Here is a 55233-nt window from a genome sequence, read left to right as displayed (position 1 = left end):
GGGGGCCGCGCCGCTACGGCCTGCGGGCCCACTTCCGCGTGGCGCCGTGGACGGACTTCGTCGAGGTCCACTGGTCGGGGGAGGGCGGGGAGGCGTACGTGACGCCGGTGGCCGACGACCTGGTCGGCGTGGCCGTGCTGACCTCGCGGCGCCGCCCGTACCACGAGCAGCTGGCCGCGTTCCCCGCCCTGCTCGCCCGCCTGCGCGCGGCACGCGAGGCCCACGGCGCCGCACCGGCCCTGGCACCGGTCGTCGCGCCGGTCGTCGAGCCCTCCGTCGTGCCCGCGGCCGAGCCGGTCATCGCGGCGGAGGGGCACGGCGCCGCACCCCGGACGAGGAGCGGCGCCGCCGGGCCCGTCACGGCGAAGCCCGGCACGGAGGAGCCCGGCACGGCCGATCCCGTCAAGACCGATCGGGCCACGGAGAAGTCCGGGACGCCCGAGTCCGTCACGCCCGAGCCTGGCACGGCCGAGTCCGGCGTGCCCGAGCGTGTCACGGCCGTGCTCGGGGCGGGTCCGCTGCGGCGGCGGGTACGGGCCCGGGTCGCCGGTCGCGTCCTGCTCGTCGGCGACGCCGCGGGCTACACCGACGCGCTCACCGGCGAGGGCGTGTCCCTCGCGGTGCGGTGTGCCGAGGTCCTGGTCGGCTGTCTCCAGCGGGACCGGCCGCAGGACTACGAGCACGCCTGGCGGCGGCTGTCGCGCACCCACCGGCTGCTCACCGGTGCGCTGGTGCACGCGGCCCACCGCCCGGCCACGGCCCGCCTGGTGGTGCCCGCGGCCCACCACATGCCCGCACTCTTCACCGCCATCGTCCGCGCCCTGGCCTGACCGCGCCGTCCACGCCGGCCTGACCGCGCCGTCCACGCCGGCCTGACCGCGCCGTCCACCCTGGCCGTCAGGGCCGTGGTGTGATCGTGCCGCCCGCCCTGGTCGTCCGCGTACCGGCCCATGCTGCGGTGGGCCTGAAAGCCTCAAGAGTGCGCATCCTCCCGCACGCCGTGCCGCCCGCTCCTCCGGACCGCGACGACACTGCTGCCATGAACGCGGGTGACACGCAGGACTCCCACGACGGGGCGAGGTACGCGGGCGCCGTGTACGGCTCGCTGCTGGCGGCCTCCGTGGTCGCCGGCAGCGCGGCCGACGGCACGCCCATGGCGGCGGGGGACCTGGTGGTGGTGCTGATCAGCACCGGCGTGGTGTTCTGGCTCGCGCACCTGTACGTCCAGGTGATCGGCCAGCGGGCGACGCTGACCTGGCGGCGGCTGCGCGACGCGGGCCGGCGGGAGTGGCCGCTGGCCCAGGCGGCGGTCCCGCCCGCCATCGCGGCGGCGATGGCCTCGGCGCTCGGCCTGTCGGACACCGTGGCCACCTGGGCCGCGATGACCGTCGCGGTCACGGCTCAGGTGGGGTGGGCGGTCGCGGCGGCCGTCAGGACCCGCTACGACAGGGGCGTCGTCGTGCTGTCCGGCCTCGCCAACCTCGTGCTGGGGCTGGCGATCGTCGTGCTCAAGACGCTCGTGGCCGCCCACTGACCGAACGCGGCGGCCTCGCGCGGTCAGGCCTTCAGCGCGGCGGCGATGCTGTCCGCGATCGGCGTGGTGGGGCGGCCGATCAGCCGGGAGAGGTCACCGGTCACGGTCGCGAGCAGCCCCCGGGAGATGGCGGCGTCCACGTCCACCAGGACGTCGGCGAACGGCGCGGGCACCCCGGCGCCGACGAGGATCTCCCGGTAGGCGTCGGCGGGCACGTTCGAGTAGACGATCTCCCGGCCGGTCTGCCGCGACAGCTCGGCGGCGTACTCGGCGAAGCTCCAGGCGACGTCGCCGCTCAGCTCGTACGCGGTGTTCTCGTGGCCCGTGCCGGTCAGCACGGCGACCGCGGCGGCGGCGTAGTCGGCGCGGGCGGCGGAGGCGACCCGGCCCTCGCCCGCGCTGCCCACGACGGCGTCGTGCGCCAGCACCGGGCCGAGGTTGCCGGTGTAGACCTCGTGGTACCAGCCGTTGCGCAGGAACACGTACGGCAGGCCCGAGTCGAGGATCGCCTGCTCGGTCACCTGGTGCTCGCGGGCCAGCTCGAAGTCGGCCGCGGGTCCGCCGAGCACGCTGGTGTAGGCGAGCAGGCCCACTCCTGCCTCCCGGGCGGCGGCCACGACGGCGGCGTGCTGCGGGACGCGCCGTCCCACCTCGCTGCCGGAGACGAACAGCACCCGCTCTCCCGCGCCGAAGGCGTCCTTGAGCGAGGCGGGGTCGTCGTAGTCGGCGACGCGCACCTCGACGCCGCGCGCCGCGAGGTCGGCGGCCTTGCGCCCGTCGCGGGCGACTGCGGCGATCCGCTCGGCGGGGACCTCCGCGAGCAGGCCCTCGACGACGAGGCGGCCGAGCGATCCGGTGGCTCCGGTGACGACGTACATGGCAGGCACTTCCTTCGGCTGTGGTGGTGGTGAGGCCCTCCCACCTTGTCACTCTCTCACAGAAAGTGCAAACTAAAAGAAAGTGCTTCCCTGGAGGTAGTATTCGGTCATGGACGCACATCCGCAGCCGGTCGTCGCCCCCGAAGAGCTGTCCACGCTGGAGTTCGACGTCTACGCCCGCGCCTGCCCCTCCCGCGAGACGTTCGAGCGCATCACCGGGCGCTGGGGCCCTCTCGTCCTGGTCGGCCTGCACGAGGGGCCGATGCGCTTCAACGAGCTGCGCCGCCACGTCGAGGGGGTGAGCGACAAGATGCTCACCCAGACCCTTCAGGGCCTGGAGCGCGACGGCTTCGTCCACCGGCGGGCCCGCGAGGGCTTCCCGTCGCGCGTCGACTACAGCCTCACCGCGCTCGGCACCCGCACCGCCGTCAAGCTGCTGGAGCTCATCGAGCAGCTCGAAGGCGACATGCCGGACGTCCTGGCCGCCCGCGCCGCCTACGACCGGACACACCCCGGGCGTTGACCGGCCTACCCCCGGGCGAAGAACACCTCGTCCAGGTCGCCGTGGAACTGGTCGGTCTGCCCGTCGTGCTGCTCCGCGGACACCCGCTTGCCGCCGATCAGGGCCGTTCCGGTGGGCCGGATCGCACCCAGGGCGGCGACCGCGTGCGCGGGCGGCGCGATCGCCTCGCCGGTCGCCGGGTTGAGCACCCGGATCCGGAAGAGCGTCCGCGACAGCCGCGCGCACCGCACCCGGTGCCAGCGCCCGACGGTCATCCGGTACGTGCCCGCCGCCAGCAGCACCACCCCCGTGCCGTCGGACCAGCGGCACGACGGGCGCCCCCCGTCCACCTGGAGCTTCCACTGCGCGTGGCCCGGCCCCGCCGGCCCGAACTGCCACACGTTCATCCCGGCCTCCGCCGGCGGCTGCGCGGTCAGCCGCACGTCGGCGCCGAAGCTGAACCGCCCCGTGCCCCCCTTCGGCGCCAGCGCGCCGGAGTCGGCCGGACGCACCACCGCCTGCGGGCAGGGCGCTGCCGAGCAGTTCCCCGCGGGAAAGCGCAGGAACCGCCCGTCCCCGGCCGGGAGGGAGACCACCTGGCCGCCGCCCGAGGTCAGCACCGTGCCGTGCCGGCCGTGCGGCCCGTCGTCGGCGACCAGTCCGGCGCCCGTCAGCGCGCCGCCGTACCGGACCACGTCGTATGGCCGGGCGGTGGCCGGACCGGCGGCCAGCGCCAGCGCCACGGTCGCGGCCACGGAGGCGGTCCTCCTCATGGCCCCGAGTGGACCGGCGATCGCCCCGCCGGTCAACGCGCCGAGAGCGCCTCGGCCACGGTCAGGCTGTCCTCGTAGATGTGGTAGCGGGTGATCAGGCCGTCCTCGACCGTCAGGTGCAGGGCGAAGGGCGAGGTGTAGCTCTTGCCGTTGGCCCTGACCGTCTGCACGATGTGGCCCAGCACGACCGCGTCGTCGCCGTCGACGAGGATGCGGGTCACCGACGTGCCGTTGGCCTCCGGCACGTGATGCTCCTCCAGCATCCGGAAGTGCCCCGCCACGTCGGCACGGCCCGTCCGGGGACGGATCCACGGCACCGCCGGATGCCCCTCGGCCGGCCAGTTGAGCTGCCAGTCGATCCGCTCGGCGAACAGCTCCGCCGCCCCGTCGTGGTCACCGGCCGCCATCAGTCCCAGGAGTCGTTGCACAATCTCTCGCGTCATGCCGACAGTCTGGCGGGCGGACGTGAGGTCCGTCGATTACCTCGCGGGTAAGGCGCGCGCGTAGGGAGGGCCGGGCCGGCTCCGATGGGAGTGCGATGATGACGGCCATGCGGTTCGGCATCCTCGGCCCCCTGGACGTCCGCACCGACACCGGGGAGCGGGTCGCGGTGGGCGGGCCACGACCGCGCGCGCTGCTGACGATCCTGCTGTTGAACGCGGGCCGGGTGGTCGGCGTGGAGCAGCTGATCGCCGGGCAGTACGGCGAGGAGCCTCCTGCCGGGGCCGCCAACGCGATCCAGGCGCAGGTCTCGCGGTTGCGCAAGCACCTGCCGGTGGAGTTCGACGGGGTGGGTTACCGGCTGGCGATCGACCCACTGGACGTGGACGTGCACCGGTTCCGGCGGCTGGCGGGCGACGGGCGGCGGTCGCTGGCCTCGGGCGGATTCCGGGAGGCGCGCGGGCTGCTGCGCGAGGCGGTGGACCTCTGGCGCGGGCCCGCGCTGGTCGATCTGCCTTTCGGCCAGGCACAGCTGGCCTGGTTGGAGGAGCTGCGGCTGGCGGCCCTGGAAGATCTGGCGGAGGCCGAGCTGGCCCTCCCCGAGGGCACGTCGGTGGCCGAGCTGCGGCGCCTGGTGGCCGCCCATCCGCTGCGTGAGCGGCTGGTGGGACTGCTGATGCGGGCGCTGCACGCCGCGGGGCGGACGGCGGAGGCGTTGACGGTCTTCGACGAGACCCGGCGGTCGCTGGTGGAGGAGCTCGGTGCCGATCCTTCGCCGGAGCTGGCTGACATCCATCTGGGCATCCTCCGGGCGGGGAGACCTCGGCGGCACGGGGTGGCGGCGCAGCTCACCAGCTTCGTGGGACGGGAGCGGGAGCTCGGCGCCCTGGGGGAGGCCCGCCTGATCACCCTCGTCGGGCCGGGCGGCGTCGGCAAGACCCGGCTCGCCGTCGAGGCCGCCAGGCGGTCCGCCCACGAGACCTGTTTCGCTGACCTGTCACCCGTCCACGAGCACGTGGACCAGGCGGTGCTGGCCGCAGTGGGCGTCCGCGACGGAGGCGTGCCGGGCATGAGCCCGGCCGACCGGCTGGTGACCGCGCTCTCGGACCGCGAACTCCTGCTCGTCCTGGACAACTGCGAACATGTCGTCGACGCCGCCGCCGCGCTGGCACGCCGCCTGCTCGGCGCATGCCCGGGCCTGCGCCTGCTGGTCACCAGCCGCGAGCCGCTCGGCCTGACCGGCGAGACGATCATGCAGGTGGCGCCCCTGGGCGCCGCCTCGGCGATCCGGCTCTTCGCCGACCGCGCCGCCGCCGTACGGCCGGGCTTCGAGCTCACCGAGGACAACCTCGGCGCGGTGAGCTCCATCTGCGCCACGCTTGACGGACTGCCGCTGGCGATCGAGCTGGCCGCCGCCCGCCTGCGGGTCTTCCCCGTGGAGGAGATCGCCGCCCGGCTGACCGCCGACGGCCGGTTCCGGCTGCTCTCCCGGGGCGACCGTACGGCTGCCGCCAGGCACCGGACCCTGCACGCGGTGGTGGAGTGGAGCTGGGACCTGCTGAGCGCCGATGAGCGGGAGCTGGCCACGCGCTTCTCGGTCTTCGCGGGCGGAGCGTCGCTCGATGCCGTGGAGGCGATCTGCGGCGACATCACCGGCCTGGTGGACAAGTCGCTGGTCGTGGCCGAGGGCGGTCGTTACCGGATGCTGGAGACGATCCGCCTGTTCTGTGCCGCCGGCCTGACCGACGCCATCCGGGCCGAGCACGCGCGCTACTACCTGCGACTGGCGCAGAAGGCCGATCCGCATCTGAGGCGGGCCGAGCAGCTCGTCTGGCTGGCCCGGCTGTCGGACGAGCACACCAACCTGATGGCCGCGCTGCGCCACGACCCCGAGACCGGGCAACGCATGGTCGCGGCGCTGGCGGCGTACTGGTGGCTGAGCGGGCGACGCGGCGGGGCGGGCGAGCCGGCCGCCGGGCTGCTGGAGCTTCGACCCGGGCTGGAGGAGGAGTACGTGGCCTGCGTGCTGCACGCCGTACCGCACGCCGCGCCGGAGCACTGGGAGCGCGCGGCCGAGATCCTGCGGGCGACGCGCCGGCCCCTGCGCCATCCTTTCCTGGCTCCGCTGTGGGGCATGCTCGTCGGACCGGTCGCCTTCGAGGCCGGCGCGTCCCACCTCGGTGGCGACCCGTGGGGCGAGGCCCTGGAGCGGCTGGGCGACGCGCTGCTTGCCATGCATTCCGGGGACCCGGCCAGGGCCGAGCGGGAGCTGTCCGAGGTCCTCGACCGGTTCAGGCGGCTCGGGGAGCGCTGGGGGACCGCTCAGGCCATGGACGGCCTCGCCGTGCTGGCGAGCTGGCGCGGGCAGTGGGAGCGGGCCGAGGAACTGTGGCGGGACGCGCTGGCGATGCTGAACGAGCTCGGCTCCGTGGAGGAGTGCGCGCAGGTGCTCGGGCGCCGGGCCGAGGCCCGCCTGCGCCAGGGCGAGCCGGAGGCCGCTGTGCGGGACTTCCGCGAGGCCGACGAACACGCCGGAAAGGCGGGCCTGCCCGCCGTCTCGCTGCTGGGGCCGGCCGCGGCGGCCAGGCTCCGAGGGGATCTCGACGAGGCACGCCGCCTCCTGGAGAGGGTGCCGGAGCCGACCACGGGGTTCGGGCTGGAAGGGCGGCGGGCCCGCAGGCTGACCGAGCTGGCCCGGCTCGAACGGGCGGGCGCGCTCCATCGGGAGGCGGTGTCGGCCGCCAGGCGGTCCTTCATGGTCGCCGACCTGGCCGCCGCCGTGGAGGGACTGGCGGAAGCCGTACCACCGAAGCAGGGGGCCCTGCTCCTGGGCATCGCCGTCGCGCTGCGCGGCACCGCCCTCGCCGGCGACCCCGACGTGGCCAGGGTGGCCGCCGCAGCGACCGCGGCGCTGGGCGCCGAGGCGTTCGCCGAGCGGTTCGGCATGGGCGCCGCGATGAGCCGTGCGGACGCGCTGACAGCGATCGACGAGGTCGTCAGCGGATAGGCGGTGAGCTGTCAGCGGGGTTTCCCAGAGTGGAGCCATGACGAACAAGCCCCTTTCGGTCCTCATCTCCGGCGCCGGCGTCGCCGGGCCGGCCCTCGCCTGCTGGCTGGCCCGCTCCGGTGCCACGGTCACCGTCGTGGAGAAGGCGCCGGTCCTCCGCACCGGCGGCCAGGCCGTTGACTTCAAGGGCGAGACCCACCTGGAGCTCCTGCGCCGCATGGGCATCCTGGAGGAGATCAGGCGCCGCCGGACCGGGGGCGCCGACCAGAAGGTCATCGACTCGGACGGCAGGCGGATCGCGGTCATGCCGGGCTGGTTCACCGGTGGCGACCTGGAGGTTCTCCGGGGCGACCTGGCGGAGATCCTCTACGAGCGCACCCGCGACACGTGCCGGTACAGCTTCGGCGACTCGATCACCTCGCTGACCGAGACCGCCTCGGGCGTCCACGTGACGTTCGAGAGCGGCGCGCCCCGGACCTTCGACGTGGTCGTCGGCGCGGACGGCATCCACTCCAACGTGCGCCGCCTGGCTTTCGGCCCGGAGTCGGACCACGTCACGCACAGGGGCCACTACTACGCGCTGGTGGACATGGAGCCCGTCGTGGACGAGCCGGTGATGTACAACGAGCCCGGCAGGCTCGTCGCCGTGGGCGGCCCCAAGGCGCCTGCCTTCTTCTGCTTCGCCTCGCCCGAGCTGACCTACGACCGGTATTCGGCGGCGGAGCAGAAGCAGGTCCTCGCCGACGCCTTTCGCGGCATGGGCTGGCGGACACCCGAGATCCTGGCCAAGCTGGACCGGGCGAAGGACGTCCACCTCGACTCCATCGCCCGGGTCGCACTGGAGCGCTTCTCCAAGGGCAGGATCGTGCTGCTCGGGGACGCCGCCGCGGCCAACACGCTCGGCGGCGTCGGCACCGGCCTGGCCCTGGTCGCCGCCTACGTGCTGGCGGGCGAGCTGAGCCGGGCCGACCACGCGACGGCCTTCGAGCGCTACGAGGCGACCATCCGCCCGTTCGTCAAGGCCGCCGGCGGCAACAACGCCGGCCCCTTCCTGGCGCCGCGCACCCGCGGGGGCATCTGGCTGCGCAACCAGCTGCTCAAGCGGCGCCTCCTGCTCAGCTCGATGGCCAAGACGGGGGAGAAGCTGGCCGGCGGCCACTTCGAGCTGCCCGACTACGCCTGGTGAGCCGGCTCACCAGTTGGCGGGCAGGCCCGGGGTGGTGGCGGGCAGGTCGTGGCCGGGCGGGCGGACGACGTAGACGATGCCGCCGCTGCTGGAACTGCGCTGCCAGACGTTCTCGAAGTCGGCGCGCGGGTAGACGCGGCGCACCGCCTCGTTGCTCGCGGAGGCCGGGTCGTTGGCGATGACGTCGCCGTCGGCGGTGAATCCGACGACGACCATGATGTGGCCGTTCGTGCCGTAGCCGGCGCCCGGCAGCTCACCCTTCTTGAACGACTGCGACGTGATCACGGGCACGCCCGCGCTGATCAGGCGTTCGAGCTCGGTCAGCGAGCGCAGGCGGGTGACGAACCCGTCCATGCCGTAACGACCCGCGTAGGCGGTGTTGAACGGCCAGTTGCCGGCGCCCTGGTAGGCGTGGTCGTAGGTGTGCTTGGCGGCGTAGTCGACCTCGGGGTTCGGGTCGGACGGCGTGACCCACGCCGTGTCCTCGGCGCTCGGCCACCTGCCCCAGTAGCCGAGGACCATCGTCATCGAGGTGGGGCTGCACCAGGCCTGCCCGCCGCCGTCCCACTCGGGGTAGTGGCCCTCGTGCACGTTCTGGGAGCGGCGTGGCACGTCCAGCTCGGTCCCCCACGCGCCGCCGCCCGGGCTGACCGGCACCGACTTGCGCTCCGGGACGGCCGAGGCCATCGCGCCGAGGCCGCGCACGACCGGCCGCACCGCGGAGCCGGGCGTGCGGTAGAGCGTGAGGCGGAGCTGGTAGGCGTCGATCCGCCGGCCCGACGCGGCGACCAGCGTGTCGACGGCCACGGTGGCGTCGGCGTCGCCCTGGCCGGGTACGGAGGTGCGCCGGATGTCGCCGTCGCCGTAGGCCCAGCGGCCCAGCACGTACCACTTGGTCAGCCCGGCGGTGTTGCGCGCCCGCGCCTCGACCTGCATCCAGCTCCCCGGCGGGATGTCGCCCGTCCACGAGGCGATCAGCTCCGTGGCGGGGAAGCCGACCGCCCGCTCGGGGCCGGTCCAGCGGGCGTACTCCCACGTCTTGGTGCCGAGCGCGTCGGTGTAGGTGGTGACGCCGGCGGGAGAGGCGAAGGCCAGGTCGTCGCCGGCCGTCACCCCTTCGGCGGTGCCCGCGGTGAACGCCGCCCGGTCGTACCTGACGTCGAACGAGCCGGGCGCCCGTTCGCGCTCGCCGGCGACGGCGGCGGGGGCGGCGATCGTGGTGACGAGCAGTGCGGTGGACAGGAGTACGGTCAACGCGCGCATGAACCCGCCTTCGTGAAGGGCTTCGACGCCGCGACACTAGGCGAAACCGGGCAGACGGCACATCGGGAAATCTACGTATGGCACAGGACACGGAACGTGCCGTTCACCGCTGCTGGCGCTCCTTCATCTCGGCCTCGAAGATGTGCCGCCTGCCCTGGGCCAGCTCGTCCCTGACCCGCCGCTCCAGGTCCACGAAACACCGGTAGTAGCCGTCGTCGTACTCCTCCACCACCTGGAACGTCCACCGGCCGGCCAGCACGTCGCGGCCCAGCAGGTCGTCGGCCAGCGCGTCGGCCTGCCGGTCGTGGCCCGCGGCGCGCAGCCGCTCCACCGCCTCCTCCAGCTCCACGTGGGCGCTGCCGGTGAGCTGGTGGAAGGAGTAGAGATGGCCGCGCGCCCGCTCCACCTTCTCCAGCGCCCCGGAGAGCCTGCCCAGCGCGTCCACGGTGGTGTCGTCGAGCCCGGCGGGCCGCCGCCCGCGCCACTCGGGAATCTCGTCGTTCATGTCGCGGAGACTTCCCCTCGAGTGACCGGCCTACCCTGAACGGGACGCCAGGCGGCATCCGGTGCGATGATCCTGCTGCGGGCCGTGGCAGTGTGGCGGAGAGGGAAACGAGAACCGTGAGCGACGGGACCACCAGGATGTTCTTTCCGGAAATCATCTCTCCCGTCCGGCGTTTCGGGCAGCGGGAGTTCGACTTCGACCGCCAGGTGGCGATCATGGCGATCGTCAACCGGACACCCAACTCCTTCCACGACCGGGGCCGCACGTTCGAGCTGTCCCAGGCCGTCGAGGCGGCCTGCCGGGCCGTCGCCGACGGGGCCGACTGGGTGGACATCGGCGGCTTCGCCTTCAGCGCCGACCAGGAGCCCATCACGGTCGCCGAGGAGATCGACCGGGTGGCGCCCGTCATCGCCGAGGTGCGCGGCAAGACCGACGCGGTGATCTCCGTGGACACGCACCGGGCCGAGGTGGCCAGGGCCGCCGTCGAGGCCGGCGCCGACGTCATCAACGACACCAACGGGCTGCGCGAGCCGGACATCGCCCGGGTCGCCGCCGAGACCGGCGCCGGGGTGATCGTCACCCACAGCCTCGGCGGCCCCGGGAAGGCGGTCCCCCGGCCGGTCTACGCCGACGTCGTGGCCGAGGTCCGCGACTTCCTGCTGGACCGCGTACGGTTCGCGCTGGACGCCGGGGTGCCGGCCGAGCGGATCGTCATCGACCCCGGTCACGACCTGAACAAGAACACCTACCACTCGCTGGAGCTGACCCGCAGGCTGGACGAGATCGCCGCCCTCGGCCACCCCACCCTGGCCGCGCTGTCCAACAAGGACTTCATCGGCGAGACCCTCGACCGCCCGCAGGGGGAGCGCACGGAGGGCACGATCGCCGCCAACGTGATCGCGATCCTGCGCGGCGCCCGCATCCTGCGGGTCCACGACGTGCCCAGCACGGTCGCGGCGGTCCGCATGACGGAGGCGGTGATGGGCTGGCGCGCCCCCGCCCACGCCCGGCACAACCTCGTCTGAGGCGGCAGAAAACACGGTGCGTCCGGGTACGGCCCGGGAGTAGCGTCGCCGGCTGTGACCCCTCCACGCGAACGGCCCCCCTTCACCGCCGACGAGCGCACCCAGCTCGTCGGCTGGCTCGGCATGCAGCGCTCGATCATCCACTGGAAGTGCGAAGGCCTGTCCGACGCCGACGCGCACCGGCCCGTCCTGCCCGCCTCGCCGCTGATGACGATGGCGGGGCTCGTCTCCCACCTGCGGTGGACCGAGCACTGCTGGTTCGAGGTGCTCTTCCTGGGCAGCCCGGCCACGGGCCCGCAGTTCGAGGGGGAGGACGACGCCGACATGATGGTCAAGGACGTCCCGCTCGCCCGGCTCCTCGACGACTACGAGCGGCAGTGCGCGAGGTCCGACGAGATCGTCGCCGCCCACTCCCTCGACGAGGTGGGCCGGCATCCCGACTTCCGCTCGGCCGCCGGCAACCTGCGCTGGATGCTGCTGCACATGATCGAGGAGACCGCACGGCACGCGGGCCACGCCGACGCCGTCCGCGAGCTGCTCGACGGCAGCACCGGCTACTACTGAGCGGGCGCGGCAGCGGCGGCGCCACCATGGCCCTCGTCGTCGCCCAGGCCAGATACAGCAGCGGCGAGCAGGCGAGGAGCACGCCCGCCACCGGCTTGACCAGCACCGCGGCCACCGCCGGCGCGAGCACGCCGACGACGGCGGCCGCCAGCCACCATCGCCGCGCCACCAGATACAGGCACGGCCGCACGAGGGCGAGCGGCCGTGCCCGCTTGACCAGCAGCATCCACAGGGAGGTGATCTCCCGTTCGTAGGGGTTGACGAAGCGGACCAGACCGGCCAGCGCCACTGCCAGCGCTCCGGCCGGCCCGGGCCGCGAGCCGAAGCGCCGCCGTGTTCAGCGCTCGGTGCCGCCCGTCGTCGACCACCCTGGCGCCGGGCTCGAGCAGCACCCCGTACCTGGTGCTGCTCCACGGGAACCGGCCGAGCGAGCGCCGGTCCAGTACGGCGGCCCGCACCTTCAGCACGGGAGCACCCCTTGTGATATGTTCTGCCCCGCTGTGCGCCACTGCGACCTGAGGAGGTGAGACCGATCAACGCTGTGACAGGTCGGGCCTCCCTCCCCCGCATGGCCTAGGGAGTGCCCGAAAAGGCATCCCGAAAGGCATGAAACGCTATGCGCTTCACCTCTGAGACGTCGTCTGACGGACTCTTGGAGCAGCTCTTCACCCTCGGCGAGATCCCCGGCGTGCTGTGGACGCCGGAAGGTGCCACCGGTGCCCGTCCGCTCATCCTGATGGGACACGGCGGCGGCCAGCACAAGAAGGCCCCCGGTGTCGTGGCCCGTGCGCGCCGCTTCGTGGCCGAGTGCGGGTTCGCGGTGGTGGCCGTCGACGTCCCCGGCCATGGCGACCGGCCGAAGGACGAGGAGTACGACCGGATCGCGACCGAGAACCAGGCTCGCGTGGACGCCGGAGAGGATCCGGCTCCGCTGATCGCCGCCTTCCAGGCGCTCGTGGCCCGCCAGACCGTTCCCGAATGGCAGGCGGTCCTGGACGCGGTCCAGCGACTCGAGCACGTCGGCACCGGCCCCGTCGGTTACTGGGGGGTGTCGCTGGGTTGCGGACTCGGCGTTCCCTTCGTCGCCGCCGAACGCCGGGTGCGCGCGGCGGTGCTCGGCCTGGGCGGCGCGCTCGTGTCAGCCGAGGCCGCCGGGCGGATCACCGTCCCGGTGGAGTTCCTGCTGCAGTGGGACGACGAGCGGGTGCCACGGGCCCAGGGCCTCGCGCTGTTCGACGCCCTGGGCGCAAAGGAGAAGACGCTGCACGCCAACCCCGGCAGGCACGGGGAGATCCCGGCGTTCGAGCTGGACAGCACGGTGCGGTTCTTCGCCCGCCACCTCCGCTGACAGCGCCCCCTCCGCTGGCACCGCCACCTCGGCTCGCGCGGCACCGGCGCGCCGTTCGGGATTCGCTCCCGATCGGCGCGTCCGGCGGCGGACGGCCGTCCGGCACCGCCGTCCGCGCCCGCGCCAGGGGGCGGCACGAAGGGCGGTGACCTCACCCCGCGGCGTCGTCCCAGGGCGGCGCGGCCGAGCCCGTGGCGGCGGCGTGCAGGCGACGCCGTACGGCGGTCCTGGCCCGCCGGTAGGCGACGGGGTCGTCGTACAGCAGCGAGACGGCGTTGGCGGTCTCCAGGAACGCGATCAGTTCGAAGGCGAGCTGATCGGGCTCGGTGTCCTCGGCGAGCTCTCCGAGCCGGCGGGCGTCGTCGATCGTGCCCGCCACCAGGCGGCTCCATTCGCGGCCGGCGGCGGCGACGGCGTCCCGTACGCGCCCCGGGCGGGCGTCGAACTCGGCCGTGACCGTGAAGAAGAAGCACCCGCCGGGGAAGACCCGTCGTTCGGAGTAGCTCAGCCATCTGTCGCACAGCAGCCACAGGCGTCCCACACCAGGCGGGACGGCGAGCGCGGGCCGGACGACCTCGTCGAGGTAGACGCCCGCCGCGGTCCGGATCGTGGCGAGCTGCAGCTCCTCCTTGGAGCCGAAGTAGCCGAAGAGCCCGCTCTTGCTGACGCCCAGGTCGGCGGCCAGTTGTCCGATCGACAGGCCCTCCAGCCCGTTCGTGGAGGCGATGTCGGCGGCTCGGCGCAGGATCGCGTGCCGCGTCCGGTCGTCTCGTGGTCGGCCCGCCATCACCGTTCCCCTTCTCCGCACGAACGTTCGTTCAGTATGCCGCAACGGTGGTAGCGTCTCAATCAAGCACGAACGTTCGTGCGGAGAAAGGGAGTGTGATGAGCGCGTTCTCCGTCGAGTCGCAGGCCATGGACCTGCGCGATCTCGACCGCCGGGCCCTGGAGGCCGCCGGGAAGGTGATCGCCGGTGTCCGTCCCGAGCACCTCACCGGGCCCACGCCGTGCGCCGAATGGACCCTCGGCGAGCTGCTGCGCCACATGGTGAGCGAGAACCTCGGCTTCGCGGGCGCGTTCGCCGGCCGGCCCGCGGAAGCGCCCGCCTGGGACCGCGGCGAGCTCGGCGCCGACCCGCACCACGCCTACCAGGAGTCGGTGGCCGCGGTCAGCGCCGCGTTCGCCGCCCCGGACGCGCACGAGCGGCAGGTCGAGATACGGGAGTTCGGCGTCTTCCCCGGCCGCGTCGCCATGGGCATGCACGTCATCGACTTCGTCGTCCACGGATGGGACGTCGCCGCAGCCGTCGGCGTGCCGTACCCGGTCGACGAACAGGCGGCGGCCGGCGCGCTGGCGATAGCCTCCCGCCTGCCGGACACGCCGCGGCTTCGCGGCCCCGGCGGCCCGTTCGGCGCCGTGGTCCCGGTGCCCGCCGACGCCTCCGACCTGGAGCGGCTGCTCGGCCTGCTCGGCCGCTCCCCGGCGTGGACGCCGTCATGCTGAGGAGCTCGTGGACGCCGGGGCCGGCCGCGGACGTCGCCGGTCCCGTCCTGGTCGCCGTGACCGCGTTCCGGGCCGACGCCGCCCGTGACCTGCCCGGCATCTTCCGATCCGGGCTGGCGCTGCGCGCGGCCTGGCCCCGGTTGGCCGGCGCGGTGGGGATGTGGCTGTGGACGGCACCGCTGAAGCGCAGGTGCGGCTCGGTGTCGATCTGGGAGAGCCGGCAGGCCCTGGACCGGTTCGTCGCCTGGCCGGAACACGTCGCGATCGTGCGGCGCTACCGCGGGCGGGGACGGCTGACGTCTTACACCTGGACGGCCTTCGCGTGCGAACCCGCCGCGATCTGGGCCGAGGCCCGCCCGCTCCTGTCCCGCGTGGAAGCGTAGACCCACCGCGCCCACCCGCTACCCACGCCCACCCGCTACCCACGCCCCCCCGCCCGCGCCCATCCGCTACCCACGCCCACCCGCCCGCGTCTACCCGCTCCCCACGCCCGCCCGCGTCTACCCGCTACCCACGCCCGCCCGCCAGCGTCTACCCGCTACCCACGCCCGCCCGCTACCCGCGCCCACCCGCTACGCCCACCCGCACACGCACCCCTGGCGCGCCGGGGTCTCGGGTGCGGTGGCCGGTGGAGGCTGTCCGGTCACCTGGGCGTGGCCTGCGACCTCCCGCGGGCCTGGAGCGGTGCGACCTCGATCCACGCGGCGCGGGACACGGCGACGAGCGCGCCGCCGGGCTCGTACACGGCGGCGTCCGCGTACAGCACACGTCCCGCCCCGGCCTCCCGCCGCGCGACGACGACGTACGAGGCGCCGGTGAGAACCGACCGGCGGACGCGGGCGGTGAGGCGGCCCAGCAGGGCGGACCCGCCCGCGATGAGGTGCGTCCAGCCGGTGGGACAGTCGAGCGCGCCCCACACGTGGCTCAACGGCAGCGTGGCCGACCACTCGGCCAGCCCCGGATGGACCCGCCACAGCGCCGCGAGCTCGCCCGGCCGCCCCGTCGGCCCCGCGTGCACCCGCAGGCCCTCGCCGGGCGGGCGGTCACCGCACACGAAACAGCCGGGGGCCGGATGCCCGCCGTGCCCGGGGAAGGCCCGGCCGGCCTCCTCCGCCTCCTCGGCCGGCACGAACGGCGGCGGCCGCAGCCGCTCGTCGACCTCTCGCGCCTCGGCCAGCACGTCGCCGCCGGGCTCGGCGTCCAGGAGGAGCACCCGCCACGCGCCGCCTGCAGCGGGGGCGCGCTCGACACGCAGCACCCGCTCGACGGGGACCGGCGCCCGCAGGGTCACCTCGACGGTCGCGCCCGTCGGCAGGTGGCTCGCGACCGTGCCGGCGACCCAGCCGCCGTTGGCGGTCCCCTCCGGGCCGTGGTAGTGCGCGGGAACCTTCAGCGCTCTGCTCATCGTGGTCATCTGCCTCACCCCTCTCGACCTCGCGGGAGGCAGCCTCGCCGGCGGCGCTGTCACCACTCTGCCACGCGCGTTCCACCCCGGCCCGCGCCGCGTCCGCGCGAAGACTGCAGCCGCGTACGGATCACCGCGAACCATCCGCGCATGGCGGTTGTCGAACCGACTGGAAGCCCCGGACCACCGTGATCCCGGGGTTCCGACCTGGTGGGGGAGCGCACCGGCACGGTGCAGGGAAGGAAGCGCATGAGCGACGAGGCGAGGGCGGGCCGGCGGGTGCGGCGGGGCACGGCACGGTTGGCCGCGGCGGTGCTCGCCACAGCGGGACTGCTGGCCGCCGGTCACGCGGCGGACGCCGGGAGCGCGTCCGGCCGCGTGGACGTGCCGGACCGCGCGGGCCGGGCGGTCGCCGGCCGTACGGTGTCGCCGTCTCCTGCCGGAGCGGGCCGGTTAGCGGCGGTGGAGGAGGGCGTCCAGGGTGGCGGCGCGCTGGCGGCCCGCCCGCGCCCCGCCGCGGCGGGCACCCCCAGGACCGCTCATGCGCGGGACGCCGCCGCGGGCACCCCCAGGACCGCTCACGCGCGGGATGCCGTCGCGGGCGCGCCGGCACCCGTGGCGGCGGCGACCGCGACGCAGGCCCGGACGTCGCCGGCCGTCGCCCCGCCGACCGTCCCGCCGGCTACGGTCGCGCCTCCGCGCACCACCACACCCACCGCGACCGCGCCGGTCACCCCCACCGCCGGACCCACCACCCCGCCGACGACCGCGCCGACGGCCCCGCCGACGATCGCGCCGACGGTCACGGCGACGCCGGGGACCACGCCCAGGAGCCTGACCGACGCCATCACCGACGCGATCCGCGACGCGTGGGGCACGCCCACCCCGGCCGCCACGCCCGTCCCCACCGGGCCCGACTGCCGGCGGGTCAAGTGCGTGGCCCTCACCTTCGACGACGGCCCCGGCCCGTACACGGCGACCCTGCTGCGCCATCTCGCCGCCCGCAAGGCCCGCGCGACGTTCTTCGTCGTCGGCCAGAACGTCGTCGCCCACCCCGACCTGGTGCGCCGGGCCGCGGCGGCGGGCCACGAGATCGGCGGCCACTCCTGGTCGCACCGCGACCTGACCACGCTGCGGGCCGCCTCGATCCGCGCCGACCTGGCCCGTACCGCCAAGGCCGTCAAGGCGGCCACCGGCGTCGCCCCGACCATCATGCGCCCGCCGTACGGCGCCCAGAACGCCTACGTGCGCAAGCACGCCAAGCAGCCCATGATCATGTGGAGCGTGGACACCCTGGACTGGCGGTACCGCAGCAGCGCGCGGGTCGCCCGGGTGGCGGTCAAGAACGCGCGGCCGGGCGGCATCATCCTCTTCCACGACATCCACCCCACGACGGTGAAGGCGATCCCGCGCGTGCTGAAGAAGCTGTCCGCCCGCGGCTACCACTTCGTCACGGTCAGCGAACTGCTCGGTACGGCCCCCGGAAAGCTCGTCTACAAGGGCCCGCGGCCGTGATCACCTCGCCGGCAGCGTGATCACGTCAGCAGCAGCGCGTCGACGAGCGCGAGAGCGGCGAGCAGCGAGACGAGGAGACCCAGCCCGAACAGGAGTCCGCCGCCGGCCCGGCGGGCGGGGCCATCGAGGTCGATCACCATGGTGCCCGTGATCATGTCGTGCAGGCACCTGCGTTTCGGATGCACCATTATCGCGAGCGCGTTGACGAAGAAGAGCGGCGGCCCGACATACGGCAGTCCGAACAGCGCGGGGTGGACCAGAGCGCGTATCGCGGACCGGCCGAGCCCCGGCGGGAGTCCGGTCGCCCGAGACACCACCTTGAGCCGGCACAGTCGCTTGCCGAGCGTCTGCCCCCAAAGGGCGTGCTGGACGCAGAAGTAGGCGGCGAAAAGCGCGGTGGACGCCACCTCGATCCACCAGTCGGGATTTCCGGCATAAGGCTGGACAATAGCTTCGAATGTCGGTCCGTCCGTTCTCTCCTCCCCGCTCGACAGCAGGTGGACGGGCGCGAACAGCAGCGCGAAGAGCAGGGAGTCGAGCAGGAAGGCCGAGAACCGGTGGCGTCTCGCGGCCAGGACGGGCGCCGCGGCGACCTGGGGGGTGACCGACATAGCGGCGAGTGTACTGCCACATGTTAGTTAGTGGTGAAATAACCGAATTGACGGCTTTTTGGAGGGTGCCGAAAAAGGCGTGCTTTACCGCCTGACCCGCGTATGACAGGCTCGGATACCGGGCTGGCGGGGGTGGGGATGGGGCAGGGGATCGCCGATTTCATGGCTTTGGCGCGTTGTGTGCGACTGGCCGCGGGATTACCCGCGACCGCCGTCTTCGCCCGCCGCGCGCTCGCCGAGCTGGCCGTCGCCTTCGACGACGTCGTGACGCCGATGGTGCGCACGACGCTGCGCGATCCGGCCGAGCGAGCCCGCGCGCTCGACGCCCTCCGCGCGATGAGCCTCAAGATCGGCTACGCGGTGCTCAGCTACGCCCACCTGGCCCGGCGCGGCCGGCCCGTGGAGGTGGCCGCCCTGGCGGGCGCCGTCACCCGGCTCTACGACGACCTCATCGACGGCGACGCCGACCCGCTGCTCGACGACCGGCTGGGCGAACTGTTCCGGCTCGGGCCGTTCGTCCCGCGCGGTGACGCCGAACGGCTGCTCGCCGAACTGTGCCACCAGATCGCCCACCGGCTGCACCCCCTGCCCGCCGCGACGCCCTTCACCGCGCTCCACGAGCTCCACGGCTACCAGTGCCTGTCGCGCCGCCAGCGCGAGCCCGGCCTGTCGCCCGACCTGCTGGAGAAGATCACCCGAGGCAAGGGCGCCCTGGCCAACCTGACGCTGTGCTCCCTGGTGCACCCCCTCATGGACCCCGGCGAACGCGAGCTGGTCATGGCCCTCGGGGAGACGTTCCAGTCACTCGACGACTGCATGGACGTCGAACTCGACCGCCGCGCCGGCGTCAGCACGCTCCCCGCCCTGGGGATCGTCACCCTGCCGGACGTGGCGCGGCGGATGCGGGCGCTGCGTCCCGCCCTGGTGGCGACGTACGGCCGGGCACCGGCCAGGCAGTACTCCGGCATGATCTTCTTCCTGCTGCTGAAGACCGTCGTCGGCAGGCGCCTGCCCCTGCTCGGCCGGCTGGCCCGGCGGCTCGCCGCCCGTTCCACCGTGCTGACCGTGTTCACGCGGGGACAGGAGGCCCTGCCGCCCGCCGTGCCGACCATGTCCGTGCTGCCGGAAGGGGAACGGTCGTGAATCTCCGCAGATGGGCCGTCGCCCTCACCTACCTCCTGCTGGCGCTCACCCTGGCCGCCACCGTGGCCGTCGCCTGGATCGGCACGCGCGACGGCACGCTCAAGCCGCAGGAGATGTGGACGGGCGTGATCCCCGTGTTCGTGGCGATCATCGCGGTGGTGGTGCCGCTGCTGCGCGGCGGTGACAGGCGCGAGGAGTCCCTGGAGGAGACGGTGCGCGCGTGCGTCCCCGCGCTGGCCGAGAGGGTGACCAAGGGCTGGAAGGACGAGGAGCGCCACCGCGGCCTGTACGAGGGCAGCCGGGCCGAGCTGCGCTGGGAGGCGGCGCCCGGCTCCGACCGGACGACCCGGCTGGCGGCCGCCCTGCCGACCGACGGCACCCTCGCCCGGCTCACCGGCGGCTTCGCCCGCCACGCGCGCACCGGAGCGATGACCCGGCTGGCGGTGACCGGCGAGGCGGGCGCCGGCAAGACGTCGGCGTGCGTCCTGCTCACCCTCGAACTCGGCGGCACCGGCCCCCTCGTGCCGGTGCTGTTCCAGCTCTCCTCGTGGGACCCGGGCGTGCCGCTGTACGAGTGGATGACCGGCGAGCTGCTCACCGCCTACCCCTTCGTCGGCTCGGCGAAGCACGGCAGGAAGGTCGCCGCCGAACTGGCCCTGCACCACGTGCTCCCCGTCCTGGACGGCCTGGACGAGATGGCCGACCCGGCCGCGGCGCTGCGGCGCATCGACGCCGAGACCGAGGGCCGGTCCTTCGTGCTGAGCTGCCGGACGGAGACGTTCGCCGCGGCCAACGCCGGCCACGTGCTGCGGCGCGCCCTCGTCGTGCGGCTGCGGCCGCTGCTCGCCGAGGAGAGCCGCGACTACCTCCTCGGCCACGACCCGGGCGACGACCGCGACCGGCTGGCGCCGATGGCCGCCCGGCTGCGCGAGAGCCCGGCCGGCCCGCTGGCCGAGGCGCTGCGCACGCCGCTCATGCTCTCCCTCGCGGTGGCCCGCGGCGGCGAACCGGTCCCCGCTGAGCTGCTCGCCGCGACCGGACCGGACGCCGCCGACCGGATCCGGCGGCACCTGCTGGGCAGCATCGTCGGCAAGGCGTTCACCCCGCGGCCCGACGAGAAGCCGCCGCCCACCCCGCCCGACAAGGCCAGGCGCTACCTGGAGTTCCTGGCCGGCCAGGTGGACGAGGCGGGCAGGATCGCCTGGTGGCGGCTGCACCGCGCCGTGCCGGACTGGGTGTTCCTGGTCCAGGCCGTCGTCCTCGCCGTCGTGGTCTGCTCCGGCCTGGCAGCCGCCCACTTCAGCGTCTTCGGACGGCCGTGGCTGGGCTTCTGGATCGGTTTCGCCGCCGGCGGGGTGGGGGCGTTCGTCGTCAAGCTCGCCCCGCAGGACGCGCCGCGCCGGGCGCGGCCGCGCTTCCGCCTGCTCCCCGGAGCCCCCGCGCACGCGCTGTTCAAGCTGATCGGCTTCGGCGCGATGGGCGCCGCCGCCTGCGCGGTGATCGTCTGGTTCCTGTACGCGTCACCGTTCTACGTCGTGGTCGGCGGCGCGCTGAGCGGGCTCACCTTCGCCATGGCCCGCTACGTCAGCGAGCCGGTCGACCCGCTGGCGGCCGTGACCCCCGGCTCCCTGCTGGCCAACGACCGGCTGGCCGTGCTGTCCGCCTGGGTGGCCGGCGGGGTGCCCGGGGCGCTCAGCGGCGCCTACCTCGGGGCGGCGTTGAAGGAGGGGCGCCGCCCGGAGCTGGCGGCGCTGCCGATCATGGAGCTGCCGCCCGCCGCCCTCGCGCTGCTGGGCGCCGTCGCCGGCTGCGGGCTCAGCGCCGCCGGCCTCGGGCTGATGGCGCTGGGCTCCAGCTCCTGGGGCCGGTTCAACACCACCCGGCTGTGGCTGGCGGCACGTGGCTCGGCTCCGCTGCGGCTCATGCGCTTCCTGGAGGACGCGCGCAGGCGCGGCGTGCTCCGGCAGGTCAGCGGCTACTACGAGTTCCGCCACCGGCTGCTGTGCGACTACCTGGCCGAGCCGCTGCCGAAGGCCGCCGCCGAACCGGCGTCGCCGCCGGACGACGGCTCGCTCACGCCCACCTCGACGGGGCCCGACAACGTCCAGTAGCTCCGCTCCGCGGGCCGTTCGCCCGGCCGGCACAGGTAGCGGGCCTCCGGGAACCTGATCCACGGCCCGCCCCGGCCGGCCCGCCCCGGCAGGAAGACCACCTCCGACAGATCCCTGACGACCTCGCCCAGCCCCTCGCCGCCGGCTCCCCGGTAGACGAACTCCACCCCGGCCCGCGACCACCGCTCGCGCTCCTGCCGCCGCAGCACGGCGCGCCCGTCCGCGGGCCTGGTCAGGTCGTAGGTGCGGCGGGCGCCGGCCTCGCCGCCCGCCTCCACCAGCCGGAACCGGACGACCTCGAACGCGTGCCGGCGCAGCACCTCGCTCTGCGCGGCCAGCCAGCGCCGCTCGAAGTCACGCTGCCCCCGCTCGAACGCGGGCAGCGCGACCGCCCGCACCAGCACGTACAGTCCCAGCAGCGCCGCGCAGCCGAGCAGGGGAGCCCGCCACGGCGGCGGAGCCAGCAGCCCGAGCAGCGCCAGGCCGGCGGTGAGCGCCGCCCACGCCAGGCTGGCCCGATAGGCGTGGTCGAACCCCGGCCCGCGCAGCCCGAGCAGGCGCCGCCTGACGACCTCCGGCACCCCGTCGAGCGGCGACAGCGGAACCGGCAGGTCGGGCCGGACGGATTCGGTGTCGTACGTCTGCACCCGCACACCGGGCCCCTTCCCAGGGCGGCGACCGCCGCCCCGTGCCTACCCTGCCTACCTACCCGGAGACGCCCGGCCGTCCCCTCGCGGGCGGCACGCCTACAGCCAACCGGCGCGGACGCCGGCGGCCGGGTCGCCGCCGGACACCGCCGCCGCCTCGCCCGCCCGCACCCTGGCGAGCAGCCGCCCGACCGCGTCGAGGATCTCGGGGACGCACGCGCGCAGGCTCGCCGCGTCGGCCGGGCCCACCTCCGCGAGGTGGGCGTCGAGGTCGCCGAGCCGTTCGCCCAGCCACTTCAGCGGCTCCGCCGTCAGCCCCTCGTCGAACACCCGGCCGCCCGGCTCCCACCCCCTGATGCCGGGATGGTGGTGGGTGCGGTCGAAGCTCCCGGCCGGGCCCGAGACCGACTCCAGCAGGTCGACCCGCCACAGGGGCCGATCGACGCTGATGGGCCGCGCCGAGTAGACGGACCCTTTCAGCTCGCCGGGCTCCAGCCTGCGCACCTCCAGGCGGACCCCTCGCTCGGCGCCCTCCTGCCCGTCCGCCGGCTGTGGATCGACGAAGTACAGGTCGCTCACGGCCACACAGATGTGTTCGAACCCGAAGAGATAGAGCACCAGGACCACTCCCTCACCGTCCGGGATCCCCATGTCGAGCATCCCAGCCGAAGGTGCCGCCCGCCAGAGCCCTTTTCCCGCACCCCGGCATAGATCGCCGGGCCACCCGCGTCCTTGGTGGGTGATGGTGACATCGTGAGGAGGACGGGTGGATCCAGGTTTCGAGGCGGGCTTCCGGCAGTTCGTCACCGACAGGTCGGCCGCTCTGTTCCGCACGGCCTACCTGCTGACCGGTGACCGGCACGCGGCCGAGGACCTGGTGCAGTCGGCGCTGACGAAGACCGCCGCGAGGTGGCGCGACCTGCGCGACCCGGCGGCCATCGAGGGGTACGTCCGCCGCGCCATGTACCACGAGCAGGTGAGCTGGTGGCGACGCCGGTCCCGAGCCGCCGAGGTGTCCACCGGCCTGCCGCCCGACCGGGCAGGCGAGGGGCATGCCGACGCCGCGGACCTGCGCCTCGTGATGCGCGCGGCGCTCGCCCGGCTGACGCCCCGCCAGCGGACCATGCTCGTGCTCCGCTATTTCGAGGACCTGTCGGAGACCGAGATCGCACGGCTGCTGGGAGTCCGGGTGGGCTCGGTGCGCAGCCAGATCTACCGCTCTCTGGACCGCCTGAGGAAGGCCGCCCCCGAGTTGAGCGCCGTGAGGGAGTTCGGATGAACATCGAGAACGTGCTGCGCGAGACCCTCGCCGACATGGCCGGCGAGGAGCGCCCCCCGCACCCGGACCGGTTCCTCCGGCCCGGCCGGGAGCGGCCCGCCCGCCGGCCCGCCCGGTCCGGCCTGGCACTGGCCGCCGCGGCCGCCGTCACCGTCCTGGCCCTGGGGTCCACGCTCGCCGTCCGGACCCTGTCGGACCCGGATCCCCGCACCTCGCACACGGCCGTGCAGCCCGCCCCGGCGACGGTCAGGGTGACCGTCCGTCCGGCCATGCGGCTCTCCGACACCCTGCGGAGGCTCGCCACCGCCACCGGCAAGCCGGTCGGCGCCTTCACCGAGGCCGCGAAGGACGGCACGGCCCTCGGCCTGCCCCCGTACGCCGAGGGCGGAATGGAAGGCTTCGCCTACCCCGGCACGTACGACATCCCCACCACCGCCACGCCCGCCGACATCCTCGCCTCGATGGTCGCCCGTTTCACCCGGACCGCGGAGCAGACCGGCGTCGCGGCGAGCCCCGACCCCCGGGACGTCGTCATCATCGCCTCCCTCGTCGAGGCCGAGTCGCCCGCCGAAAGCGACATGCCGAAGGTCGCCCGCGTCATCCGCAACCGCCTCGACCGGGGCATGTCCCTCCAACTGGACAGCACGGTCCTGTACGGCCTCGGCCGGTACGGCGTCGCCGCCTCCACCCGGGACCTCGCATCCCGGTCCCCGTACAACACCTACCGTCGCCGCGGCCTCCCCCCGGGCCCCATCGCCAACCCCGGCGAGGCCGCCCTCCGCGCCGCCCTGAACCCGGCCCCCGGCCCCTGGCTCCACTTCGTCGCCGTAGGCCCCAAGACCCTGAAGTTCGCCGCCTCGCACGCCGAGTTCCTCGAACTCGTCAGGGAACGCGAACGGAACGGCCGCGCGCGATGATCCCGGCCCCGTCCGGGCGGAGGAGAGGCGCCCACCGCCCGGACGGGGATCCACGGCGTCGCCGAAGGTCGTGCGGGTCGGCGGCGGGACACCGGCTCCCAGCCGGTTCCAAGAGGGTCCCAAGAGGCACGCGGTGGAATCCTTGCCATGACGAACAACAAGAAGATCGGCGCCTTCGCGCGCGCGGGCCGTCGCGTCGCCGCGGTCGCGGCGGTCGCCGCAGTGTCCCTGTCCCTCTTCGGCACCACCGCCCAGGCGATGCCCAACGACGGCTGGTACCGATGCTGGGTCGCCGGCCACGGCTGGATGTACTGCCTGGACGTCTAGGACGAACCCCCGCGGACGCGTACGGCGCGGACGAGGACGATCCGTCAAGGGTTCTCCTCGATCCGCACCGTGCCCGCGGCCCCGTCGATCGTGATCAGCTGTCCCGTCTCGATCTCGCGGGTGGCGTCGCGCACGCAGATCACGGCGGGGATGCCGTACTCCCTGGCGACGGTGGGGCCGTGCGCCACCGGCGACCCGGTCTCGGTCACCAGTCCCGCCGTCGTCAGGAACAGCGGGGTCCAGCCTGGATCCGTCGTCGGGGCCACGAGGATCTCGCCCGGTTCGATGTACGCGCCGGCCGGGTCGCGGATCACCCGTGCCCGGCCGGTCGCCCGGCCGGCGGCCCCCGCCATCCCGGTCAGCACCCCGGCCTCCACGGGCCCGCGCGGGGCGAGCGCCTCCACGTCGGTCCCGTCGGACAGCAGGGCGCCCGGGACGGTGGGCCGCCGCAGCTCCCGCTCGTACTCGCCGCGGCGCGCCGCGACCAGGCCACGATGGTCGGCCCGGTCGTGGACGGCGGCCCGGGCCTCGAAGAGATCGAGGAACATGATGTCGTCGGCGCGCTCCAGCAGGCCGCCGGAGACCAGATCGTCCCCGATCAGCAGGAGCTGACGGCGCGCCGCCTGGATCGCCGGCAGCCAGGCGAACTTCCCGATCTCCCGGAGCCCGGTGAGCTCGCGTGAGCGCCGCATGAAGAACGTCGCGAGCCGGCCGCGCACCGGTCGCGCGCGCCGCGCTCGCCGCGACAACGTCTCGACCATCCGCTCCGCCCGCTCGGCGGCTCGGCCGAACCGCCGGTCGGGTGCCTGCTCGGGGTCGTCCACACGAAGGTAGTTGGCGATCGTGGCGAAGAGGGGAGCCGGGTCCTCGGCCCAGCGGGGCATGCCGACATCGATCTCGGCGGCGGCGCGCATGCCGTACCTGTCGAGGAAGCCGGACATCCCGATGTCGGGGAGTTCGCCCTGGAGGTGACGCGTGGCGAGCTCCTCCGGTGGACTGCCGAGGAACAGGTCGCGGTGGGCGCGCGCGTTCACCGCGATCCGCCAGAGCGCGAGGTCCATCTCCGTGGTCACGTTGTGCGGCATCCCGCCCAGGACGACGTCCAGCTCCTCCTCGGAGGCGACGCCGTCGAGCAGCCAGGACGGCGCGGCACCGGCGAGAATCCCCGCCGTCAGCGGCCACACGAGGCCCATCATGTCCGGGCTCATGACCGCCCTGTGGGAGTCCTCGATCACCCAGCGGAGCCGCTCCGCCGGAGTGGCCGACGTGCTCGGCGGCGCCGTACGGCGCCTGATCTCCGCCACGGCGCGGTAGGCCCTGGCCCGCGCCGTGGCCGGCCTCGCCAGGCTCCGGGCGAGGCCGGCGACCGCGGCCGGTGCCAGCCGTGCCGTGACCTTCACGACGCTGCGGGGACGGAACGGCAGGCCGCGGCGCGGGGCGAACCGCGGATCGTCCAGCACGCGTTCGACGGCGCCCTGCACGCGCGGCCCGTACACCTGCAAAGACGTGCGCAGTCGCCTGCGCATGGCCGCGTTGCGGACGAAATCGGTCAGGTCGTAGTAGAGACGTCCGCCGATGGGGACCAGCCGAGGCAGCGGGTCGCGCGGATCGACCCTGGCGCCGACGGCCTCGAACCACATGCCGGCACCGAGCTTGAGTAACGACACCCCCATCGGCGTGGTCGGCCTGAGCATCCCTTGGAGATGGCCGAACTCGAGGTAGAGCCGGGTGTCGCCGGTGTCCGGCGGGGCCGGGAACAGGGTGGTGATCGGCCGGGACTGGAGCAGCCACAGTGTGCCGTCCGCGTCGATGGCCCATTCGACGTCCTGCGGCGAGCCGAAGAGCTCCTGCAGCCGCCGCCCGGCCTGCCGCAGTCCTTCGAGCTGGTCCCTGCCGAGGCACCCGGCGCCGTCCGGCGCGGCCGGCGCGTCGTGCCTGATGACGTAGTGGTCGGGGACGACGGTGCCGTCCACGACGGAGGTCCCGAGCCCGGGGGCGGCGTCGACGACCATCTCGGCGCGGCAGCCGGTGATCGGGTGGGCGGTGAACAGCACGCCGGCGACCGCGGGGTCGATCATGCGCTGGACCACCACGGCCATGGCGGCGTCGTCGATGCCCGCCGCGGCGCGGTAGGCCACGGCGCGCTCGGTGTAGAGGGAGTCCCAGCAGCTGCGGACCGCCTCGACGAGCGGGCCTGCGCCTTCGACGTCGAGGTAGGTGTCCTGCTGCCCGGCGAAGCTGGCGGCCGGGAGATCCTCGGCGGTTGCGCTGGACCGGACGGCCACGCGCCCGCCGCCGAGCCGTTCGTAGGCGTCGATCAGCTCCCGCTCCGGGAGGCGCCGGGACCGGTAGGACTCCACGGTCAGGCAGAAGCCGTCCGGAACGCGCTCACCCGCTCTGACCATCGCGCCGAGCCCGGCGGCCTTGCCGCCCACCAGGTCGATCATGGAGGAGTCGATCTCGGACAGCTGGATCAGTCTCATCCCGCATCCTCCTCGCCGCTTTCGCGTGGATCTCCATGGAGTGAGGAACAATCCAGCCGGCCCGCACTGACGGCGATCCCGCAAGCAAATTAACTCTTCGATAATCCGGCCGTCCATCCCTTCGGCGGGCGGCGTCCCAACGCCACGCCAACTTCGCCGTCCCCTTAATCGGCGCGCGCCGGCGCCGATATCCGGACGGCGGCCGCAGCGCGTAAATCCTCCTCAAAAGCGCAGCGAATCCCATTGGCTGACTTTTGGGGGTCGAAGCGGTTGCGCCGCAGTAGCGTGGTGCGTTGACCGAGCAACCAGCCGAACGGAGGTCGCGACATGACGATTCGCATGTTGCTGCCCGTCCGCAGCCAGGCGGGCTATCTCTTCGGGCCCGGCCGCCGCCGCAGTGCCGGGAGACGGCAGAGCCAGAAGCACAGGCACCGTCCCTGAGCCGGGGCACCCGAAACGCCCGGTGCTCCACGGTCTGCCGGGCCGGGGCGCCGGGCGCTCGCGTGCCCGCCGGGGAAAACGGCGCCGACCCTTCCAGAAACTCTCTCCGCCCCTCATTCATCCGGTCCGAGCCGTCAAGAGCGCCGGTCGCGACGAATCCGCATCACTTCCTGCCGGCCCGCACGAACCCGTCCTTTTACGTGGAACGCCGCGAGGCTCCCCGCGATGATCCGATGGCAGGCCGTCGGAGTGGGGGATCGGATGGAAGTGCTGCTCGGCAACAGGCCCGTCTTCGCCAGCAGTGACCTCGACGAGGTCCGTGACGAGGTGGCCCGGGTCTTCTGCCCGCATCGGCTGGACCTGACCGGCGCGGCCTCCCTGCTGTCGGCCCGGTTCAACTCCGTCCAGCTCGGCTCGGTCCGGATCAGCTACCTCGACTACGGCGCCGACGTCCACATCGAGCCGGGCGACCTGGACACCTTCTTCCTGGTGATGATCCCGCTCGCCGGGCGCAGCCTGATCCGCTGCGGGGACCAGGAGGTCGTCTCGACCCCGACGACGGCGGCCCTTCCCTCGCCGACCCGGCATCTCGACATGCGGTGGGCGGCGGGGAACCCCCAACTGCTCGTCAAGTTCGAGCGCGCGGCGGTCGAGCGTTCGCTGGAGCAGATGCTCGGCGAGCCGCTCGACCGGCCGGTCGTCTTCGACCTGGGCGTGGACCTGACGGCGGGCTGGGCGCGCGCCTGGCGGGGCATGACGGACCTGATCGTCGGCGAGGCCGAGTACGACGACGGGCTGGTCACGCAGCCGCTGGCCATCGCCCACCTGGAGAACGGGCTGCTCACCTCCCTGCTCACCATGCAGCCCTCCAACTACCGGGAACGGCTGGTGGCGCCCCGGACGCCCGTGCTGCCCAAGGTGGTGCGCCGCGCGCTGGAGTTCATCGACCAGCACGCCCACCTCCCCATCACCACCGAGGACGTCGCACGGGCCGTGGCGGTCAGCGGCCGCTCGCTGCAGGAAGGGTTCCGTGCCCACGTGGGCCGCACGCCGATGGCGCAGCTCCGGGAGGTGCGGCTGGCGAGGGCGCACGAGGAGCTCGCCGCCGGTGACCCGGCCCGCTGCACCGTCACCAGCGTGGCCGCACGCTGGGGTTTCCTGCACCAGGGCCGGTTCGCCGCGCTGTATCGCCGCAGGTACGACCGGCACCCGTCGGAGACGCTGCGACGGGGGTGAAGCACATCCCGCGCCAGATGGACGGGATCCGCGCTGAGTGGATGGATCACCCGGCCGCACCGGCCGTACTTTCGGTTGAAACTTCAACACGAAAGGACACCCACCATGCGCAGCATCCTCGTCGTCGGCGCCGGTCAGGCCGGCCTGCACCTGGCCATCGGCCTGTTGCAGAACGGCTACGACGTCACCGTGGTCTCGAACCGCACCCCGGAGGCGATCCGTGACGGGCGGGTGATGTCGGGCCAGTGCATGTTCGGCACCGCCCGCGCGCACGAGCGCGCGCTCGGCCTGGACCGGTGGGCGGACGTCTGCCCGCCCATCGAGGGCATCGCGCTGTCCGTCGCGGGCCCGGCGGGTGGCAAGGCTCTCGACTGGGCGGCCCGGCTGAGGGCCCCCGCTCTCTCGGTGGACCAGCGGGTGAAGATGCCGGCCTGGCTCGACGAGTTCGAACGGCTCGGCGGCAAGCTCGTCATCCACGACGTCACCGCGGAGGACCTGGAGACCTACGCGACCCGGTACGACCTGATCCTGGTCGCCGCAGGCAAGGGCGAGATCGCCTCGCTGTTCGAGCGGGACGCGGCACGCTCGGCGTACAGCACCCCGCAGCGGGCGCTGGCGGTCACCTACGTCCACGGCCTCACCCCCCGGCCGGGGCACTCCGCGGTCTGCTTCAACCTGCTGCCCGGGGTCGGCGAGTACTTCGTCTTCCCCGCCCTCACGCACATCGGCCCGTGCGAGATCATGGTGTTCGAGGGCGTGCCGGGCGGGCCGATGGACTGCTGGGGCGACGTGCGCGGCCCCGCCGAGCACCTGGCGCGCGGCCGCCGGATCCTGGAGAGCTTCTTCCCCTGGGAGGCGGAGCGCTGTTCCGGGATCGAGCTCACCGACGCCAACGCGGTGCTGACCGGGCGCTTCAGCCCCACGGTGCGCCACCCGGTCGCCGTCCTGCCGTCAGGGACGCCCGTGCTCGGGGTCGCCGACGTGGTGGTGCTGAACGACCCGATCACCGGGCAGGGCAGCAACAACGCCGCCCGATGCGCCGCCACCTACCTCCAGGCCATCCTGGAGCGCGGCGAGCAGCCGTTCGACGCGGCCTGGATGCGCCAGACGTTCGACCGCTTCTGGGCGGCGGCCCGGCACGTCACCCACTGGACCAACGCCCTGCTCGCCCCGGCCGAGCCGCACCACCTGGCGCTCCTGGGCGCCGCCGGTCAGGTGCCGGAGATCGCCTCCCGCTTCGTCAACGGCTTCGACGACCCCGCCGACTACGCCGAGTGGTTCATGGACGCGGACAAGGCCCAGGCCTATCTCGACCGGGTCGCGGCATGAGATCGCTACGCGAGGCGTTCGGGCAGTTCGCCACCGGGGTCGCGGTGGTCACCACCGTGGCCCCGGGCGGGGAGCGGGCGGGAGTGACGGTGAACTCCTTCAGCTCGGTCTCACTCGATCCGCCGCTGGTGCTGTGGTGCCTGTCGGACCGCGCGCCCAGCGCGCCGGTCTTCCTGCGGGCGGGACGGTTCGCGGTCAACGTCCTGGCCGCCGGCCAGGACGAGCTGTCGCGGCGGTTCGCGACGCCGGCTCCGGACAAGTTCGCCGGGCTGGACGTGCTCGTCACCGCCAGCGGGCTGCCCCTGCTCGCCGGGGCCGTGGCCACGTTCGCCTGCCGTACGGTCGCCACCCACGAGGGCGGCGACCACCACATCTTCGTCGGCGAGGTGGAGCACTACCAGCGGTCAGGAGGCGAACCGCTGGTCTTCCACGCCGGCCGCTACCGCGAGCTGGCCTCGTCTCCGGGCGGCACGGGAGGGGCCGTGCGAACCCGTCACCCGCAGCGGAAGGCCACCGGGAGAAGCCGGACCACGGACACGAGGGCCTTTCGCAGTCCCTGAAAAAGTGATATCACTTTGCTATCAAGATGAAGTCGCGTAGAAGGGACGGACGATGCCGAACGCAACCGGCGAAGCCGCGCTCGAGGCAGCCGCCGTGGACATGCCCGCACCCCGCACCAGCGAGCGACCGGTGCGGGCGGCCAACGGGTTCGTGATGCTCGGCGTGGCGACGGCGCTGGAGCTGGCCGGGATCGCGCTGCTCGCCATGGGAATCCTCATGCTCGCCTCGGAGGCCGGGCAGGGCGGCATGTGGATGGTCCTGGCCGGCGGCCTGTCGATCCTGCTCGGGTTCTTCCTGTACTTCGGCCTGACGGCCGTGGCGCCGGGCGAGGCCAGGGTGGTGCAGCTGCTCGGCCGGTACGTCGGCACCCTGCGCACCCCCGGCTTCCAGTGGGTCAACCCGATCACGGTGCGCCGGCGGGTGTCCACGCGGATCCGCAACCACGAGACGGACGTGACGAAGGTCAACGACGCCGACGGCAACCCGATCCAGATCGCGACCGTGGTGGTCTGGCAGGTGCGTGACACCGCGCAGGCGGTCTTCGAGGTGGACGACTTCGTGGAGTTCGTGGCCATCCAGGCGGAGACGGCCGTGCGGCACATCGCGGGCAGCTATCCGTACGACGCGCACGGCGAGCCCCGGCTGTCCCTGCGCGACAACGCCGACGAGATCAACGAGCGGCTGTCCACGGAGATCGCGGCCCGGGTGTCGTCCGCCGGGGTGAAGGTCATCGAGTCCCGCATCATCCACCTGGCGTACGCGCCCGAGATCGCCCACGCCATGCTGCGCCGCCAGCAGGCGGGCGCGGTGGTGGCGGCCCGGCAGCGGATCGTCGAGGGGGCGGTCGGCATGGTGGAGATGGCCCTGGCCAGGCTCGCCGAGCACGACGTGGTAGAGCTGGACGAGGAGCGCAAGGCGGCCATGGTGAGCAACCTGCTCGTGGTCCTGGTGGGGGACCGCGACACCCAGCCCGTGGTCAACACGGGCACGCTCTACCAGTAGTCACCGTGGAGCGGAAGAAGATCCTGCTGCGCCTCGACCCGGTGGTCCACGACGCGCTGGCCAGGTGGGCGGCCGACGAGCTGCGCAGCACGAACTCCCAGATCGAGTTCCTGCTGCGCAGGGCCCTTTCCGAGGCCGGACGCCTGCCCGACGGGGTGGGCCGGATGCGCCCACGCGGACGGCCGCGGAAGGCGCCGGAGGACGGCGCAGAGGACGGCACAGAGGACGGCACAGAGGGCGGCACAGAGGGCGGCACAGAGGGCGGCACAGAGGGCGGCGCGGATCAGGAAGAAGAGGAGCGGGCGGATGGAGACACGGGTGAAGCAGGGTGAGTCACTGACCCGATCGGCCTTCCTTCTGGCCTTCGACCTGCGCAGGCAGAAACTGACCCGGCGGGACGAGCTGGGCTACCTGCTGCGCGCGGCCGCCCTCGCCGAGCTGCTGCTGGCGGGCAACCTGGCCGACGAGTCGGGCAAGGCGCGACCTGTCGCCGCCCCGGCCGCCGAGCCGGGATCCCTGCGGGCCGTGGTGTGGGAGCAGATCGCGAACTCACCGCCCCGCTCGTGGGGGCGGTGGGTGCGCAAGGACCACGGCAAGGCGGTCCGGGTGGTCCGCGACGAGCTGGCGGCCGCCCGGCTGATCAGCGTGGAGCGGCGTCGCATCCTGCTGTTCCCGGTCGAGCGGATCACGCCCCGCAAGCCGTACCTGACACGCAGGCTGGCCGAAAGCGTCGGCCGGGCCATCCGCGGCGGCCGGCCCGTCGGGCGCCTGGACGAGGACGTCCGCGTCCTGGCGGCGCTGGCCACGGCGGCCCGGCTCGATACGGTGGCTCCCTCTTGGCGGGAGGCGCGCCTGCGCCGGGACCGGATCCAGCAGTTGGCGGAGCCCGTCGAGCCGATCGCGACCGCGTTGCGCAAGAGCGTCGAGGCGGCCAGGGCGGGGAGCGAAGCGAGCTGACCCGGCGAGCCGCCGCCCCGGTCACGGGGGAGCGGACGCGGTCGCCGGGGCCGGCCGCGCCGTCCGGCGGGCGCCGCCGACGAGCGGGAGCACGAGGACGGCGAGTACGCCGCCGATCCACAGCACGCTCGTCGTGGAGACGGCGTCGACCGCCAGGCCGCCGACGAGGGCCCCCAGGGCGATGGACAGGTTGAACATCGACACGTACAGGGAGGACGCGGCCTCGGCGGCCGCCGGCGCGGCGTTCAGGATCCAGTTCTGGAGGGTGACCGGGACGGCGCCGTAGCCCAGGCCCCAGATGACGAGGATCACGGCCGCCGACAGGCCACCGTGATCGGTGACGGCGAGGGCGGCCATGGCCGCGGCGAGGAGCACGGAGATGCCGCACACGGTCTCGCGGAGACGTCTGGCGATCAGCGCGCCGGCGATGAAGTTGCCGCAGATGCCGGCGACGCCGAAGGCCAGCAGCAGCACGCTGATCATGCCGTCGGCCACGCCGTCGTCCCGGAGGACGGGCCGGACGAAGGTGTAGGCGGTGAAGTGCCCGGTGACGACCAGGAAGGTCATGGCGATGCCGGCGCGTACGGCGGCGTGCGTCCGGAAGACCCGTGGCAGGTCCCCGAACGTCATCACCCGCTCCGGCGCCAGCTTCGGCATCACGACGATCATGCAGGCCAGCGAGATCAGGCCCAGCACGCCCACGGCCGCGAACGCGGGACGCCAGCCGGTGAGGTCGCCGACCAGGGTGCCCGCGGGCACCCCCAGCACGGAGGCGGTCTCGACGCCGCCGAAGACGACGGCGGTGGCGCGGGCGACATGGTGCTGCGGGACCAGCCGCAGGGCGATCCCGCCCGCCAGCGACCAGAAGCCGCCGACGCTGATGCCGATGAGGAAGCGGGCGGCGAGGACGACGGCGAAGCTCGTGGCGAAGGCGGAGGCGAGGTTGGCCGCGCCCACCATCCCGATCAGCAGCGCCAGCACGAGCCGGCGGTCGATCCTGCCGGTGGCCACGGTGACCAGGGGCGCCGTGGCGGCGGCGACCAGGCCGGGCACGGTCACCATGAGGGCGGTGGTGCCGGCGGAGACGTCCAGGTCGGCGCCGATCGGGGTCAGCAGCCCGACCGGCAGCAGTTCGGAGGTCATCAGGGCGAAGATTCCGAGGGTCACGGCGAGGACCGCGAGCCAGCCCCGGACCGGTGACCGGATCACGTCCGGTGGCGTGTCCGGTGGCGTGTCCGGCGGTGGGACGTCGGCGGATGTCACGGTGTGGGCCTTTCCGAGAGGTCATGCCAGAGGGGCGGCGGACGCGGGGGCAGAGCCACCGGCCGCAGCCGGGGAGGGCGCAGGCGGGTGTCGTGTCACTCGGTTCCGGGGGTCTTGCGCGTGGTCACGTTCATGCGGTTCCACGTGTTGACCGTGAAGATCAGCGCGATGAGCTGGGCGAGCTCCCGGTCGTCGAAGTGCCGTGCCGCCTCGTCGTACACCGTCTCCGGGACGCCCTGGGGCAGCAGGGTCATCGCCTCCGTCAGGGCGAGGGCCGCGCGCTCCCTGGCGGTGAAGAGGCTGGACTCGTGCCACGCGCTCAGCTGGTAGATCCGTGTCTCCGTCTCACCCGCCCGGCGGGCATCGCCGGTGTGATAGTCGATGCAGTACGCGCACCGGTTGATCTGGGAGGCGCGGATCTGCACCAGTTCGAGCAGGACCGGGTCCAGTCCCTCGCGGGCCGCGGCGTCCAGGGCCAGCACGGCCTTGAAGACCTTGGGAGCGACAGCCGGGAAGTTCATGCGCGGGGCAATGGCGATGTTCGTCATGCCCATGAACCTAAGGTGGCGAATGACCCAGAGTATGGTGCATTTCCATGGATGGTTCGTGGGCCAATTCTCCGCACGCCGCATCCGAGCCTGCACCGGCCGAGGTGCCGGCCGAGGTGCCGGGCGAGGTGCCGGGCGAGGCGCCGGGCCCCGGCACGGACAGCGGCAGCGACCTGCACCTGGAGCTCACCGGCGACGGCGGCGCGCGGGCACGGCTGATGCGGGCCCTGCGCGAGGCGATCCACTCCGGACGCCTGACGCCCGGTACCCGGCTTCCGCCCTACCGCGCCCTCGCCGTGGACCTCGGCATCGCCCGCAACACCGTCGCCGCCGCGTACTCCGAACTCGTCGAGGAGGGCTGGCTCACCGCCCGCCAGGGTTCCGGCACCCGCGTCGCGCACCGCGCCGCGCTCCTGGAGCCCGACCTCAGGCACGCCCCGCGGCGCCCGGCCCGCCGCCGGATCGCCTACGACCTGATGCCCAGCTCCCCGGACGCCGCCGCCTTCCCGCGCTCGTCGTGGATCGCCTCGGCCCGGCGCGCGCTGGCCGCCGCGCCCAACGACGCGTTCGGGGTCGGTGACCCGCGCGGCCGGCCGGAGCTGCGCCGGGCGCTGGCGGAGTACCTGGCGCGCACCAGAGGCGTGCGTACGGACGCGGACCGCATCGTGATCTGCTCGGGCTTCGCGGACGGCCTTCGACTGCTCTGCCACGTGCTGCGCGGCCCCGTCGCGGTCGAGTCGTACGGACTCGGCTTCCACCGCTCCATCCTCACCGGGGCGGGCCTGGCGACCGTGCCGCTCACCGTGGACGCCCACGGCGCGCGGATCGAGGAGCTCCCGGCCACCGGTGCGCGAGCCGTCCTGCTGACGCCCGCGCACCAGTACCCCACCGGCGGCGCGCTGCACCCACAGCGCCGGGCGGCGGTGATCGACTGGGCACGCGCCACAGGCGGCCTGCTGCTGGAGGACGACTACGACGGGGAGTTCAGGTACGACCGCGAACCGGTCGGCGCCGTCCAGGGTCTCGACCCCGACCGCGTCGTCTACTTCGGATCGACGAGCAAGAGCCTGTCGCCCGCGCTGCGCCTCGGCTGGATGGCACTGCCCGGCCGGCTGGTGGACGACGTCGTCGCCGCCAAGGGCGAACGCGAACTGTGGTCGGGCGTGACGGACCAGCTGACGCTCGCCGACTTCATCGCCGGCGGCGCCTACGACCGCCAGCTACGCCGGATGCGCGCCATCTACCGGCGCCGCCGTGACCTGCTCACCGCCGTGCTCGCCGAACGCGCCCCGCACGTCACGGTCAGCGGCATCGCCGCGGGCCTGCACGCGGTCCTCCGGCTTCCGGCGGGCACCGAGCAGGCCACCCTCCGCGCCGCCCGCCGCCTCGGCCTCAGCCTGGACGGCCTGAGCTCGTACCTGCACCCCGGCAGCGCGATGCCGCCGCGTGACGGGCTGGTCATCGGCTACGGCACACCGCCCGGGCACGCGGTCGCGGCCGCCCTGGACGCGCTGTGCCTCGCCCTCCCCGACCCGCCGTAGCCGTCGGGCACGGGCAGGCCGCACGGCTAGGCGAGCGCGAGGAAGAGCTTCTCCAGCTCGGCCGCGCTCATGGGGGGCTGCTCCCCGCGGTTCTGGGCGTCCTGGCAGTGGCGGAGCCCGCTGGCCACGATCTTGAACCCGGCCCGGTCGAGCGCCTTCGACACGGCGGCCAGCTGGGTGAGCACCTTCGTGCAGTCCTCCCCGGCCTCGATCATCGAGATCACCCCGGCCAGCTGGCCGTGCGCCCGCTTCAACCGGGTCAGGGCGTCGCCCACCATGCTCTCGTTCAGCTCCATGCCTTCGACTATACCCTTGGGGGTATATGGGCGCGCAACATCGCCCGTCACCCCCGACGTGCACGGGGACAGTCGCGCGGGCCGGTGTCCACGTACATAACCCGTTACGCAGCGTGCATTTGGACGTGTTCCCCGGAGCCGGGTCGCGATGTACTTCCTTTCAGGCCAGGGGGCCTACGACACACGAGGAGACATCGTGAAACTCACCATCTCGCGCAGGATCGGCCTCCGCGCTCTGGCGACGGGGGCACTGCTCGCCATCCCGGTGACCGCGGTCACCGCCACACCCGCCCAGGCGCTCACCAACGTGACGGCGATCAGCGGGAAGCTGTCGGTCAACTCCGGCAACGTCGGAGACAACATCACCATCACCCTGGAGAACGGATTCCTGGTGGTGCGCAACCCTAACGACGCCATCACGGCGGGCAGCTTCACCTGCACGAACGTCGATGCCCAGACCGTCCGGTGCACCAGCACCGGCATCACCAACATCCTGGTGAACGCGCAGGGCGGCGCCGACACGGTGACCAACAACACCGCGCTGCCGTCGCGGGTGTTCCTCGGCCCCGGTGTCGACACCTTCTTCGGCGGATCGGCCCGGGACTTCGTCAACGGCGACGGGGACAACGACGTGATCGACGGCAGGGGCGGCAGCGACATCCTCATCGGTAACGATGGCGCTCTCGACCGGGCCTTCGGCGGTACGGGCACCGACTTCTGCAACGCCGAGCAGGAGACCTCCTGCGAGGAGGACGCGTAGGCGGCTCGACCGGACCCACCGGCCCGCGCGCCCACGGCACCACGCCGTGGGCGCGCGGGAAACCGGGCGCCTCACGGCAGGCCGAGAACCTGCCGGCACACGTCGAGCACGCGGTCGCGCAGCCACCGGTGAGCGGGGTCCGCGTCGAGCCGTACGTGCCACAGGAGCGACACCGTCACCTCGGGAGCCGGGAAGGGCAGCTCGAAGGAGTGCATGCCGCGCCGGAGGTCCGTGGTGTGACGCTCCGGGACCGTGGCGACCAGGTCCGAGGCCCGCGCCAGCGCCACGGCGGCGCCGAAGCCGTCCACGACCGTCACCACCTCCCGCCGCCGGCCCGTCGGGTGCAGCGCCTCGTCCACCAGCCCCTCGGTCAGGCCGCGCCGCGAGACGTGCACGTGGCGCGCGGAGGCGTACCGCGCCGTCGTCACCTTCCCGCCGCTCAGCGGGTGCTCGTTCCGCACCACCCCGACGAACCGGTCGGTGAACAGCGGCCGGCCCAACACGTCCGGAGGCAGGGCGAGCTCGACGACACCGGTCTCCAGATCGACGGCGCCGTCCCGCAGGGGACCCGTGCTCTTGTCGGTCTTCCGTACGAACCGCAGCCGCACGCCGGGCGCCTCGTCGCCCACCCCGGCCACCAGCTCCGGCCCGAACCTCTCCACGAACCCGTCGCTGCCGCGCAGCGCGAACGTCCTCTCCAGCGTCGCCAGGTCCAGCTTCCCGGCGGGCCGCAGCACCTCCTCGGCCTCACGGACCAGGCTCCGCACCCGGTCACGCAGCTCCAGGGCGCGGGGCGTGGGCACCAGCCCGCGGCCGGCCCGGACGAGCAGCGGGTCGCCGGTCGCCCGCCGCAGCCGCGCGAGCGCGCGGCTCATCGCCGAAGGGCTGAGCGCGAGACGTTCCCCCGCCCGCGTCACGCTGCCCTCCTCCAGCAGGACGTCCAGCGTGACCAGCAGGTTCAGATCGGGCCGTGCCATGTGCCCCACGATCTCACGGATCGAGCCGACATGGCGTCGCGTGCACAGGTGACTTTCCATCTTTGCGTCTTCCGCCAGATGGAGACGGCGCCTACTGTCCGTTGCGACCCCCCTCCCGACTCCAGGAAGACGCCATCGTCGTGACACCCGCAACACCTCCGGGCCCCGGCCCCGGGCCGACATCGCCGGCGCGCCGCCCACCCCTGACCTGGGCACTGATCGCGCTGTCGCTGTCCATGCTCCTGCCCTCGCTCGGCATCAGCATCGCCAACGTCGGCCTGCCGAGCCTGGCCGCGGCTTTCGACGCCCCCTTCGACGCGATCCAGTGGGTGGTGATCGCCTATCTCCTGTCCGTCACGACGCTGATCGTCGGCGCCGGTCGGCTCGGCGACATCGCCGGCCGGCGCCGTCTCCTGCTCGGCGGCATCACCGTCTTCACGATCGCGACGCTGCTGTGCGGTCTCGCCCCCAACCTGCCCCTCCTGGTCGCCGCCCGGGCGCTCCAGGGAGCGGGCGCCGCGTGCATGATGGCGCTGACCATGGCCCTCGCGGGCGAGACCGTGCCCCAGGCACGCACCGGCAGCGTCATGGGGCTGCTCGGGACGATGTCGGCCATCGGCACCGCGCTGGGCCCCTCCCTCGGCGGGGTCCTCATCGCGGTCCTCGGCTGGCGGGCCATCTTCCTCGCCGCGGTGCCGCTCGGCCTCCTCACGCTCACGCTCACGATCCGGGTACTGCCCGCCTCGCCACCGGCCGCGACCGCCGCACGCCGGCGCCTCGACATCGCGGGCACGGCGTTGCTGGCGATCACCCTGGGCGCCTACGCGCTGGCCATGACGACCGCGGGCGGCTCGTTCGGACCGCTCTCCGTCGGGCTGCTCATCGCCTCGGGCGCAGGCCTCGCCGCGTTCGTCGTCACCGAGAAGAGGGTCTCGTCCCCGCTGCTCACCCTCTCGACGCTCCGCGACCCCGTCCTCGCCTCCGGCCTGACGACGAGCGCACTGGTCTCGACCGTCATGATGACCACTCTCGTCGTGGGCCCCTTCCACCTGGCCCGGTCCCTCGGCCTCGACCCGGCCCTCGTCGGCCTGGTCATGTCGGCCGGCCCCGTGGTGTCCGCCCTCACCGGCGTCCCCGCGGGCCGCGCCACCGACCGCTTCGGCACCGGGGCCATGGTGCTCGCCGGGCTCGGCGGCATGATCGGCGGCACCGTCGCGCTCGCGCTGATGCCCGCGTCAGCCGGTGTCCTCGGTTACGTCCTGCCCCTGGTCGCCACCACCGCGAGCTACGCGCTGTTCCAGGCGGCCAACAACACCGCCGTCATGAGGGACGTCGCGCCGCACCAGCGGGGCCTGGTCTCCGGCATGCTGAACCTGTCCCGGAACCTCGGCCTCGTCACCGGCGCGTCGGTCATGGGGGCGGTCTTCGCCCTCGCCGCCGGGACGGGCGACGTCGCCGCGGCCGAGCCGGGGGACGTGGCTCGCGGAGCCAACGGGGCCTTCGCCGTCTCGGCAGCCCTGGTGGCCCTCGGCCTGGCCGTCGTCCTGGGGTTGCGGACGCGTCACCGGCGCCGGCCCGGCGACTCCGGCGTCGGCGCGGTCCCCGTCGACGCCCCCTCGCGCACGCCGACGGGGCCGTCGGCGTAGGGGCCTGAGGACCACCGGCCCCTACGCCTGTTCGTCACCTCAGAATCCGGGCGGTGGAGTCGCCCCTGCCCCTGGCTCGACGTGCAGAACGATCACGCCGTCGTTGTAGGTCTCGGCTGCCGTCACCTTCCAACCCGGATCGACGCGGGAAGCCGGCACGTCGCTCTCGTAGCGGACGCCCTCGCCCCCGTCCCGGAGCGGCCAGTCCAGCTCGTAAGCCACCTTCAGGCCGCGCTCGCGGACGACCTGTACCGCCTCGGCCACCGAACGTCCCTGAAGTTTCACTCCGGCCAGCGCCTCACCCGGCCAGCTCGCATCGGCGGGGGAGGCGTACTTCTCGCCGGGCCTGGCCGGGCGCCCCAGACGGAACCGCGCGGGCCCCTTGATGTCAGCGGTGACACGGAAGGCCGTCAGGCACCCCTCGACCCGTGTCCCGCAGTCGGACAGGGAGGACGACATGCGCGCGTCGGGATCGGACTTGTCGAACCCCACGACGGGCGTGCGCTGTTGCGGTGAGACGGGCATCAGTTCGACCGTGACGTTGTCCAGCCCGACCGTCCGGAAGGCCTTCTCCAACTCCGCGGGATCGGGGTCGCCGTCGGTGATGTAGAAGGCGTACCAGTCACCGTCGCGGTCGATGGTCACGGCCTGGCTGGCGTACACCTGCTCGGATTCCGTGAAGAAGGACGGCACGACGACCAAAGCTCCAGCCAGTGCGCCCGCAGCGGCCAGGCCCAGCAGCGCGCGGCGGGGTGACGACATGATCCGCCGGCCGGGCCTCCTCGCGCGGACAGCGGCCGGCGTCCGCGCGCCCTGCGGCTCGTGGATCGCCGTCATCAGTCGCGCCCTGGCCGCGGCCTCGGCTTCGGCGGTCATGGCCGGGGTGTTCCGGCGAAATTCCTTGATCCCGCTCATCACAGCTCCTCGTCCCTGAGTACGTTCCTGGCCTTCTTGCGCGCGCGGTGCAGCCGTGACCGTACGGTCCCCACCGGAATGTCCAGCGCCCGCGCCACTTCCTCGTAGGACATGTCCTCCCACGCCACCAGCAGGAGCACCTCCCGATCCCCGCGTGACAGCGACGCCAGCGCCCCCGCCAGCTCACGTTCCCTGCCCTGCGCCGTCACCCGGCGGGTCACGGTGTCGGCCAGCGCCTCGGGCAGCGGATCCACCCCGGTACGGCTCAGCGCCCGCAGCAGCCGCTCCTCCTGCCGCCGGTGCCTGGCGACCAACGTGGTGGCGATGCCGTACAGCCAGGGCCTCGCCAGCGCGAACGACGTGTCGTACGTCTCGCGCCTGCGGAAGGCGGCCAGGAACGTCTCCGCCACGATGTCGTCGGCGGCCTGCGTGCCGAGCCGCCGCGCCACGTACAGATGGATCTGCTTGGCGTAGCGGTCGAACAGTGTCGCGAACTGCTCGGGGTCGTGCGCCGATCGCCGGATCAGTTCTCCGTCGTCGATTTCGATGGTCTCAGCACCCAACGCCTCTCCTTCGTGAGTAGGTATGCACCGAACTGTCTCCCGAAGGGCGCCACCGGGTTCTCCGAAGTCGTAACGGCGGACGACGTGCTGCGGCCGCCCACCTTCACGGAGATGGGCGGCGGAGCTTCAGGTGTGCGGCGCGGTCAGGAGCCGGAGCCCCAGCCGCGGGGCGGGGCGGAGGCGGCGGCCAGCGTGCGGGCGGTCCGGTCGGTGATCACACGGTTCTCCTCGGGGCGTCGCTGAGGGCGATCGGGTAGGGGGCGGGAACGGTGCTGAGCTGGTCAGTCGAGGACCGGGAAGTTGCTGCGGAACGTCCCCCGGGGGTCGAGGCTCCGCTTGAGGGCGCGGAGCCGGCCCAGGGCCTGCGGGGTGAAGGCGCCGGCGGCGCGCTCTCCCGGCGCGAGGAAGGTGAACGGCTTGCGGCCGCTGGTGTACGGGATGAGGGCGTCGGCGAGCTCGGCCTGACGGCCACCCACGGCGGCGCCGCCGTCCTGGCCCGGGATGCCGAACATGTAGAGGGCGAACGGCTCGTCCAGGTGGCCCGCGGCCGTGTCCGTCGGGCGGGAGAGGGCTCCGCCGAGGTGGCGGAGCTGGACGCTGAGCAGCGGGTCGATGGGGCGCTCCAGCAGCGCCGCGGCGACCTCGTCGGTCAGGCCGGTCAGCAGCTCGGCGCGGGACCGGCCCGGGCCTGGGTCGGTGGGCTCCGCGGTGATGGAGCCAAGCTCCGCGACCGGGAGCAGGGCGCGGGAGTCGGAGATCACGCCGGGGATCTTGCCCAGCGGGCGCAGCAGGGCTTCGGCGTCGCCGCCCTCACCGAGGAAGGTGGCGTCGATCGCGACCAGCGGGGCGGCGCCCGGGAACTGCAGCAGGTCGTACCAGACGGTCAGCTCGTCGGGCGCGTCGGCGGTGATCTCGCGGTAGGCGTCCAGCACGGCGGGGGCCCTGTCGGCTGACCACAGCATCCGGCCGCCGTACAGGAGGGGCGCCGGGTGCAGGGCGAACTCGATCGCGGTGACGACGGCGAAGTCGCCGCCGCCGCCGCTCAGCGCCCAGAACAGGTCGGGGTCGGATTCGGCGGTCACGCGGGCGCGGGCACCGGCGGCGTCGACGACCTCGAAGGCGCGGACGCTGCCGGAGGCGAAGCCGTGCTTGCGGCTGAACCAGCTCAGGCCGCCGCCGAGGATGTAGCCGGTGACGGTGACCGCCGGGCTGCTGCCGGCGAGCCCGGTCAGGCCGTACGGGCTCGCGGCCTCGAGGACGCGGCCCCACGTGACGCCGGCTCCCACCCGGGCGACCCGCGTGCCGGGGTCGACGTGCAGCTCGTCCAGGCGGCCGGTGCGCAGCAGGATCAGCTCGCCGGCGTTGCCGGAGGCGCCGTGGCCGCTGGGCTGCGTGGTCACGGTCAGGCCGGCCAGGCGGGCGTAGCGGATCAGCGCGGCCACGTCGTCGGCGTCGGCCGCCTCGACCACGGCCCGTACGGGCTGCTCGACCGCGAGGTTCCAGGGACGCCGCGCCTGCTCGAACCCTTCGTCCCCGGCGACCAGCACCTCGCCGCGGACCACACTGCGCAGCTCGTCGTGGAGCGTCATGACGTCTTCCTTTCCTTCGCCGGTTCGTCGTCGGCGGTTCGTCGTCGATGGCTCCACTGTCGCGGCCGGCGGCTGGGATCGAGCTGGGGCCGAGTTGGGGTGCCGTAGGGTGAGGGTGCTGACGTGCTGGGGGAGGACATGGGGGCGGCACTGGAGTTCCGGCTGTTCGGCCCTCTGGAGGTGGCCGCGGGCGGGCGAGGTGCGCTGGATCTCGGCACGCGCAAGCAACGGGCCCTGGTGGCGATGCTGGCGCTCGAGCCCGGCCGGGTCGTCTCGCTGGATCGGCTGATCGGGCAGCTGTGGGCCGATGAGCCCCCCGCCGGGGCCACCCGGACCCTGCAGGCCTACATCGCGCCGCTGCGCCGGGCTCTGGAGCCGGAGCGCCTGCCGCGGACCCCGCCGAAGGTGCTCCTGACCAGGGAGCCGGGATACCTGCTCGACATCGCGCCGGGCCAGGTCGACCTGTGGCGGTTCACCGCCTGGGCGGAGGAGGGCCGGGCGGCGCTGGCCCGCGGGGCGCACGACAGGGCCGTCGAGGTGCTCGAGCTGGCCCTCGGCCTGTGGCGCGGGGAGCCGTTGGGGGAGTTCGCCGACCACGAGTTCGCCCGGCCCGTCATCGCCCAGCTGGCCGAAACCCGTGTCGCGTCCCTGGAGAACAGCTTCGACGCCCGGCTGGCCCGGGCGGAGGCCGCCTCCCTGGTGCCGGGGCTGGAGGCGCTCGTCGAGGACGAGCCCTACCGGGAGCGGGCCTGGTCCCTGCTGGTGCTCGCGCTCTACCGGGCCGGTCGCCAGGCCGACGCGCTGGCGGCGCTCCGCCGGGTGCGGACCAGGCTGGACGCGGACCTCGGCCTCACCCCCGGGCCCGAGCTGCGGAAGCTGGAGGAGGCGGTGTTCGGCCAGTCGCCGGAGTTGCTGCTCCCTCCGGCGCCCGAGCAGGTCCGCGTCGTCCCACCCGAGCAGGTCCCCGCCGCCCGGCCCGAGCCGGAGCCGGACGCGGACCTGCTGATCGCGCGGTCGGCCCAGCTCGCGCTGGTGGAGCGGCGCCTGGCCGCGGCGCGGCGCGGCCAGGGCGGCGCCGTCCTCGTCATGGGCGAGGCGGGGATCGGCAAGACCCGCCTCGTCCAGGCCGCCGCCGACCTGGCCGTCGCACGCGGCTTCCGGGTCGCCTGGGGGCGCTGCGCCGACGGCACCGCGCCGGCCTTCTGGCCGTGGACCCAGATCCTGCGCGAGGCCGGTGACCGCTCCGGGTTGCTGTCCGAACGGGCGGCCGACCCGCGGCAGGATCCCGACGTCGCGTTGTTCGGCCTGTACGAGAAGGTCGTGGACGTCCTGGCGGCGGACGAGGCGCCGCTCGCCGTCGTCCTGGACGACCTCCACTGGGCGGACGTGTCCTCCCTGCGGCTCCTGGACTTCGTGGCAGGGGCGGCGGCCCGGCATCGGATGCTCCTCCTCGTCACCAGCCGGCCCGAGCCCGGCGACCACTCCGACGCGCTGCGCGCCACGACGGCGGCGCTGACCAGGTCCGGCGACCGGCTTGAGCTGGCGCCGTTCACCGCCGCCGAGGTGGCGTCCTACCTGCGCGCCAGGCAGGTGCCCGACGAGCCGGACCGGGTCGCCGCCCTGCTCGACAGGACCGGTGGCAACCCCTTCTACCTGGGCGAGCTGCTGCGCCTGCCGGGCGGCGAGGACGGCGTCCCGAGCGGTGTCCGCAGCGTGATCGACCATCGCGTGGCCCGGCTGCCGGAGGAGACGCGCGACCTGCTGAGGGCCGCGTCGGTCGCCGGACGCGACGTCGGCGTGGACCTGCTGGAGTCCGTCACCGGCACGACGGCCGAGCAGGTGATGGCCGCGCTGGACCCGGCCGTCGCGACCGGGCTGCTGGTCGAGCCGCCCGCGGGGCCCGACTACCGCTTCGCGCACGCGCTCGTCCAGGAGGCGCTCTACGCCGGACTCAGCCGGGTCGAACGCGCCCGCCTGCACCTGCGGGTGGGCGAGACGCTCGAAACCGTGCTGCCCGAGGCCGAGTCCGCCACCCTGGCGCACCACTTCGCCAAGGCCGCGCGGCTGGGCGGCGCGGACAGGGCCGTGAGGCACGCCGCCCGTGCGGCCCGGCACGCGGCGGGTCAGCTCGCGCACGCGGAGGCCATCGGGTTCTGGCAGCTGGCCCTGTCCGCGCTGCCGCCCGGACGCGATGCCGATCGCGCCCGGTTCCTCATCGAGCGGGGCCACGCCGGCCGCGCCGTGGGGCGGCCGCAGGACGCCCTGCGCGACTGGGAGGAGGCGATCCGCATCGCCCGCGCGATCGGTGACCGGGACGTGCTGATCCCGGCGGTCACCGCCATCGGCGGGCCGTCGCTGTGGAACTGGCGCTCGTACGGCGTCGTGAACCACGAGATGGTCGCCGTCATCGAGCACCTGCTGGACGGCCCGCTCGCCGACGCCGACCGCGCCGCCCTGCTGGGGTCCCTCGCCCTGGAGCTGCACTACGGCCCGCGCAGCGCCGAGGGCGAGCGCCATGCCGCCGAGGCGGTCGCGCTCGCCCGCAGGACCGGGGACGTCGCGCTGCTGGCCCGTACGATGAACAACTACCTGCTCGCGGCCTTCCGGCCAGGCCGCAACGCGCAGCGGCGGGCCGTCGCGGAGGAACTGGCCGGCCTCCCGGGCCTGCCCGTCAGCGGGGAGGTGACGGCGCGGGTCTTCCTGATGTCGTGCCTGCTGCGTGACGGAGACCTGGCCGGCTGGGACCGCGAGCTGGCCCGCTGCGAGGCGCTGCTGGCTGCCGTGCCCAGGCCGGAGCTGGGGTCGATGGTGCGCATCGCGCAGACCGCCCGCAGCACGCTCGACGGCAGGTGGGACGAGGCCGAGTCGCTGCTCGACCGGTACGGTGACATGAGGTTCGGCTCGACCCTGTGGGGCAGCGACTTCCGCCGCCTGGTGACCACGTTCACCTGCCGGCGCGCGCAGGGCCGCGTGGGCGAGATCCTCGACGAGCTCGTGACCGCCGCGTCCGGACCGCACCTCGCGCCCCTGCGACCGGTCGCCGTGCTCGCCGCCGTCGAGGCCGGCCGCACCTCGCTGGCCCACGAGCTGATCGGCCGCTGGGGGACCGACATGCCCGACGACTGGGTGGCCGACTTCCTCCTGCCGGTCTGGGGTCTGGTCGCCGCCCGTCTGGGCACCCCCGACCCTCGGGACCTCTATCGCCGGCTCGCCCCGTACGCGGAGCAGTTCGTCGTGGCGGGCATGGGCAGCGCCTGCTGGGGCTCCACCCATCTCGTGCTCGCCGAGCTGGCCCGCCGCATCGGCGAGGACGACACGGCCCGCGATCATGCCCGCGCCGCGCTGGAGACGCACCGGCGGCACGGGCTGACCTACTGGGAGGAGCGAAGCCGTTCGCTGACGTGACGCGGTCCGGTCCAGCCCGATCCCAGCTCGACCCCAGCCGCGGCGGGCCACAGTCGAAGCCGTCCAGGACGCCGGCCAGGCGTCCGCCGATCGGATGGGAGTTCGACAGATGAACACGGTGATCAGCGACGTCCGCGTCTTCGACCCGCGCCATCGTGGACGTGTGGCGCCGCGGCACCCGCCAGACCCGTCCCTGAGGCCGGCCCGGTCGGCGCGGCACGGGGTGGGGGACGAAACGGAAATCTCCCGCTGATCTTCGGACCGTTGCCACCACACGGCGGGCGGCCCCTTGGAATGCTGGGACCGTGACCCAGCGGACGAGGACATGGTGGTTCTGGGCAGGCTTCGCGATCGGGATCGTCACGCTGGTCGCCGCCGCACTGCGGCTGTGGACGCGGTATCCCGGGGACGTGGACCCGGTCAGCGCGGGGCTCGCGCTCGTCGGGATCGTCATCGCCGCGCTCTCATGGTGGCAGACGCAGCGGCTGGCCGACACCGACGTACCGGCGGCGACGATCCTGCTGACCCGGCGGGTGCTGGCCGAGGAGAAGGCCCAGCGGGCCCAGCTGGTGGGCGGCAGAGGCAAGGACGCCGTCATCGATGTCGACTTCCTGTTCCACCCCACCGGCAACGCCGTCTCCGCTCGGCCGTGCGGCAATCTGAAACAGGTGGCCGCCTACTTCCGCGACCTGCGCGCACCACGACGACTCGTGATCGCCGGAGTGGCGGGGACGGGCAAGACGGTCCTCGCGATCGAGTTGATCCTCGAACTGCTCGACAACCGGCAGCCCGACGACCCCGTCCCCGTGCGGATCACGGCGGCGAGCCTGGATCCGGACGTACCCGTGAAGGACATGCTCGCCCGGCACCTGACCACGGCGTTCAACCTGAAGCCGGTGACCGCGCGCACGCTCGTGGAGGCGGAGAAGGTCCTGCCCGTCATCGACGGACTGGACGAGATGGACGAGACCGACAAGCCGGGCTACGGGTCACGGGCCGCCCGAGCGCTGCGCGCGCTGGAGGACTACGAGCACGGGCTGGATCGCTGCAGCCTGGTGGTGACCTGCCGCACCGACCAGTACGACGCCCTGGCCGCCGACGGGGCCGCCCCCCGCGGCGTCGCCCGCATCGACATGAAGGAGGTGGGCGGCGACAAGGCGCGGCGGTTCGTCCAGGCCGTCACCGATCAGCAGGATCCGGACCGCTGGCGGCCGGTTCTGGACGCGCTGACCGGCGACGGTCATGTCCTGGCCGGGGCGCTGAACACGCCGTGGCGGCTGACGCTGGCGGTCAGCGTCTACGAGGAACGCGACCCGTTCACCGGACGCTACGTGCGCTCCCCTCAGGCCCTCACGGAGTTCGCCGACGAACCGTCCGTGCAGGAGCATCTCCTCAGCCTGTTCATCCCCGCCCGGCTGGCCGCGACGGATCCGGCCGGGAAGGGGCCGACCGCTGAGCAGACCCATGCCTGGCTGGCCGTCCTGGCCGGCTATCTGCGCGGGAACGAGAGCCGGCCGCCGTTCCACGGACGCGTGCTGTCCAGCACCGACCTCGTCCTGCACCGGTTGTGGCCGCTGGCGGGAGAGCGCCCGCGGGTGATGGGCGCGCTGGTGGCCCTGGTCACCGCTGTCCCCGGAGCCGCCGTCGTGGCCGCCGGCCTGTTCCTGGCGTTGTCGCAGACGGAGATCGTGGACGGCCTCGTACCGGGCCGGACGGTGGGAGCGCTCATGCTTCTCTGGCTGCCGGCCTTCGTGGCCCTGGGCCTGCTGGCGGAACCTGTGAGGGCTTGGCGGGAGGTGTGGCCCACGGCGGACGAGGCCGGCCCCCGCCTGTTCCGCGGCGTACGTGATCGCAAGAGTGCCGTGGTGGAGGGCGTGCTCGGGGCCGTGGGCGGCTTCCTGGCGGGAGCGGCGGTCATCGTGGAGTTCGCCATCGATCTTCCGCTGTGGGTGCCGGTCGTCTTCGGCCTCCTGATGGGATTCGGGATGGCCAGCGGGAGAAGCGGGGAGAGCGGACATGCCGGTCTCCGCGAGGGCGTCGACCCGAGAGCGGTCATTCGCGATGACGTGGTCTCGACACTCGTGTCGGCCCTCACCTTCGGCCCCGGGTTCGGGTTCATGGTGGGAATCTGGTTCGCGGAGCTGCTGGACGGGCTCTCCATCGTCACGGCGGTCACCGCGGGCGCGATCTTCGGCATGTCCATCGTGGCGTCCTGGTCACTGCTGCTGTCGCGCCGTTACCTCGGGCTTCTCCTGTCCACGCGAGGTCGGCTGCCGTGGCGGCTGGGACGGTTCCTGCACCGGTGCTATGACGCGGGGCTGCTGCGGATCTCCGGGATCGCGTACCAGTTCCGTCACCGTGAGCTCCAGGACTATCTGGCTGCCCACCCCATGCCGTCATCTCCCGACCCGAGCCCCCTCGGCGGCGACGCCGTGACAACAGGCGACGGGCCCGACGGGCGGTGAGCCGTGTTCAGCATCCTGGAATGCTCAGGATGCTGAACCTGCGCGGAGAGCGGCATGAACCATGGCTGAAGGCGCTGTCCGCACTACTTGTCGGCGTCCCGCAAGAATTTCGCGATCTTCTCGGCCTTGTCGGCCACGTAGCCGATCGGGTCTGCTTTCGCCTGCGCTGCTTCGGACAGGAGAACGGCATGGACGATCAGCTCGTCCTTTATGCTCGGACGTTCGTAATCGCCGTCGCCGACGTGGAACGACTCTCCTGTGGTCCAGGGGTCCTCGGGGTTCACGGACATGGAATCCTCTTCCTTGGGGATCGGGAACATGGCCGGCCTTCTCTCAAGGTAACGCGACGTCGGCGATTACTCCATGGGCGCGCCGCAATAGCATATGCGGCATCAAACAGGGATAAACGCGTATAAGGCCACAAAAGGAGACCTTTATATCTCTCTTTTCGTCACCTCCGCCACAGCCCCCTCCTCACGGCCACGGCGCCACTGACGGTCTTCGGATGTGCGTATCATGCCGGACGTGACGCGTTCCGACTGGGCAGATGTGCGCGAACGGCTTTCGCGGCTGGCCGCCGCGCCCGGTGCCGGGGCGGTGTTCGGTGCCGCGAGCCACGGCTGGGAGCTCGAGTCACCGCTGGACGCCGAGGACCTGGCCGACCTGGAGGCACAGCTCCGGGTGGAGCTGCCCGGCGAGTACCGGTCCTTCCTGCTGCAGGCGGGGCGCGGGGGAGCGGGTCCCGCCTACGGGCTCTTCCCCGTACGTCGCCCGAAGGGGCGATGGCAGTGGGAGGGCGACGGCGCCGATCTCACCGACCTGGACACGCTGGACCAGCCATTTCCTCACGTCGAGGCGTTCGACCCGGCCGACGGTCTGCCCGCGCCGCCTGACAAGGCAGATTTCGAGTCCACGGAGGAATTCGACGCCGCCGAGAACGCGTACTGGGAACAGCACGAGGCGGTCGTCTTCCACCCGCGGCATTCGATCGGCCTGCTGTACCTCTGTCACCTTGGCTGCGCGTATCGGGAGGCCCTGGTGATCAGCGGCCCGGCGCGGGGCCAGATGTGGGCTGACGACACGGCCGGCGACGGTGGATTCCGGCCGCTGCGCGACGCGGACGGAAAGCCGCTCGGGTTCGGCCGTTGGTATCGGGGTTGGCTGGAGGCGGCAGAAGACCAGGTCTCAGGCGGCAACCGCCGAGCCGCCGTCCCCGATCCCGGGTAGACCTCCTTGCCGGCTCGGCCTTGGCAGCAACCGGTGGGCCGGGCGCCGATGAGTTTCGGGCGGCAGCGTTGTCCAAGCATCAGCGACAGGCCGCAGGCGCCGCACGTTCCCTGGCAAGCACGGCCCCCGGACGACCCCAGACCACGGAGTCCTCATCATGCGAAAGCTGATAGCGACAGTGTTCAACTACTCCCTCGACGGCCTCCTCGCCGACGAGGGCACCGAGTTCTCGAAGTTCTGCTTCGACCTGCCCGAGAACCGTGAGCCCGACGACCCGGCGCACCTCGACTTTCTCCGCAGCGCGTACGCGCACGTCATGGGCCGCACCGCCTACGAGAGCATCGCCGGGGCCATGACGACGACGTCCACCGACCACCCGTTCGCCGGCATCCTGAACACCGGGCGCAAGGTCGTCTTCTCCCGGACCCTGACGAGGGCCGACTGGGCCAACACCGCCATCGCCGCCGGTGACACGACAGAAGAGATCGACAAGCTCAGGCTGGGCGGCGACGGCCACATCGTGGTCTGGGGCGGCGTCAGCCTCTGGCGGTCGCTCATGCGGCTCGACCTGATCGACGAACTCCAGGTGAGCATGTTCCCCTACGTCTCAGGCGAGGGCACCCGGCTGTTCGACGGCGTCCCCGCGTCCTACCGGCTCGACCTGGTCTCCAGCACCACCTCCGGCAACGGGATCCTGTATCTGCGGTACCGGCGACACCGCTGACCCCAGCGCCCGGACACGCACCAAGAAGCCGGCCCGCGCCGGCGAGACGAGAGCGCGGCCGGCGAGCGGCGGCAGAATCCGACTCCCGAAGACGGCGGACGCACCCGCACTTCTGCGCTTGCGTCCGCGGCGCACTCGAAGTCGTTCACACGTCACGGCCGGTTGTTCTTCCCATCCAGCCACAGCACGTTCGACTCATCCCGATGGGTCCCGGAACCGCCGACATGCTTCGAGTCGATCTCCGGACCCTTCTTGATCACGTGCACCAGCGCCATGGCATGCCCACGGCCGAGACCGTAGTCCTGCTTGAGCCATTCGACGATCACGCCTGCCTTCACCGACTCGTCATCGAACCCGCGTTCCTTCGCCAGTTCGATGAACTCGCGGGGCGTCAGCCCGGTCTTGTCCTCGATGTTGTCCAGGTACGCCTGAAAAGACATGTGAATCTCCTTGCCGGTCATGAAGCCATGAGCATGTGACGTTCGTGCTGGTTGCAACGGAGCTGGGCGTTCCACGAACAACGCGCCCGTTCTGAGGGCCGGCCGTCAGACCCGAGCGGCCTGCCCCAGCTTGAACATGGTCACCGTGATCCATGTCCAGGTCGCGGTGACGCCGACGAACATGGCGAGCGGTCCCCCTGCCGCGCCGCTCATCGCCCATCCCAGGCCCACGGCGAGCATCGCGCCGCAGATGCGTCCGGCGAAGGCCCAGGACGTGCCGCTGAACCGCCGGCCCAGGACGAGACAGAACGCGATCATCGCGAGGAACGACATGCTCGCCGCGGCCATGTGCACAGCCCCGACGGAACTCATCGTTCCCGGGACGTCGGGCGTACCAGGAGGAAACGCGAAGCCCGGATCGGCCGGGAAGATGCCGGCCACGATCAAGCCGGCTCCCTGCAGGCCAAGAAGGCGAGGCCCCCACGCACCACCTGTACCGGCGTGCCGCAGCCCTGCCGCCCCGCACAGGGTCAGAAGCCCTGTCGCCACGAAACTGGAGATCTGGATCCAGCCGAGGTCCCCCAGGGAAAGCATGCTGATCGGATGCCGGGTCAGGTCAAAGCCCGTGCGGGTCGTCGCCTGGGTCACGGCGAGCAGAATCCAGATCGGGGCCGCCAGCATGCCGGCAGTGAGCAGCAGCGGCCGTCTCCGCGTTCTCGCTTCAACGATTGTCATGTCAGCAATCTTGGGAATGGCGCCGCCGAGGCACCAGAGCAAACTGAGTTCACGGCATGCCGTCACCAGCGATAGCGTTACCGGCAACGCCATTTCCTGCTGAATACGGCAAGGGGGAAACGTTGCACGACAGCCGCGAACTCCTTGGCCAGTTCCTGCGCGAACGCCGCGCCAGGACCACGCTCAGCCAGGCAGGGCTCCCCGCACGACGATCCCGCCGCGGCAGCACCCTTACACAGGAAGACCTGGCGTACGCCACGGGATATTCCATTCGCACCATCAGCGCGCTGGAACAGGGCGCAGAACATCGCCCCACCCCCGAACTGCTCGAGGCCATCGCCTCAGCACTCCAACTCAGCCAGGACGAGCGCAGCGTCCTGTGGTTCCTCGCGAACGGCACCCCACGGCCCGAGCCCCAGAGCGCCGCCGAGCCCGACCCGGCCCTGCACCGGCTGGTCAACGCCCTGGAACCCCATCCCGCGTACGTGACCGACGGCTTGTGGAACTTCCAGAACCAGAATGCTTCGTTCGCCCGGTGGATCTGCGACTTCACCGCCCTGCCCGCCGGCGAGCGCACGATCCTGCACTGGTTCTTCCTGCACGAGCACTCCAAGCACGTCGCGGTCGAATGGGAGCACGAGGCGATGGCGCTGATGTCGCTGGTCCGCGGCCGGGCGATGCGGTCACGGCGCGGCCACGAACTCACGGCCGTGGTGAACGACATCTGCGACCGGAGTCCAGACGCCAGACGCATCTGGGCCGGCGGCACCGACCTGCTCGTCCAAGGCCCGTCCCGGCCGATGCTCTTTCGCGAGCCCGGCTACACCGACCCCCGCCAACCGGACGACAAGAATCATCACGTCCAGCTGACCACCACCACGCTCACTCCGGTGCGGGAAGGAGAGAGCCATCGCGTGCTGGCCTTCCTCCTGCCCGAGGACTACAGAACGCGCACCGCGTCGAGCGACGTATGCCTCGCCTGTCATGCGGCTCGATGACCCCAAGGGATGCTGCGCCGGGGGATGACCCGCGCTCCGGCCTCGGCTCCCTGCCGATGACGCTTGTCCCGCGATGCCGTAGGGGAGACGCGACGACTCCACGTGAACTACTCGTGTTTGACTAGTGGGAACTGCTCGTGTTCACCTGGCCAGGTGAGTGACGTACGCATGTTCGTGCTCGGCGCCCTGCTGCGCGGTCCCATGCACGGGCATCAGATCCGCCGGCAGGCGCAACTGGACCGCACCGAGCTGTGGACCGACATCAAGGTGGGCTCGCTGTACGGGGCCTTGCACCGGCTGGTCGCCGAGGGCGCGATCGAGGTGGTCCGTACCGAGCGGGCGGCGGGCCCGGCACGGACGGTGTACACGCTCACCGCGGCCGGGCGCGAGGAGTTCATCGCGCTGCGCGACCGGATGCTGCGCGAGGTCCGGCTGCGACCCGACCCGGTGGATCTCGCGCTGCACTACGCCGACGATCTCGCCGAGGACGACCTGCGGGCACTGATCGGCGACCGGCGCGACGCGCTGATCGCCCGGCTGACGGCCTGGCGGCACCAACGCGAGCAGGCCGAGCCGTACCTGCGCGGGCTGGAGCCGATGACCTTCGACCACACCACGGCACGCCTGCGGGCCGAGATCGCCTGGCACGAGAGCCTGCTGGAGCAGCTACCGGAGCTGCTCGCCGCGAACGACCGCGACCCATCGCCGACGGCGGAAGGACGGCAAGAATGATTCCGATGACCGGAGCGAACGGTCTGGTGGGGCGGCACCTCGTCACCGTCGAGGAGGGGCCGCACCAGGCCCGCGAGCGGATGGCCCGCCACGGCGTGCCCGGCTCGCTCATCGACGACCTCCCGGCCACGCGGGCCGTCACCGCCGGAGTGCCCGCCACCGTGTCGCCCGCCGTCGAGCAGCTCACCGGGCTGTCCGGCCGCGGCTTCGCGCAGTGGGCCGACGAGCACGCCGACGACGTCCGCTGAGCACCGTCATGCTGCGCAACCGCATCTTCGCCTGGCACCGGGAGTTGCAGGACGTCCACCACCGCCTGGAAAAGGCGCTGGAGGACGCCCGCAGGGCCATCCGCTCCGGCGAACGCGCCCAGAGCCTCAAACCCGAACTCCGCGACTTCTGCTACACCTTCTGCTCTGCCCTGGGCAGCCATCACCGCAGCGAGGACAGCGACTTCTTCCCGGCCCTGCTGCAGCAGATGCCCGAGCTGGAGCCCACGATCGCCCGCCTGGGTCGCGAGCACGAGGTTCTCGCGCGCCTCCTTGCCGACTTCCAGCTGAGCCTCGACGACCCGCAATCATCACCGCAGCAGCTCTTCCACGAGATCAACGACATCAAGGCCGCGATGAAGGCTCATTTCGGCTTCGAGGAAGGCTCCCTGAACCAGGCACTTCGTGCTCTTGACGTCCCAGAGAGCGACAGGAACCGCATGTTCGGCGACCTCTGACTGATGGCCTCTCCACTCCGGCCCAGAGTTCCGCTGCCGCCGTCCCATCACGGCGTGCTCGCCGGAGCAGCTGTCCGAACCGCAGGAGCAGTACGGCCGACGATCAGGAGTCGCCGTACCCGGGCTCACCCGACCATGGCCCCTGCCACGGCCAGACCAGGTGCGTTCCTGGAGAGAGGATGGCGACGGCACCGAGATCCGGCAATCCTACCCGCGCCACCGGGTTCCCCCACGCCTCGCCCGAGAGGAGCACCGACGGCGATCACGCCCACCTTCCGCCACACCCTGCTGGACTTGGGCGACGAGTCCACCCGCACCTCCGGCCCTCACTCACGGGTGGGTGAGGGCCGGAGCGATCACAGGTTCGGTTGTGCAGCTAGAGCTTCTGACGGGGCCGGCCTACCACCAGCCGCCGCCCCAACCCCAGCCGCCGCCCCACCAGCGACGGCGGCAGCCGCCACCCCACCAACGACGGCGGTGCCAGTGATCCTGACGGAATCCAACTTGGGACAGGTGCGTCCTAGCCATGCTTCCTCCCCGTTGGCTAGTTGGCCCAAATTCGGACGCTACACCCATACCGGACATATCGGGAGGGGTGTCAGGCAATTCCGTGAAAGTTCATCCGACGGGGCGTGTCCGCCGACTCAGTCCTTGTCCGATCTGATCCGCTCACGCCCTTCGACCGTAGCGGGACGAGATCTGGCCGAGTTGCCGTGAGACATGAAGGAGATCCGCGCCACCGCGACCGCGTCACGAGGGGACCTTCCGCCGACGACCCCGCCCAGAGAGAACGCGACCCGCTGCCCCGGCACAGGTTGGCGGTGCCCTCCACCACGGCCCGTGCGCACCACCACGCCGCGGGCATGGTGGTGGACGGTGAACTGATGACGGCGCTGGAGAAGGCCGCCGACGAGGAAAGGGGGCTGCACCTAAGGGCAAATCCCCCAGGACAACGGCCCCGGCGACGGCACGCCCGGCAGCAACGGCGACGGCGACGGCGGAGAGCGTCAGTCCGCCTCGTGAGCGGCCCAGCTCGGCCGCCGTCAGCCGGATCCTGCGTCGCAGTCGTAACGCCGGCGTCCGGCAACCCGGAACCTACGGAGTAAAAGATCCAGTTAGGCCCGTTCTGGACCGTTCAATGAGGCTTTTTCATCCCCCTGACGGCAGGGCGCTGGTCACAGCCTGATCGCGA

General features: G+C 72.9%; 54 protein-coding genes (1 of these 54 only partly in view). 33 read left to right on the top strand and 21 right to left on the bottom strand.

Annotated elements, in window-relative coordinates; genetic code table 11:
* On the top strand, positions 1–830 hold the 3' portion of the coding sequence (locus tag CXR44_RS41420) for an NAD(P)/FAD-dependent oxidoreductase (protein ID WP_101790477.1). 463 nt of this gene lie to the left of the window's left edge; the window shows 830 of its 1293 coding nt (coding positions 464–1293); its start codon lies beyond the left edge, outside the window; it ends in the stop codon at positions 828–830.
* A gap of 209 nt (positions 831–1039) precedes the next feature.
* The gene (locus tag CXR44_RS35240) at positions 1040–1534 is read left to right on the top strand and encodes a hypothetical protein (protein ID WP_101790476.1); all 495 of its coding nucleotides are present in this window, start codon (positions 1040–1042) and stop codon (positions 1532–1534) included.
* A 23-nt stretch (positions 1535–1557) separates the two neighbouring features.
* Here CXR44_RS35240 and CXR44_RS35235 read toward each other — a convergent pair whose 3' ends face one another.
* The gene (locus CXR44_RS35235) at positions 1558–2412 is read right to left on the bottom strand and encodes an SDR family oxidoreductase (RefSeq protein WP_101790475.1); all 855 of its coding nucleotides are present in this window, start codon (positions 2410–2412) and stop codon (positions 1558–1560) included.
* Between the two features lie 109 nt (positions 2413–2521).
* Between CXR44_RS35235 and CXR44_RS35230 the strand changes: the two genes are divergently transcribed.
* Positions 2522–2935 carry a winged helix-turn-helix transcriptional regulator gene (locus tag CXR44_RS35230; protein ID WP_101790474.1) on the top strand — a complete coding sequence of 138 codons (414 nt, stop codon included), beginning with the start codon at positions 2522–2524 and terminating at the stop codon, positions 2933–2935.
* Between the two features lie 5 nt (positions 2936–2940).
* Here the strand turns inward: CXR44_RS35230 and CXR44_RS35225 are convergent, their stop codons facing one another.
* Together CXR44_RS35225 and CXR44_RS35220 are read right to left on the bottom strand one after the other, a co-directional pair.
* A complete protein-coding gene (locus CXR44_RS35225; protein ID WP_144070204.1) occupies positions 2941–3687 on the bottom strand; it encodes a LamG domain-containing protein in 747 nt (248 codons plus the stop codon).
* A gap of 32 nt (positions 3688–3719) precedes the next feature.
* Complete coding sequence (locus tag CXR44_RS35220; protein ID WP_101790472.1) at positions 3720–4130, bottom strand: nuclear transport factor 2 family protein; 411 nt, start codon at positions 4128–4130, stop codon at positions 3720–3722.
* Positions 4131–4237: 107 nt separating this feature from the next.
* On the opposite strand from CXR44_RS35220, the gene CXR44_RS35215 reads away from it, so the two are divergent.
* Positions 4238–7135 carry an AfsR/SARP family transcriptional regulator gene (locus tag CXR44_RS35215; RefSeq protein ID WP_101790672.1) on the top strand — a complete coding sequence of 966 codons (2898 nt, stop codon included), beginning with the start codon at positions 4238–4240 and terminating at the stop codon, positions 7133–7135.
* 37 nt (positions 7136–7172) lie between these two features.
* Complete coding sequence (locus CXR44_RS35210) at positions 7173–8321, top strand: FAD-dependent monooxygenase (protein ID WP_101790471.1); 1149 nt, start codon at positions 7173–7175, stop codon at positions 8319–8321.
* Between the two features lie 6 nt (positions 8322–8327).
* On the opposite strand, the gene CXR44_RS35205 is transcribed toward CXR44_RS35210, so the two are convergent.
* Both CXR44_RS35205 and CXR44_RS35200 read right to left on the bottom strand, forming a co-directional pair.
* The gene (locus CXR44_RS35205) at positions 8328–9584 is read right to left on the bottom strand and encodes a C39 family peptidase (protein ID WP_101790470.1); all 1257 of its coding nucleotides are present in this window, start codon (positions 9582–9584) and stop codon (positions 8328–8330) included.
* Between the two features lie 103 nt (positions 9585–9687).
* Positions 9688–10089: a hypothetical protein gene (locus CXR44_RS35200; protein WP_101790469.1), complete on the bottom strand. Its 402-nt coding sequence runs from the start codon at positions 10087–10089 to the stop codon at positions 9688–9690.
* Positions 10090–10205: 116 nt separating this feature from the next.
* Here CXR44_RS35200 and folP point away from each other — a divergent pair, with 116 nt between their 5' ends.
* The 3 genes from folP to CXR44_RS35180 all read left to right on the top strand — a co-directional run bounded on the left by folP (position 10206) and on the right by CXR44_RS35180 (position 13026).
* The gene (gene folP, locus CXR44_RS35195; RefSeq protein WP_245899817.1) at positions 10206–11114 is read left to right on the top strand and encodes a dihydropteroate synthase; all 909 of its coding nucleotides are present in this window, start codon (positions 10206–10208) and stop codon (positions 11112–11114) included.
* Positions 11115–11168: 54 nt separating this feature from the next.
* Positions 11169–11678 carry a DinB family protein gene (locus CXR44_RS35190; RefSeq protein ID WP_101790468.1) on the top strand — a complete coding sequence of 170 codons (510 nt, stop codon included), beginning with the start codon at positions 11169–11171 and terminating at the stop codon, positions 11676–11678.
* A gap of 616 nt (positions 11679–12294) precedes the next feature.
* Positions 12295–13026 carry a dienelactone hydrolase family protein gene (locus tag CXR44_RS35180; RefSeq protein ID WP_101790466.1) on the top strand — a complete coding sequence of 244 codons (732 nt, stop codon included), beginning with the start codon at positions 12295–12297 and terminating at the stop codon, positions 13024–13026.
* A gap of 151 nt (positions 13027–13177) precedes the next feature.
* Here the strand turns inward: CXR44_RS35180 and CXR44_RS35175 are convergent, their stop codons facing one another.
* Positions 13178–13813 carry a TetR/AcrR family transcriptional regulator gene (locus CXR44_RS35175; RefSeq protein ID WP_101790465.1) on the bottom strand — a complete coding sequence of 212 codons (636 nt, stop codon included), beginning with the start codon at positions 13811–13813 and terminating at the stop codon, positions 13178–13180.
* A gap of 98 nt (positions 13814–13911) precedes the next feature.
* On the opposite strand from CXR44_RS35175, the gene CXR44_RS35170 reads away from it, so the two are divergent.
* Both CXR44_RS35170 and CXR44_RS35165 read left to right on the top strand, forming a co-directional pair.
* A complete protein-coding gene (locus tag CXR44_RS35170) occupies positions 13912–14529 on the top strand; it encodes a TIGR03086 family metal-binding protein (protein WP_219602205.1) in 618 nt (205 codons plus the stop codon).
* On the top strand, positions 14523–14912 hold the full coding sequence (locus CXR44_RS35165; protein ID WP_101790669.1) for a hypothetical protein: 390 nt from the start codon (positions 14523–14525) through the stop codon (positions 14910–14912). Before CXR44_RS35170 ends, CXR44_RS35165 begins: the two co-directional genes overlap by 7 nt.
* 260 nt (positions 14913–15172) lie before the next feature.
* On the opposite strand, the gene CXR44_RS35160 is transcribed toward CXR44_RS35165, so the two are convergent.
* The gene (locus tag CXR44_RS35160; RefSeq protein WP_101790464.1) at positions 15173–15943 is read right to left on the bottom strand and encodes a hypothetical protein; all 771 of its coding nucleotides are present in this window, start codon (positions 15941–15943) and stop codon (positions 15173–15175) included.
* Between the two features lie 240 nt (positions 15944–16183).
* Here CXR44_RS35160 and CXR44_RS41415 point away from each other — a divergent pair, with 240 nt between their 5' ends.
* On the top strand, positions 16184–17449 hold the full coding sequence (locus tag CXR44_RS41415; protein ID WP_180903862.1) for a polysaccharide deacetylase family protein: 1266 nt from the start codon (positions 16184–16186) through the stop codon (positions 17447–17449).
* Between the two features lie 20 nt (positions 17450–17469).
* Here the strand turns inward: CXR44_RS41415 and CXR44_RS35150 are convergent, their stop codons facing one another.
* Complete coding sequence (locus CXR44_RS35150; protein WP_101790463.1) at positions 17470–18060, bottom strand: RDD family protein; 591 nt, start codon at positions 18058–18060, stop codon at positions 17470–17472.
* Between the two features lie 180 nt (positions 18061–18240).
* Between CXR44_RS35150 and CXR44_RS35145 the strand changes: the two genes are divergently transcribed.
* Entirely contained in the window at positions 18241–19203 is a 963-nt protein-coding gene (locus CXR44_RS35145; RefSeq protein ID WP_101790462.1) for a hypothetical protein, read from the top strand.
* Entirely contained in the window at positions 19200–21314 is a 2115-nt protein-coding gene (locus tag CXR44_RS35140) for an NACHT domain-containing protein (protein ID WP_101790461.1), read from the top strand. The genes CXR44_RS35145 and CXR44_RS35140 overlap by 4 nt, the downstream gene beginning before the upstream one ends.
* Here the strand turns inward: CXR44_RS35140 and CXR44_RS35135 are convergent.
* Both CXR44_RS35135 and CXR44_RS35130 read right to left on the bottom strand, forming a co-directional pair.
* A complete protein-coding gene (locus CXR44_RS35135; RefSeq protein ID WP_101790460.1) occupies positions 21212–21967 on the bottom strand; it encodes a hypothetical protein in 756 nt (251 codons plus the stop codon). The two genes, CXR44_RS35140 and CXR44_RS35135, sit on opposite strands and share 103 nt — an antisense overlap.
* A 93-nt stretch (positions 21968–22060) precedes the next feature.
* Positions 22061–22612 carry a hypothetical protein gene (locus CXR44_RS35130; protein ID WP_219602204.1) on the bottom strand — a complete coding sequence of 184 codons (552 nt, stop codon included), beginning with the start codon at positions 22610–22612 and terminating at the stop codon, positions 22061–22063.
* 115 nt (positions 22613–22727) lie between these two features.
* On the opposite strand from CXR44_RS35130, the gene CXR44_RS35125 reads away from it, so the two are divergent.
* The 3 genes from CXR44_RS35125 (at position 22728) to CXR44_RS35115 (ending at position 24484) form a co-directional block, all read left to right on the top strand.
* Complete coding sequence (locus CXR44_RS35125) at positions 22728–23240, top strand: SigE family RNA polymerase sigma factor (protein WP_101790459.1); 513 nt, start codon at positions 22728–22730, stop codon at positions 23238–23240.
* Positions 23237–24157 (top strand): endolytic transglycosylase MltG, encoded by a 921-nt coding sequence (mltG, locus tag CXR44_RS35120; RefSeq protein WP_101790458.1) that lies wholly within the window; start codon positions 23237–23239, stop codon positions 24155–24157. The genes CXR44_RS35125 and mltG overlap by 4 nt, the downstream gene beginning before the upstream one ends.
* A 147-nt stretch (positions 24158–24304) precedes the next feature.
* Entirely contained in the window at positions 24305–24484 is a 180-nt protein-coding gene (locus CXR44_RS35115; protein WP_101790457.1) for a hypothetical protein, read from the top strand.
* A 44-nt stretch (positions 24485–24528) separates the two neighbouring features.
* Here CXR44_RS35115 and CXR44_RS35110 read toward each other — a convergent pair whose 3' ends face one another.
* A complete protein-coding gene (locus CXR44_RS35110; protein ID WP_101790456.1) occupies positions 24529–26967 on the bottom strand; it encodes a PEP/pyruvate-binding domain-containing protein in 2439 nt (812 codons plus the stop codon).
* Between the two features lie 666 nt (positions 26968–27633).
* Between CXR44_RS35110 and CXR44_RS35105 the strand changes: the two genes are divergently transcribed.
* From CXR44_RS35105 to CXR44_RS35085, 6 genes are all read left to right on the top strand, one after another.
* Positions 27634–28644, top strand: coding sequence for an AraC family transcriptional regulator (locus CXR44_RS35105; RefSeq protein ID WP_245899815.1), 1011 nt, complete (start codon positions 27634–27636; stop codon positions 28642–28644).
* Positions 28645–28749: 105 nt separating this feature from the next.
* Positions 28750–29973, top strand: coding sequence for a styrene monooxygenase/indole monooxygenase family protein (locus CXR44_RS35100; RefSeq protein WP_180903861.1), 1224 nt, complete (start codon positions 28750–28752; stop codon positions 29971–29973).
* A complete protein-coding gene (locus tag CXR44_RS39855) occupies positions 29970–30533 on the top strand; it encodes a flavin reductase family protein (RefSeq protein WP_180903860.1) in 564 nt (187 codons plus the stop codon). Before CXR44_RS35100 ends, CXR44_RS39855 begins: the two co-directional genes overlap by 4 nt.
* Positions 30534–30585: 52 nt before the next feature.
* Positions 30586–31536, top strand: coding sequence for an SPFH domain-containing protein (locus CXR44_RS35095; protein ID WP_101790454.1), 951 nt, complete (start codon positions 30586–30588; stop codon positions 31534–31536).
* A 5-nt stretch (positions 31537–31541) separates the two neighbouring features.
* The gene (locus CXR44_RS35090; RefSeq protein WP_101790453.1) at positions 31542–31868 is read left to right on the top strand and encodes a type II toxin-antitoxin system antitoxin; all 327 of its coding nucleotides are present in this window, start codon (positions 31542–31544) and stop codon (positions 31866–31868) included.
* A complete protein-coding gene (locus tag CXR44_RS35085) occupies positions 31843–32493 on the top strand; it encodes a GPP34 family phosphoprotein (RefSeq protein WP_101790452.1) in 651 nt (216 codons plus the stop codon). The genes CXR44_RS35090 and CXR44_RS35085 overlap by 26 nt, the downstream gene beginning before the upstream one ends.
* A gap of 21 nt (positions 32494–32514) precedes the next feature.
* Here the strand turns inward: CXR44_RS35085 and CXR44_RS35080 are convergent, their stop codons facing one another.
* Positions 32515–33702: an MFS transporter gene (locus CXR44_RS35080; protein WP_245899813.1), complete on the bottom strand. Its 1188-nt coding sequence runs from the start codon at positions 33700–33702 to the stop codon at positions 32515–32517.
* Between the two features lie 149 nt (positions 33703–33851).
* A complete protein-coding gene (locus tag CXR44_RS35075; protein WP_219602202.1) occupies positions 33852–34304 on the bottom strand; it encodes a carboxymuconolactone decarboxylase family protein in 453 nt (150 codons plus the stop codon).
* 47 nt (positions 34305–34351) lie between these two features.
* Between CXR44_RS35075 and pdxR the strand changes: the two genes are divergently transcribed.
* The gene (gene pdxR / locus CXR44_RS35070; protein ID WP_101790450.1) at positions 34352–35845 is read left to right on the top strand and encodes a MocR-like pyridoxine biosynthesis transcription factor PdxR; all 1494 of its coding nucleotides are present in this window, start codon (positions 34352–34354) and stop codon (positions 35843–35845) included.
* Positions 35846–35871: 26 nt separating this feature from the next.
* On the opposite strand, the gene CXR44_RS35065 is transcribed toward pdxR, so the two are convergent.
* Positions 35872–36141, bottom strand: a complete 270-nt coding sequence (locus CXR44_RS35065; RefSeq protein ID WP_101790449.1) for a metal-sensitive transcriptional regulator — start codon at positions 36139–36141, stop codon at positions 35872–35874.
* Between the two features lie 196 nt (positions 36142–36337).
* On the opposite strand from CXR44_RS35065, the gene CXR44_RS35060 reads away from it, so the two are divergent.
* The gene (locus CXR44_RS35060; RefSeq protein WP_101790448.1) at positions 36338–36901 is read left to right on the top strand and encodes a calcium-binding protein; all 564 of its coding nucleotides are present in this window, start codon (positions 36338–36340) and stop codon (positions 36899–36901) included.
* Positions 36902–36972: 71 nt separating this feature from the next.
* Here the strand turns inward: CXR44_RS35060 and CXR44_RS35055 are convergent, their stop codons facing one another.
* Positions 36973–37878: a LysR family transcriptional regulator gene (locus CXR44_RS35055; RefSeq protein WP_101790447.1), complete on the bottom strand. Its 906-nt coding sequence runs from the start codon at positions 37876–37878 to the stop codon at positions 36973–36975.
* Between the two features lie 140 nt (positions 37879–38018).
* Here CXR44_RS35055 and CXR44_RS35050 point away from each other — a divergent pair, with 140 nt between their 5' ends.
* Positions 38019–39524 carry an MFS transporter gene (locus CXR44_RS35050; RefSeq protein WP_219602201.1) on the top strand — a complete coding sequence of 502 codons (1506 nt, stop codon included), beginning with the start codon at positions 38019–38021 and terminating at the stop codon, positions 39522–39524.
* Positions 39525–39563: 39 nt separating this feature from the next.
* On the opposite strand, the gene CXR44_RS35045 is transcribed toward CXR44_RS35050, so the two are convergent.
* The 3 genes from CXR44_RS35045 to CXR44_RS35035 all read right to left on the bottom strand — a co-directional run bounded on the left by CXR44_RS35045 (position 39564) and on the right by CXR44_RS35035 (position 42591).
* Positions 39564–40439, bottom strand: a complete 876-nt coding sequence (locus tag CXR44_RS35045) for a hypothetical protein (RefSeq protein WP_101790445.1) — start codon at positions 40437–40439, stop codon at positions 39564–39566.
* Positions 40439–41002 (bottom strand): RNA polymerase sigma factor, encoded by a 564-nt coding sequence (locus CXR44_RS35040; protein WP_101790444.1) that lies wholly within the window; start codon positions 41000–41002, stop codon positions 40439–40441. Before CXR44_RS35040 ends, CXR44_RS35045 begins: the two co-directional genes overlap by 1 nt.
* 281 nt (positions 41003–41283) lie before the next feature.
* The gene (locus CXR44_RS35035; RefSeq protein WP_101790443.1) at positions 41284–42591 is read right to left on the bottom strand and encodes an FAD-binding oxidoreductase; all 1308 of its coding nucleotides are present in this window, start codon (positions 42589–42591) and stop codon (positions 41284–41286) included.
* A gap of 123 nt (positions 42592–42714) precedes the next feature.
* Between CXR44_RS35035 and CXR44_RS35030 the strand changes: the two genes are divergently transcribed.
* Together CXR44_RS35030 and CXR44_RS35025 are read left to right on the top strand one after the other, a co-directional pair.
* On the top strand, positions 42715–45996 hold the full coding sequence (locus CXR44_RS35030; protein WP_101790442.1) for an ATP-binding protein: 3282 nt from the start codon (positions 42715–42717) through the stop codon (positions 45994–45996).
* Positions 45997–46301: 305 nt separating this feature from the next.
* Complete coding sequence (locus tag CXR44_RS35025) at positions 46302–48461, top strand: NACHT domain-containing protein (protein ID WP_101790441.1); 2160 nt, start codon at positions 46302–46304, stop codon at positions 48459–48461.
* Between the two features lie 83 nt (positions 48462–48544).
* Here the strand turns inward: CXR44_RS35025 and CXR44_RS35020 are convergent, their stop codons facing one another.
* Positions 48545–48781, bottom strand: a complete 237-nt coding sequence (locus CXR44_RS35020; RefSeq protein WP_101790440.1) for a hypothetical protein — start codon at positions 48779–48781, stop codon at positions 48545–48547.
* 196 nt (positions 48782–48977) lie between these two features.
* Between CXR44_RS35020 and CXR44_RS35015 the strand changes: the two genes are divergently transcribed.
* Both CXR44_RS35015 and CXR44_RS35010 read left to right on the top strand, forming a co-directional pair.
* Positions 48978–49688: an SMI1/KNR4 family protein gene (locus tag CXR44_RS35015; protein ID WP_144070203.1), complete on the top strand. Its 711-nt coding sequence runs from the start codon at positions 48978–48980 to the stop codon at positions 49686–49688.
* A gap of 157 nt (positions 49689–49845) precedes the next feature.
* A complete protein-coding gene (locus CXR44_RS35010; protein ID WP_101790439.1) occupies positions 49846–50412 on the top strand; it encodes a dihydrofolate reductase family protein in 567 nt (188 codons plus the stop codon).
* A gap of 152 nt (positions 50413–50564) precedes the next feature.
* Here the strand turns inward: CXR44_RS35010 and CXR44_RS35005 are convergent, their stop codons facing one another.
* Both CXR44_RS35005 and CXR44_RS35000 read right to left on the bottom strand, forming a co-directional pair.
* Positions 50565–50852: a DUF4287 domain-containing protein gene (locus CXR44_RS35005; RefSeq protein WP_101790438.1), complete on the bottom strand. Its 288-nt coding sequence runs from the start codon at positions 50850–50852 to the stop codon at positions 50565–50567.
* A gap of 105 nt (positions 50853–50957) precedes the next feature.
* Positions 50958–51680, bottom strand: coding sequence for a DUF998 domain-containing protein (locus CXR44_RS35000; protein WP_245899811.1), 723 nt, complete (start codon positions 51678–51680; stop codon positions 50958–50960).
* A 29-nt stretch (positions 51681–51709) separates the two neighbouring features.
* Here CXR44_RS35000 and CXR44_RS34995 point away from each other — a divergent pair, with 29 nt between their 5' ends.
* The 4 genes from CXR44_RS34995 (at position 51710) to CXR44_RS34980 (ending at position 54041) form a co-directional block, all read left to right on the top strand.
* Positions 51710–52585 carry a helix-turn-helix domain-containing protein gene (locus CXR44_RS34995; protein ID WP_180903859.1) on the top strand — a complete coding sequence of 292 codons (876 nt, stop codon included), beginning with the start codon at positions 51710–51712 and terminating at the stop codon, positions 52583–52585.
* Positions 52586–52738: 153 nt separating this feature from the next.
* Positions 52739–53317, top strand: a complete 579-nt coding sequence (locus tag CXR44_RS34990) for a PadR family transcriptional regulator (protein WP_101790436.1) — start codon at positions 52739–52741, stop codon at positions 53315–53317.
* A 5-nt stretch (positions 53318–53322) separates the two neighbouring features.
* Positions 53323–53565: a hypothetical protein gene (locus tag CXR44_RS34985; protein WP_144070202.1), complete on the top strand. Its 243-nt coding sequence runs from the start codon at positions 53323–53325 to the stop codon at positions 53563–53565.
* Positions 53566–53573: 8 nt separating this feature from the next.
* The gene (locus tag CXR44_RS34980; protein WP_101790434.1) at positions 53574–54041 is read left to right on the top strand and encodes a hemerythrin domain-containing protein; all 468 of its coding nucleotides are present in this window, start codon (positions 53574–53576) and stop codon (positions 54039–54041) included.
* Positions 54042–55233: the final 1192 nt, after the last annotated feature.

It is taken from the genome of Nonomuraea indica, from assembly GCF_002850745.1.
Lineage (GTDB): Bacteria > Actinomycetota > Actinomycetes > Streptosporangiales > Streptosporangiaceae > Nonomuraea > Nonomuraea indica.
Note: the sequence above shows the minus strand (reverse complement) of the source record. Positions and strands in the feature narration are given on the sequence as shown.

What these genes read in the sequence shown, in the direction of transcription:
- CXR44_RS35240 (WP_101790476.1), top strand. Translation starts at nt 1,040, where the DNA reads ATGAACGCGGGTGACACGCAGGACTCCCACGACGGGGCGAGGTACGCG.
- CXR44_RS35235 (WP_101790475.1), bottom strand. Translation starts at nt 2,412, where the DNA reads ATGTACGTCGTCACCGGAGCCACCGGATCGCTCGGCCGCCTCGTCGTC.
- CXR44_RS35230 (WP_101790474.1), top strand. Translation starts at nt 2,522, where the DNA reads ATGGACGCACATCCGCAGCCGGTCGTCGCCCCCGAAGAGCTGTCCACG.
- CXR44_RS35225 (WP_144070204.1), bottom strand. Translation starts at nt 3,687, where the DNA reads ATGAGGAGGACCGCCTCCGTGGCCGCGACCGTGGCGCTGGCGCTGGCC.
- CXR44_RS35220 (WP_101790472.1), bottom strand. Translation starts at nt 4,130, where the DNA reads ATGACGCGAGAGATTGTGCAACGACTCCTGGGACTGATGGCGGCCGGT.
- CXR44_RS35215 (WP_101790672.1), top strand. Translation starts at nt 4,238, where the DNA reads ATGCGGTTCGGCATCCTCGGCCCCCTGGACGTCCGCACCGACACCGGG.
- CXR44_RS35210 (WP_101790471.1), top strand. Translation starts at nt 7,173, where the DNA reads ATGACGAACAAGCCCCTTTCGGTCCTCATCTCCGGCGCCGGCGTCGCC.
- CXR44_RS35205 (WP_101790470.1), bottom strand. Translation starts at nt 9,584, where the DNA reads ATGCGCGCGTTGACCGTACTCCTGTCCACCGCACTGCTCGTCACCACG.
- CXR44_RS35200 (WP_101790469.1), bottom strand. Translation starts at nt 10,089, where the DNA reads ATGAACGACGAGATTCCCGAGTGGCGCGGGCGGCGGCCCGCCGGGCTC.
- CXR44_RS35180 (WP_101790466.1), top strand. Translation starts at nt 12,295, where the DNA reads ATGCGCTTCACCTCTGAGACGTCGTCTGACGGACTCTTGGAGCAGCTC.
- CXR44_RS35175 (WP_101790465.1), bottom strand. Translation starts at nt 13,813, where the DNA reads ATGGCGGGCCGACCACGAGACGACCGGACGCGGCACGCGATCCTGCGC.
- CXR44_RS35170 (WP_219602205.1), top strand. Translation starts at nt 13,912, where the DNA reads ATGAGCGCGTTCTCCGTCGAGTCGCAGGCCATGGACCTGCGCGATCTC.
- CXR44_RS35165 (WP_101790669.1), top strand. Translation starts at nt 14,523, where the DNA reads ATGCTGAGGAGCTCGTGGACGCCGGGGCCGGCCGCGGACGTCGCCGGT.
- CXR44_RS35160 (WP_101790464.1), bottom strand. Translation starts at nt 15,943, where the DNA reads ATGACCACGATGAGCAGAGCGCTGAAGGTTCCCGCGCACTACCACGGC.
- CXR44_RS41415 (WP_180903862.1), top strand. Translation starts at nt 16,184, where the DNA reads ATGAGCGACGAGGCGAGGGCGGGCCGGCGGGTGCGGCGGGGCACGGCA.
- CXR44_RS35150 (WP_101790463.1), bottom strand. Translation starts at nt 18,060, where the DNA reads ATGTCGGTCACCCCCCAGGTCGCCGCGGCGCCCGTCCTGGCCGCGAGA.
- CXR44_RS35130 (WP_219602204.1), bottom strand. Translation starts at nt 22,612, where the DNA reads ATGGGGATCCCGGACGGTGAGGGAGTGGTCCTGGTGCTCTATCTCTTC.
- mltG (WP_101790458.1), top strand. Translation starts at nt 23,237, where the DNA reads ATGAACATCGAGAACGTGCTGCGCGAGACCCTCGCCGACATGGCCGGC.
- CXR44_RS35115 (WP_101790457.1), top strand. Translation starts at nt 24,305, where the DNA reads ATGACGAACAACAAGAAGATCGGCGCCTTCGCGCGCGCGGGCCGTCGC.
- CXR44_RS35110 (WP_101790456.1), bottom strand. Translation starts at nt 26,967, where the DNA reads ATGAGACTGATCCAGCTGTCCGAGATCGACTCCTCCATGATCGACCTG.
- CXR44_RS35105 (WP_245899815.1), top strand. Translation starts at nt 27,634, where the DNA reads ATGATCCGATGGCAGGCCGTCGGAGTGGGGGATCGGATGGAAGTGCTG.
- CXR44_RS35100 (WP_180903861.1), top strand. Translation starts at nt 28,750, where the DNA reads ATGCGCAGCATCCTCGTCGTCGGCGCCGGTCAGGCCGGCCTGCACCTG.
- CXR44_RS39855 (WP_180903860.1), top strand. Translation starts at nt 29,970, where the DNA reads ATGAGATCGCTACGCGAGGCGTTCGGGCAGTTCGCCACCGGGGTCGCG.
- CXR44_RS35095 (WP_101790454.1), top strand. Translation starts at nt 30,586, where the DNA reads ATGCCGAACGCAACCGGCGAAGCCGCGCTCGAGGCAGCCGCCGTGGAC.
- CXR44_RS35085 (WP_101790452.1), top strand. Translation starts at nt 31,843, where the DNA reads ATGGAGACACGGGTGAAGCAGGGTGAGTCACTGACCCGATCGGCCTTC.
- CXR44_RS35075 (WP_219602202.1), bottom strand. Translation starts at nt 34,304, where the DNA reads ATGACGAACATCGCCATTGCCCCGCGCATGAACTTCCCGGCTGTCGCT.
- pdxR (WP_101790450.1), top strand. Translation starts at nt 34,352, where the DNA reads ATGGATGGTTCGTGGGCCAATTCTCCGCACGCCGCATCCGAGCCTGCA.
- CXR44_RS35065 (WP_101790449.1), bottom strand. Translation starts at nt 36,141, where the DNA reads ATGGAGCTGAACGAGAGCATGGTGGGCGACGCCCTGACCCGGTTGAAG.
- CXR44_RS35055 (WP_101790447.1), bottom strand. Translation starts at nt 37,878, where the DNA reads ATGGCACGGCCCGATCTGAACCTGCTGGTCACGCTGGACGTCCTGCTG.
- CXR44_RS35045 (WP_101790445.1), bottom strand. Translation starts at nt 40,439, where the DNA reads ATGAGCGGGATCAAGGAATTTCGCCGGAACACCCCGGCCATGACCGCC.
- CXR44_RS35035 (WP_101790443.1), bottom strand. Translation starts at nt 42,591, where the DNA reads ATGACGCTCCACGACGAGCTGCGCAGTGTGGTCCGCGGCGAGGTGCTG.
- CXR44_RS35020 (WP_101790440.1), bottom strand. Translation starts at nt 48,781, where the DNA reads ATGTTCCCGATCCCCAAGGAAGAGGATTCCATGTCCGTGAACCCCGAG.
- CXR44_RS35015 (WP_144070203.1), top strand. Translation starts at nt 48,978, where the DNA reads ATGCCGGACGTGACGCGTTCCGACTGGGCAGATGTGCGCGAACGGCTT.
- CXR44_RS35010 (WP_101790439.1), top strand. Translation starts at nt 49,846, where the DNA reads ATGCGAAAGCTGATAGCGACAGTGTTCAACTACTCCCTCGACGGCCTC.
- CXR44_RS35005 (WP_101790438.1), bottom strand. Translation starts at nt 50,852, where the DNA reads ATGTCTTTTCAGGCGTACCTGGACAACATCGAGGACAAGACCGGGCTG.
- CXR44_RS35000 (WP_245899811.1), bottom strand. Translation starts at nt 51,680, where the DNA reads ATGGCGTTGCCGGTAACGCTATCGCTGGTGACGGCATGCCGTGAACTC.
- CXR44_RS34985 (WP_144070202.1), top strand. Translation starts at nt 53,323, where the DNA reads ATGACCGGAGCGAACGGTCTGGTGGGGCGGCACCTCGTCACCGTCGAG.
- CXR44_RS34980 (WP_101790434.1), top strand. Translation starts at nt 53,574, where the DNA reads ATGCTGCGCAACCGCATCTTCGCCTGGCACCGGGAGTTGCAGGACGTC.